Source organism: Pedobacter sp. (genome assembly GCF_040513095.1).
GTDB lineage: Bacteria > Bacteroidota > Bacteroidia > Sphingobacteriales > Sphingobacteriaceae > Pedobacter.
Genome location: NZ_JBEVDX010000144.1, coordinates 57,672 through 108,437, shown reverse-complemented (window position 1 = coordinate 108,437; position 50,766 = coordinate 57,672). Strand labels below are relative to the sequence as shown.

Annotated in this window: 51 protein-coding genes and 1 pseudogene (1 of these 52 cut by a window edge); 32 read left to right on the top strand and 20 right to left on the bottom strand. The window is 42.4% G+C overall.

Going from position 1 to position 50,766, the window contains the following annotated elements; translation table 11 throughout:
* The 3 genes and pseudogenes from ABWY16_RS16530 to ABWY16_RS16520 form a co-directional block, all read left to right on the top strand.
* A pseudogene (locus ABWY16_RS16530) lies at positions 1-423 on the top strand (hypothetical protein); the annotation flags it as partial.
* A 56-nt stretch (positions 424-479) separates the two neighbouring features.
* Positions 480-2,450 carry a beta-L-arabinofuranosidase domain-containing protein gene (locus ABWY16_RS16525; protein ID WP_353905757.1) on the top strand — a complete coding sequence of 657 codons (1,971 nt, stop codon included), beginning with the start codon at positions 480-482 and terminating at the stop codon, positions 2,448-2,450.
* A gap of 8 nt (positions 2,451-2,458) precedes the next feature.
* On the top strand, positions 2,459-4,444 hold the full coding sequence (locus ABWY16_RS16520; RefSeq protein WP_353905756.1) for a beta-L-arabinofuranosidase domain-containing protein: 1,986 nt from the start codon (positions 2,459-2,461) through the stop codon (positions 4,442-4,444).
* Between the two features lie 74 nt (positions 4,445-4,518).
* Here the strand turns inward: ABWY16_RS16520 and ABWY16_RS16515 are convergent, their stop codons facing one another.
* The 8 genes from ABWY16_RS16515 to ABWY16_RS16480 form a co-directional block, all read right to left on the bottom strand.
* Complete coding sequence (locus ABWY16_RS16515) at positions 4,519-4,842, bottom strand: DUF3175 domain-containing protein (protein WP_353905755.1); 324 nt, start codon at positions 4,840-4,842, stop codon at positions 4,519-4,521.
* A gap of 262 nt (positions 4,843-5,104) precedes the next feature.
* On the bottom strand, positions 5,105-5,593 hold the full coding sequence (locus tag ABWY16_RS16510; protein WP_353905754.1) for a DUF4142 domain-containing protein: 489 nt from the start codon (positions 5,591-5,593) through the stop codon (positions 5,105-5,107).
* A 9-nt stretch (positions 5,594-5,602) separates the two neighbouring features.
* The gene (locus ABWY16_RS16505) at positions 5,603-6,610 is read right to left on the bottom strand and encodes an SDR family oxidoreductase (protein ID WP_353905753.1); all 1,008 of its coding nucleotides are present in this window, start codon (positions 6,608-6,610) and stop codon (positions 5,603-5,605) included.
* A gap of 28 nt (positions 6,611-6,638) precedes the next feature.
* Entirely contained in the window at positions 6,639-7,481 is an 843-nt protein-coding gene (locus tag ABWY16_RS16500; RefSeq protein WP_353905752.1) for an SDR family oxidoreductase, read from the bottom strand.
* A gap of 348 nt (positions 7,482-7,829) precedes the next feature.
* Positions 7,830-9,002 carry an MFS transporter gene (locus ABWY16_RS16495; protein WP_353905751.1) on the bottom strand — a complete coding sequence of 391 codons (1,173 nt, stop codon included), beginning with the start codon at positions 9,000-9,002 and terminating at the stop codon, positions 7,830-7,832.
* A gap of 416 nt (positions 9,003-9,418) precedes the next feature.
* The gene (locus tag ABWY16_RS16490; protein WP_353905750.1) at positions 9,419-9,784 is read right to left on the bottom strand and encodes a VOC family protein; all 366 of its coding nucleotides are present in this window, start codon (positions 9,782-9,784) and stop codon (positions 9,419-9,421) included.
* A gap of 208 nt (positions 9,785-9,992) precedes the next feature.
* Positions 9,993-11,369, bottom strand: coding sequence for a glycoside hydrolase family 28 protein (locus ABWY16_RS16485; protein WP_353905749.1), 1,377 nt, complete (start codon positions 11,367-11,369; stop codon positions 9,993-9,995).
* Between the two features lie 99 nt (positions 11,370-11,468).
* Positions 11,469-11,645, bottom strand: a complete 177-nt coding sequence (locus ABWY16_RS16480) for a hypothetical protein (protein WP_353905748.1) — start codon at positions 11,643-11,645, stop codon at positions 11,469-11,471.
* Between the two features lie 275 nt (positions 11,646-11,920).
* On the opposite strand from ABWY16_RS16480, the gene ABWY16_RS16475 reads away from it, so the two are divergent.
* From ABWY16_RS16475 to ABWY16_RS16465, 3 genes are all read left to right on the top strand, one after another.
* Positions 11,921-12,898, top strand: coding sequence for an aldo/keto reductase (locus tag ABWY16_RS16475; protein WP_353905747.1), 978 nt, complete (start codon positions 11,921-11,923; stop codon positions 12,896-12,898).
* A gap of 35 nt (positions 12,899-12,933) precedes the next feature.
* Positions 12,934-13,941, top strand: coding sequence for a helix-turn-helix domain-containing protein (locus ABWY16_RS16470; RefSeq protein ID WP_353905746.1), 1,008 nt, complete (start codon positions 12,934-12,936; stop codon positions 13,939-13,941).
* 205 nt (positions 13,942-14,146) lie between these two features.
* Complete coding sequence (locus ABWY16_RS16465; protein ID WP_353905745.1) at positions 14,147-14,725, top strand: Crp/Fnr family transcriptional regulator; 579 nt, start codon at positions 14,147-14,149, stop codon at positions 14,723-14,725.
* A 116-nt stretch (positions 14,726-14,841) separates the two neighbouring features.
* On the opposite strand, the gene ABWY16_RS16460 is transcribed toward ABWY16_RS16465, so the two are convergent.
* The 3 genes from ABWY16_RS16460 to ABWY16_RS16450 form a co-directional block, all read right to left on the bottom strand.
* Positions 14,842-15,615 (bottom strand): SDR family NAD(P)-dependent oxidoreductase, encoded by a 774-nt coding sequence (locus ABWY16_RS16460; RefSeq protein WP_353905744.1) that lies wholly within the window; start codon positions 15,613-15,615, stop codon positions 14,842-14,844.
* 66 nt (positions 15,616-15,681) lie between these two features.
* Positions 15,682-16,260 carry a Crp/Fnr family transcriptional regulator gene (locus tag ABWY16_RS16455; RefSeq protein WP_353905743.1) on the bottom strand — a complete coding sequence of 193 codons (579 nt, stop codon included), beginning with the start codon at positions 16,258-16,260 and terminating at the stop codon, positions 15,682-15,684.
* A gap of 1 nt (position 16,261) precedes the next feature.
* The gene (locus ABWY16_RS16450) at positions 16,262-16,684 is read right to left on the bottom strand and encodes a hypothetical protein (protein ID WP_353905742.1); all 423 of its coding nucleotides are present in this window, start codon (positions 16,682-16,684) and stop codon (positions 16,262-16,264) included.
* A gap of 197 nt (positions 16,685-16,881) precedes the next feature.
* Here ABWY16_RS16450 and ABWY16_RS16445 point away from each other — a divergent pair, with 197 nt between their 5' ends.
* The 9 genes from ABWY16_RS16445 to ABWY16_RS16405 all read left to right on the top strand — a co-directional run bounded on the left by ABWY16_RS16445 (position 16,882) and on the right by ABWY16_RS16405 (position 24,101).
* Positions 16,882-17,367, top strand: a complete 486-nt coding sequence (locus ABWY16_RS16445) for a nuclear transport factor 2 family protein (RefSeq protein WP_353905741.1) — start codon at positions 16,882-16,884, stop codon at positions 17,365-17,367.
* 95 nt (positions 17,368-17,462) lie between these two features.
* Positions 17,463-17,870: a cupin domain-containing protein gene (locus ABWY16_RS16440; protein ID WP_353905740.1), complete on the top strand. Its 408-nt coding sequence runs from the start codon at positions 17,463-17,465 to the stop codon at positions 17,868-17,870.
* 114 nt (positions 17,871-17,984) lie between these two features.
* Entirely contained in the window at positions 17,985-18,794 is an 810-nt protein-coding gene (locus ABWY16_RS16435; RefSeq protein WP_353905739.1) for an SDR family oxidoreductase, read from the top strand.
* A 51-nt stretch (positions 18,795-18,845) separates the two neighbouring features.
* On the top strand, positions 18,846-19,760 hold the full coding sequence (locus tag ABWY16_RS16430; protein ID WP_353905738.1) for a helix-turn-helix domain-containing protein: 915 nt from the start codon (positions 18,846-18,848) through the stop codon (positions 19,758-19,760).
* A 529-nt stretch (positions 19,761-20,289) separates the two neighbouring features.
* On the top strand, positions 20,290-20,859 hold the full coding sequence (locus ABWY16_RS16425; protein ID WP_353905737.1) for a TlpA family protein disulfide reductase: 570 nt from the start codon (positions 20,290-20,292) through the stop codon (positions 20,857-20,859).
* Positions 20,860-20,952: 93 nt separating this feature from the next.
* Positions 20,953-21,453, top strand: coding sequence for a GNAT family N-acetyltransferase (locus ABWY16_RS16420; protein WP_353905736.1), 501 nt, complete (start codon positions 20,953-20,955; stop codon positions 21,451-21,453).
* A gap of 12 nt (positions 21,454-21,465) precedes the next feature.
* Positions 21,466-21,948 carry a MarR family winged helix-turn-helix transcriptional regulator gene (locus tag ABWY16_RS16415; RefSeq protein ID WP_353905735.1) on the top strand — a complete coding sequence of 161 codons (483 nt, stop codon included), beginning with the start codon at positions 21,466-21,468 and terminating at the stop codon, positions 21,946-21,948.
* 150 nt (positions 21,949-22,098) lie between these two features.
* Positions 22,099-22,554 (top strand): PA2169 family four-helix-bundle protein, encoded by a 456-nt coding sequence (locus tag ABWY16_RS16410; RefSeq protein ID WP_353905734.1) that lies wholly within the window; start codon positions 22,099-22,101, stop codon positions 22,552-22,554.
* A 68-nt stretch (positions 22,555-22,622) separates the two neighbouring features.
* Positions 22,623-24,101, top strand: a complete 1,479-nt coding sequence (locus ABWY16_RS16405) for an alpha/beta hydrolase-fold protein (protein ID WP_353905733.1) — start codon at positions 22,623-22,625, stop codon at positions 24,099-24,101.
* Here ABWY16_RS16405 and ABWY16_RS16400 read toward each other — a convergent pair.
* The 4 genes from ABWY16_RS16400 to ABWY16_RS16385 all read right to left on the bottom strand — a co-directional run bounded on the left by ABWY16_RS16400 (position 24,098) and on the right by ABWY16_RS16385 (position 27,910).
* Complete coding sequence (locus tag ABWY16_RS16400) at positions 24,098-25,393, bottom strand: MgtC/SapB family protein (RefSeq protein WP_353905732.1); 1,296 nt, start codon at positions 25,391-25,393, stop codon at positions 24,098-24,100. The two genes, ABWY16_RS16405 and ABWY16_RS16400, sit on opposite strands and share 4 nt — an antisense overlap.
* 45 nt (positions 25,394-25,438) lie before the next feature.
* Positions 25,439-25,873, bottom strand: a complete 435-nt coding sequence (locus tag ABWY16_RS16395; RefSeq protein ID WP_353905731.1) for a PepSY-like domain-containing protein — start codon at positions 25,871-25,873, stop codon at positions 25,439-25,441.
* Between the two features lie 94 nt (positions 25,874-25,967).
* The gene (locus ABWY16_RS16390; RefSeq protein ID WP_353905730.1) at positions 25,968-27,236 is read right to left on the bottom strand and encodes a sensor histidine kinase; all 1,269 of its coding nucleotides are present in this window, start codon (positions 27,234-27,236) and stop codon (positions 25,968-25,970) included.
* Entirely contained in the window at positions 27,233-27,910 is a 678-nt protein-coding gene (locus ABWY16_RS16385; protein ID WP_353905729.1) for a response regulator transcription factor, read from the bottom strand. Before ABWY16_RS16385 ends, ABWY16_RS16390 begins: the two co-directional genes overlap by 4 nt.
* A 126-nt stretch (positions 27,911-28,036) precedes the next feature.
* Between ABWY16_RS16385 and ABWY16_RS16380 the strand changes: the two genes are divergently transcribed.
* The 3 genes from ABWY16_RS16380 to ABWY16_RS16370 all read left to right on the top strand — a co-directional run bounded on the left by ABWY16_RS16380 (position 28,037) and on the right by ABWY16_RS16370 (position 30,138).
* Positions 28,037-28,837 (top strand): HAEPLYID family protein, encoded by an 801-nt coding sequence (locus tag ABWY16_RS16380; protein WP_353905728.1) that lies wholly within the window; start codon positions 28,037-28,039, stop codon positions 28,835-28,837.
* A gap of 72 nt (positions 28,838-28,909) precedes the next feature.
* Positions 28,910-29,260, top strand: coding sequence for a hypothetical protein (locus ABWY16_RS16375; RefSeq protein WP_353905727.1), 351 nt, complete (start codon positions 28,910-28,912; stop codon positions 29,258-29,260).
* A gap of 86 nt (positions 29,261-29,346) precedes the next feature.
* A complete protein-coding gene (locus ABWY16_RS16370; RefSeq protein WP_353905726.1) occupies positions 29,347-30,138 on the top strand; it encodes a DUF72 domain-containing protein in 792 nt (263 codons plus the stop codon).
* 110 nt (positions 30,139-30,248) lie between these two features.
* On the opposite strand, the gene ABWY16_RS16365 is transcribed toward ABWY16_RS16370, so the two are convergent.
* From ABWY16_RS16365 to ABWY16_RS16350, 4 genes are all read right to left on the bottom strand, one after another.
* Complete coding sequence (locus tag ABWY16_RS16365) at positions 30,249-30,866, bottom strand: O-methyltransferase (RefSeq protein WP_353905725.1); 618 nt, start codon at positions 30,864-30,866, stop codon at positions 30,249-30,251.
* Between the two features lie 21 nt (positions 30,867-30,887).
* The gene (locus ABWY16_RS16360; RefSeq protein WP_353905724.1) at positions 30,888-31,181 is read right to left on the bottom strand and encodes a DUF3861 domain-containing protein; all 294 of its coding nucleotides are present in this window, start codon (positions 31,179-31,181) and stop codon (positions 30,888-30,890) included.
* A gap of 132 nt (positions 31,182-31,313) precedes the next feature.
* Positions 31,314-31,736: a hypothetical protein gene (locus tag ABWY16_RS16355; RefSeq protein WP_353905723.1), complete on the bottom strand. Its 423-nt coding sequence runs from the start codon at positions 31,734-31,736 to the stop codon at positions 31,314-31,316.
* On the bottom strand, positions 31,729-32,181 hold the full coding sequence (locus ABWY16_RS16350) for a MarR family winged helix-turn-helix transcriptional regulator (RefSeq protein ID WP_353905722.1): 453 nt from the start codon (positions 32,179-32,181) through the stop codon (positions 31,729-31,731). Before ABWY16_RS16350 ends, ABWY16_RS16355 begins: the two co-directional genes overlap by 8 nt.
* 148 nt (positions 32,182-32,329) lie before the next feature.
* On the opposite strand from ABWY16_RS16350, the gene ABWY16_RS16345 reads away from it, so the two are divergent.
* Genes ABWY16_RS16345 through ABWY16_RS16330 form a run of 4 tightly spaced genes read left to right on the top strand, consistent with a single transcriptional unit; the run spans position 32,330 to position 36,707 of the window.
* The gene (locus ABWY16_RS16345; RefSeq protein WP_353905721.1) at positions 32,330-33,379 is read left to right on the top strand and encodes an HlyD family secretion protein; all 1,050 of its coding nucleotides are present in this window, start codon (positions 32,330-32,332) and stop codon (positions 33,377-33,379) included.
* A 30-nt stretch (positions 33,380-33,409) separates the two neighbouring features.
* The gene (locus ABWY16_RS16340; protein WP_353905720.1) at positions 33,410-34,990 is read left to right on the top strand and encodes a DHA2 family efflux MFS transporter permease subunit; all 1,581 of its coding nucleotides are present in this window, start codon (positions 33,410-33,412) and stop codon (positions 34,988-34,990) included.
* 32 nt (positions 34,991-35,022) lie between these two features.
* Entirely contained in the window at positions 35,023-36,318 is a 1,296-nt protein-coding gene (locus ABWY16_RS16335; protein ID WP_353905719.1) for a TolC family protein, read from the top strand.
* Complete coding sequence (locus ABWY16_RS16330) at positions 36,318-36,707, top strand: single-stranded DNA-binding protein (RefSeq protein WP_353905718.1); 390 nt, start codon at positions 36,318-36,320, stop codon at positions 36,705-36,707. Before ABWY16_RS16335 ends, ABWY16_RS16330 begins: the two co-directional genes overlap by 1 nt.
* Positions 36,708-36,819: 112 nt before the next feature.
* Here the strand turns inward: ABWY16_RS16330 and ABWY16_RS16325 are convergent, their stop codons facing one another.
* Entirely contained in the window at positions 36,820-37,455 is a 636-nt protein-coding gene (locus ABWY16_RS16325) for a GIN domain-containing protein (RefSeq protein ID WP_353905717.1), read from the bottom strand.
* 754 nt (positions 37,456-38,209) lie between these two features.
* On the opposite strand from ABWY16_RS16325, the gene ABWY16_RS16320 reads away from it, so the two are divergent.
* From ABWY16_RS16320 to ABWY16_RS16275, 10 genes are all read left to right on the top strand, one after another.
* The gene (locus ABWY16_RS16320) at positions 38,210-41,626 is read left to right on the top strand and encodes a SusC/RagA family TonB-linked outer membrane protein (protein ID WP_353905716.1); all 3,417 of its coding nucleotides are present in this window, start codon (positions 38,210-38,212) and stop codon (positions 41,624-41,626) included.
* Between the two features lie 32 nt (positions 41,627-41,658).
* Positions 41,659-43,257 (top strand): SusD/RagB family nutrient-binding outer membrane lipoprotein, encoded by a 1,599-nt coding sequence (locus tag ABWY16_RS16315; RefSeq protein WP_353905715.1) that lies wholly within the window; start codon positions 41,659-41,661, stop codon positions 43,255-43,257.
* Between the two features lie 232 nt (positions 43,258-43,489).
* Positions 43,490-45,307: a PQQ-dependent sugar dehydrogenase gene (locus ABWY16_RS16310; protein ID WP_353905714.1), complete on the top strand. Its 1,818-nt coding sequence runs from the start codon at positions 43,490-43,492 to the stop codon at positions 45,305-45,307.
* Between the two features lie 19 nt (positions 45,308-45,326).
* Positions 45,327-46,253 carry an SMP-30/gluconolactonase/LRE family protein gene (locus ABWY16_RS16305; protein WP_353905713.1) on the top strand — a complete coding sequence of 309 codons (927 nt, stop codon included), beginning with the start codon at positions 45,327-45,329 and terminating at the stop codon, positions 46,251-46,253.
* A 29-nt stretch (positions 46,254-46,282) separates the two neighbouring features.
* A complete protein-coding gene (locus ABWY16_RS16300; protein WP_353905712.1) occupies positions 46,283-46,750 on the top strand; it encodes a RidA family protein in 468 nt (155 codons plus the stop codon).
* Between the two features lie 33 nt (positions 46,751-46,783).
* On the top strand, positions 46,784-47,179 hold the full coding sequence (locus ABWY16_RS16295; RefSeq protein WP_353905711.1) for a c-type cytochrome: 396 nt from the start codon (positions 46,784-46,786) through the stop codon (positions 47,177-47,179).
* Between the two features lie 193 nt (positions 47,180-47,372).
* Entirely contained in the window at positions 47,373-47,786 is a 414-nt protein-coding gene (locus tag ABWY16_RS16290) for a hypothetical protein (protein WP_353905710.1), read from the top strand.
* Positions 47,787-48,100: 314 nt separating this feature from the next.
* Complete coding sequence (locus tag ABWY16_RS16285) at positions 48,101-48,391, top strand: hypothetical protein (protein WP_353905709.1); 291 nt, start codon at positions 48,101-48,103, stop codon at positions 48,389-48,391.
* A gap of 72 nt (positions 48,392-48,463) precedes the next feature.
* Positions 48,464-49,636: a DUF5009 domain-containing protein gene (locus tag ABWY16_RS16280; protein WP_353905708.1), complete on the top strand. Its 1,173-nt coding sequence runs from the start codon at positions 48,464-48,466 to the stop codon at positions 49,634-49,636.
* Between the two features lie 46 nt (positions 49,637-49,682).
* On the top strand, positions 49,683-50,766 hold the 5' portion of the coding sequence (locus tag ABWY16_RS16275; RefSeq protein WP_353905707.1) for a glycoside hydrolase family 18 protein. 74 nt of this gene lie beyond the right edge of the window; only the first 1,084 of its 1,158 coding nucleotides appear in the window; its start codon is at positions 49,683-49,685; the stop codon falls past the right edge of the window.

Here is a 50,766-nt window from a genome sequence, read left to right as displayed (position 1 = left end):
TATCACATGTGGTCTGTCTATAATTTTGAGCATCCAGCCCTGATTGGTGCCTACGGCATGCTTCCAGGTGATGGAGTAGACAAGCCAACCATGGACAGGACACTGACTGCGGTAGAAAAAAACTGGAAGTTTGAACATACCTGGGGATGGGATTTCCCGATGCTGGCCATGAGTGCAGCACGTTTAGGCCACGCTGACAGAGCAGTGGACTTTTTACTGAATTATCCAAGTTTTACCTGGGATGAACATGGGCTGTCTGGCGGCGGAGTTTCGCCATTTCCATATTTCCCAAGTAATGGAGGACTGCTGTATGCGGTGGCGATGATGGCTGCCGGCTGGGATGGAAGCAACGGACCTGCACCCGGTTTTCCTAAAGATGGATCCTGGACGGTAAAGTATGAAGGTCTTAAACCTGCTTTATAAGAATTAATTGGATAAAGAAGGTCATATAACTTGATAACACAAGATAATAGAATTGAATGAAGAAGCTCAATATTAATCATATTTTATTGCTGGGCACATTGTGCTGCAGCTCTTTGCAGAGCATTGCCCAGCAAAATTATGCGGTGTTTAAGGAAACTCCCGTTACCAGTATGGCACCCCGTGGTTGGTTGCAAACTATGCTGCAAACCCAAAGGGATGGATTAACCAGCCACATGGCCGTGGCGGGAGACCCCTTTGATAAAGAAGGCTGGGGAGAAGCGGCAACGAAGAAGATGGACGATTGGGCCCAATACGAGCAAACAGGCTATTGGGCCGACGGGGCACTGCGCTGTGGCTACCTGATTGGAGATAAAGCCTTACAGCAAAAAGTGAAGGACTGGATCAGCTTTCAGATCAGCCATCCCGACAGTACCGGTTTTATCGGGCCAAAGGATATCAGCTTTTTATGGCCGGAGGTGGTGTTTTTCCGCGCAGTAATGGCCGAGTACGAAGCCACCCGTGATCCCAAGATTATCAACGCTTTAAAACGCAATTATCATTCACCAAAATATGCCAGTTTAAGCGGCGTCCCTGGTCAGGACGACTTTTTTAAAGACCGCCTGATCCTGCATGTAGAAATGCTTTGCTGGATCTACCAGGAGACGGGAGATAAATTTTTTATTGATAAAGCAGAAACTGCTTACACCACCTTCTGTGCGCCCGGGGGACAGTACTCCATCCAGGCCCTGGCTAATGACGCGGTACCACGTTCTCATGCGGTGAGCTACAGTGAAAATCTTAAAATTCCGATCATCCTGTATATCAGTACTGGCAAAAAGGAATACCTCGACGCGGCAATTAATGGTGTCCGCAAACTGTATAAATATCATGGCCTAGTAGATGGTTTGCCATCCGGGAACGAACTTCATGATGGTAACTTTAGCAATGAGGTACATGAAACCTGTACGGCCAGTGATATGCAATGGGCATTGAGCTATCTGTTGCAGGCCACAGGTGATGCCCAGTGGGGTGATCTGATAGAAAAAATCTGTTTCAATGCAGGAATGGGTTCTGTGGCGAAAGACTTCAAGTCGTACCAGTATTATTCGGGCCCCAATCAGGTAATTGCTGACGGGCTGTCCAGTCACTGGAACGACCACGAACCCTGGTACATGAACAGCAGGGACCGGGCGGCCTTCAAGATCAATCACCGTCCTTCATGCTGCGGCGGTAACATTAACCGGATGCTGCCGGTATTTTGCTCTGGCGCCTGGATGAAAAAAGGAGATAATGCTATTGTAGCCGCATTGTACTCCGCCTCAGTTTTCCATACCAAACTTAAACAGGTAAAAGGCGAAGTAAGCATAACCGAAGAAACAAATTATCCATTTGATCAGAATGTACGTTTTCGCGTTGGTCTGGCTAAAAAAGCAGATTTTGCCCTGATTTTAAGAATACCGGCCTGGTGTGACAGTGCAAAGTTGATGATCAATGGCAAGCCGTCCGGCCTGGCATGTAATGCTGGTACATTTGTAGAACTGGGCCGTACCTACAGTAATGGTGATCTTGTTGAGCTGGTTTTACCCATGTCGGTGAAACCTGTATATTTGCCTGAAAACGGAATTGCCTTTGAAAGAGGACCGCTGGTTTATGCCCTTCCAGTAAGAGCAAAAACCACCATTAAGGATACTAAGGTTGATGCTGGGGTTACTTTTAGCTCGACTTTTAAAACTCCAGTATCTGAATGGAATGTTGCTCCTGTTGAAAATGCAGTTGTAACTGTAGAACAAACTAAAGATTTTTCAGCTCCATGGAACCCTGAAACTACACCGGTAAAGCTATCTCTGGATGCGGTGACCATCAGGAACTGGTCGCTGTACCGTGAAACTTATACCCCTCAGCTGCCCTCGGTACTTGATAAGGGCAAAGTGCAAAAGATAACGCTGGTGCCACTGGGCACCACCGAATTAAGACTGACGATATTTCCGGATCTGCTTAGAACATACAATCAGGCCGCTACAAAATAGATGATAAAATGAAAGTTCGCTATATACTTCCGCTACTTTTTGCCGCCACTGGCGCATTTGCACAATATACCCCGCCTAAAGCCGGTTTAATAGCCGCACCTTATCAGGAATTACCGCTGGGTGCCATCAGGGCCAAGGGCTGGCTGCAGGAAATGCTGATCCGACAGAAAAATGGTGCAACAGGCAACCTTGATAATCTTTATCCCCTGATGAACCAGAGGAACGGCTGGCTGGGCGGTGACGGCGATCAATGGGAGCGTGGCCCCTACTGGATTGACGGCCTGTTGCCACTCGCTTATATCTTGAACGACAAGGAGCTCATCGCCAAGGTTAAGCCCTGGGTGGAATGGTCGCTCAAAAGCCAGACTGCCGATGGATACTTTGGACCGTCAAAAGATTACCCGGAGGAAGAAGGCTTGCAGCGCGATAATAGTCGCGATTGGTGGCCAAAGATGGTGATGCTCAAAGTTTTAAAGCAGTATTATTCTGCCACCGGTGATAAAAGGGTGATCACCCTCATGACCAATTACTTCAAATACCAGCTGAAGGAACTCCCCTCAAAACCGCTGGATAACTGGACCTACTGGGCAAAATACCGGGGCGGAGATAACCTGATGGTAGTCTACTGGCTCTATAATATCACGGGTGATAAATTCCTGCTGGAGCTTGGAGACCTGATCCACAAACAGTCCTTTGATTTTACCAATGCCTTTGCAAACACTAACATGTTGCAGCAGATGGGTAGCATTCATACCGTTAATCTGGCTGAAGGAATGAAAGAGCCCCTGATTTATTACCAGGCCCATCCGGAGAAGCGATACCTGGATGCTATGAAAAAAGGCCTTAACGATATACGTACCTATGATGGCTTTGCCAACGGAATGTATGGCGGGGATGAAGCCTTACATGGCAATAACCCTACCCAGGGTTCTGAACTGTGTTCTGCTGTGGAAATGATGTTTACGATGGAAAGTTCAGTGCAGGTTACCGGCGATGTTGATTATGCTGACCAACTGGAAAGAATTGCATTCAATGCATTGCCTACGCAAATCTCTGATGACTTTGCTACCCATCAGTATTTCCAGCAGGCCAACCAGGTGATGCTGACCCGGCAGATGCATAATTTTGGCGACAACCATGGTGGCACAGATATCTGCTATGGCTTGTTGACAGGTTATCCTTGCTGCACATCCAATATGCACCAGGGCTGGCCAAAGTTTACGCAAAACCTCTGGTATCTGACACCCGACAAGGGTATTGCGGCCCTCATTTATTCACCAAGCGAGGTTACTGCAAAGGTAGGAGATGTGCCTGTTACCATTACCGAGGAAACCAACTATCCCTTTGATGAAAGTATCAGGTTTACCCTTAGCATTAGTAAACAGCTGAAGTTTCCCTTGCATCTCCGTATCCCTAACTGGTGTACAAAAGCGATCATCAAAGTGAATGGTCAGGCTTTTTCGGAACCAGCCGGGAATCAGGTAGTACAGGTAGAAAGGTTGTGGAAATCCGGCGATGTCGTAGAATTGGTGCTGCCTATGCATATTGCAAAAAGCAAATGGTACGAAAACTCCATGGCTATTGAACGCGGGCCAATTACCTACGCTTTGAAAATTGGCGAGGATTCCCGGAAGGTTGAAAATACCAAAGATGCAGCAACCTATGGAACATCTTACACAGAAGTCCTTCCCGCTACACCATGGAATTACGGGCTGTATGATGTGAGCAGCGAAAAACTGAATGAGTATTTCAAAGTGGTGAATACCGGCAAGAAGAGCCTATATCCCTGGAATCAGGAGAATGCGCCGATAATGATCAAAACCAAGGGTAAACGTATACCTTCCTGGAAGATTTATAATGATATGGCAGGGCCGCTTCCTTACAGCCATATTTATGGACTGGAAAGTAGTCAGCAGGAAGAAGATATCATGCTAGTTCCCTATGGCTGTACCACTTTACGGGTTACGCAGTTTCCTCTGGTTGGAAGGAAATAAATTGTGAACTGGCTCATTTTTTACCAGATCAAAATTACAGAGTGCCGGGTAAGTTAATATTCTCCAGTAATGGGTTATTTTTTCTTGTCCGGCTCCCTGCCAAAAGCTTTACGGAGTTCATCCTTCGCATTTTCCAGCACTTCTTTCTGGGCGGCCGGTAAGTTTTTCCCAGCTCTGTTAATATAAAAGGTAAGCATAGACATTGCGGAACGGTAGGGGCCTGATTTTCTTCTTTCACTGTTTTCTGCTGATTCTTTCAGAGATTTTGCGATTTTGACAGCGCTCTTGGACTCGAATATATTTTCTTTCAGATCCATCGCGTCACTATTTTCCGTTACGTCAGCAGACCACTTCTTGTCGCCCTTTTTATTTGCTGATTTCTTTTCTTTAGTCTTCATAAGCTTGTTCTATAGAAGATTATAATCTGGAAATTCCTGGTTTGTTTTTAGAAAAATTTTAAAAAGTATAAACCTCGCCACTTTACCGTATAAGTCGCCATTCTTTTGATTTTTACCTGAGATATACCGCCGCACATAGCAACAGGTAACTCAATTCTTCTCACCATGTTCCTATGTAGCGGATATAGAGGTAGTAGTTAGGCCTGTCAAAAATAAACCCTCACCAGTTTTTGATGATGAGGGTATATTGTTGATGAATACACTATTTTTCTAATGCTTTGATATGTTCCAAATGCATTTTGAGGTTTGGCAACATTTGCTGCGCCCAGGCTTTAACCGCTGGATCCTTTCCCGTAGTTGCATAGTTCTGGAAGACCTGTACCGTATTTTGGTGCCCTGCAGACATGGCGTGTACATATGCCGAATCAAAATCGGGCGCATTTCCAAGCAAAGGATCTGCCTTAATGCCGCCAATTGCAGCAGCAGGTAATGCTATGTTACGTTTTTCGGCAAGTTGCAGCAATTGCTTTTCGGCCGCACCATGATCTTTAACCATCATTTGTCCAAAAGCTTTAATTTCTGCACGTTTTGCCTTTTTGAACGCCTGCTCACCGGCGCTGATTTCCTGTAAGTTCTTGATACTAGCTACGACCAGGAAATGTCTGGTGGTAGTATCAGGATCGGGCTGTGGGATTTGCGCTTTTGCAGCAAAGCCGCTGCAAACTGCTGCAATAAGAAGTAGTTTTTTCATATGAACTGATTAAGGTTGTCCTACACCGCCTGATGCACCATAAATTTGGCCGGTTGCAAAGCTGGCATCCGCTGCTGCTAGTTGTACATAAATAGAAGCCAGTTCTGCAGGCTGCCCTGGTCGTCCAAGCATTGTCCAGCTACCGAACATCTGCTGTTTTTCTGGCTGAGCACCTCCGCTGATTTGTAATGCTGTCCAGATAGGACCTGGAGCAACTCCGTTTACGCGGATGCCTTTAGGACCAAGTTGTTTAGCCAGTGATTTCACATAATTCATGGTAGCCGCTTTCGTTTGTGCATAGGCATAGAGATCAGGAGAAGGATCGTATGCTTGTTCGGAAGTGGTGCCAATGATTGCGGAGCCGGCTGGTAAATGAGGCAAGGCTTCGCGAATGATCCAGAAAGGCGCATAAATGTTTGTCTTCATGGTTGCATCGAACTCTTCGGTACTGAGATCGGTAAGGGAATTAACAGATTGCTGACGTCCTGCATTATTAACAATAATGTCTAACCCACCTAATCCGCTGATTGCTTTTTGAACCAATTGTTTACAAAATTCTTCGCTGCGTAAGTCGCCGGGAATGGCAATGGCTTTGCGGCCTTCCTTTCTGATCAGCGCAATCACCTCCTTGGCGTCCTGCTCCTCAGTAGGATAGTAATTAATTGCCACGTCTGCACCTTCCCGGGCATAGGCAATTGCTGCCGCGCGACCCATCCCAGAGTCGCCCCCGGTTATCAAAGCCTTCCGGCCCATTAATCTCCCAGAACCCTTATAGCTGGTTTCACCACAATCAGGTACCGGGTCCATTTTACTTTGTAGGCCAGGCCATGGCTGTGGCTGGCTTTTAAATGGAGCTTTAGGGTACAGTGTTGTGGGGTCACTGATTTTTGCCGCACCATCATAAGCATTGGTGCCAATGTTTGTACTCCCTAATACCGGAGATACTGCTACTGCGGCCAGCGTGGTTCCTAAACCCGTAATCACCTGCCGTCTGGTAATTTTGTCTTGTTCGTTCATATTGGTTTTCTTGAGGTAGTTTCGTTTTTTATCCATTTACAACTTCGCCGCCATTTACATGAATAACCTGCCCGGTTATAAATGAGGCATCGTCTGATGCCAGAAACACGTAGGCAGGTCCAAGTTCTGAGGGTTGACCGGCCCGCTTCATCGCGGTTTCGCTGCCAAAATCTCTTATTTTTTCTTCATCGAAGGTGGCTACAATTAATGGTGTCCAAACCGGTCCTGGTGCCACCGCATTGACCCTGATATTTTTATCCGTCAGGTTTGTAGCCAGCGATCGGGTAAAACTGGTAATCGCCCCTTTGGTTGAGGAATAATCGATCAGGTTGGGCGAGGAGCGGTAAGCTGTCACAGAAGTGGTGTTGATAATACAGTCACCTTCATTCATGTATTCCAAAGCCTCATTAGCGAAATGGAAGTAGGCAAAAATGTTGGTACGAAAGGTATCATCCAACTGCTTTTCGTCAATCGCTTTCGGGTCTTTTTGTGGTGATTGCATGCCGGCATTATTGACCAGAATATTTAGTTTTCCGAGTTTTGAGACCGTATCTTTTACTGCTTTTTTACAAAACCTGGCCTTCTTAACATCTCCTTTGATCACAAGGCACTTTTTTCCTTCAGCTTCAACCAATCGTTTGGTTTCTTCGGCATCTATATCCTCGTCGAGATAAACAATGGCAATATCGGCACCTTCACGGGCAAAGTGTACACTGACAGCACGTCCTATGCCACTGTCTCCTCCTGTAATTAAGGCAACTTTATCTACCAGTTTGTTAGAGCCGGTGTAATTCTTTCTTATATATTCTGGTGCCGGATTCATTTCTGCCTCGATGCCGGGCTGCCGGTTTTGTTTTTTTGGTGTTCCCATAGTTATAATTTTCCATTGTCTGCGATACGGGGCTTTGTAAACCCGTTTATGTTTACGCAAGGCTCATAAAGGCTGGCCATCTTTCTAATTCTATAGCGTTTCATGAGGCCTCGTATGGAATGGTAAACTGACGGGAAATTTATTTGTTTAAATTTTCGTGAATTAATATCTGTGGTATGTGAAATGTAAGCGATTGGGTTTGGAACCCTCACACAGGACTGAATGCAGCGCAATAAATTGATAGTTATTTAATTCATTTCAACCGATATACTTGCAAAGATTGGCAGAACAGTAAAAAACCGGTAAGCATGAAATGAAGAATTGGGTGTTTTAACAGCCAACAAAGGACTAAGCGATCTTTCGTTTGCAGCCGTAAAGAATAGCAACCAAAAATAACAAACTGGCAATAAAGCAGAAGGCTGAATCCAGAGAAAACGTGTGTGCAATAAATCCAAGAATTGCTGGTCCCGCTAACTGACCGGCATATCCGATAGTTGTTATCGCAGGAATAGCCAGTGCTGCAGGAACATCTTTAATTGTCCCCGCCTCGCTGATGAATATGGGAACAATATTGGCGGCGCCCAATCCTAGCAGGATAAAGCCCAGCAACGATGCGGAAAGCCAGGGTGCAAAAACTGCCAGCAGCAATCCTGATGCCGCAATGATACACCCGGTTACAACAACTGATTTTCCATCAAACCTGGCTACTAGTTTATCTCCAACCAATCTCATCGTTGCCATTGCAACAGAGAAAGCTGCATAACCTATCCCGGTAAGTGACTCTTCGATATTCCTGTTTTCACGTAAGAAAATTGCGCTCCAGTCGAGCATTGCACCCTCAGATAAAAACACAGCAAAACACATTAGTCCAAGGAAAATCACGTATTTATTGAGCCATATATAAGATTTTTCGATCGTCTTACTTGGATTATCCTGTGCCGCTGAATGTTCCATTTCAATTGTAAGCAGGTCTTTATATTTCCATGCAACTATAACAATCAGCAAAACAGCAATTGCTACAGCCGCAGTTACAGGGCTCAGGCCTAATTTCATTAAAAATCCCAGACCCAATGACCCAAGTAAACCTCCGACACTGAATAAGCCGTGTAATGATGACATGATAGGATTTGGCGACATTTTTTCTACTTGGACGCCTTGCGAATTCATTGCTACATCAAGGGTGCCGACAGCAGAACCGAAAATCAAAACGACTATGCCCATGACTATCACAGAGTTTATTAAAAGGAGTAGAGGCAGCATAACTGCCATTACAATTGCAGCTACTAAAATGACTTTTCTGCTGCCGTATCGATGGGCAAGTATTCCGCTCAGTGGCATCGTTGCGATAGCGCCAAGACCAAGCATCAGAAGGAGTATGCCCAAATTGCTGTCATTTAGATGAAGGCGCTCTTTAGCATATGGAACCATTGGAGCCCAGCTGGAGATACCCAGTCCACAGACTAAAAATATTATTTTTGTAGCATATTTGGCTTTTAGCGTTGTTGATGTGGTAATCTGCATCGATAGATCAATATAGAGTGGTGATCATTATACTACAACCAAGTTATTCCAGAAAGTTGGCAGTCCTGATCTGTATAGTTCAATGACCACCACCTGGTCTGTAGAGGTTTCATTTTTCTGCTGCTTTATTCATATGCAAAATAAGTGTTCAGGGTGCAGTAAACTTTCTGGATATGGGTATAACTTCCTGGATTTTGGTTTTGGTGATGGTAATTCTTTGAGTTAAATTGTGACCAGTTCACTTAGCCAATCACTGTCTTCTATTTCTTCTCCTATCAAAAAACCTGGTTTTGCTCCTTCGTATGGTGGTGCTTCAACAACATTACCTATAAATTCTCTTCCCGAAATGGTTGGTTTAATAAATAATTTATCTGTGCCACAACAAAGTCCACAAAATTTTGTTCAGAAGCCATTGCCTAGTCTTTTAGTTGAAAGTGCGGATTGTAAATTAAGCCAATAACATTTCCAAATGGATCTTTGACTGTTGCGGTCATTATATCTTCGCCAACATTGTATGGCTTTTCATTCTCGGTTGCTCCTAATTCAACAAGTCGCTCAAAAGTTTCCTGGATATTTTCTACACCCCAATATGAAACTACACTCTCAGTTTTATCCAAAGTCGGATTTTCTTCTGGTTGAAGTCCTAATTCATATCCTTGAATATTGAAGCCGACATAATAAGGTTCGTTGTAATAAGGGCTTGTTTCAAATGCTTTTGAGTACCATTCTGTTGCTTTTTGAATGTCTCCAACTTTATAAATTGTTGTTCTGAGTCCTAACATATATTTGGTGTCTTGTTTTTCCTGTCGGTTTGTTTTGCGTATTGCGTTGAATACCGTTGGTAGGTCTGCCCTAATATACATATCCGATTTGGCTGTGGTATATGTCTGATAAGCTGGTCGTTCCTATAGATCAAAACTAAAATAATAATGTAAATCGAGTAGAAAAACTTTTCAACAAGCGAAGAAATTATATGCTCATAGATTGATTTTAGTTGGATTTTATCATTCCGCTGCTCTCAGCATTTACCTCTTCTGTGTGATCGGCACTGTAAATATTCGTTTTGGAAAACGTAGGAGTACTTATGTTTTTAAGTTGTATAGCGGTTTTCGGTTTAACACCACTGGCATAGAACTTAACATTTTCTAACCGCAGCTCCTCAACATTGGATGCTCCTAAAGCCCATGGTGCAGCTGTGTTGGAATGAGTGATATAATGAATCGATACATTTTTAAAGAGAACGCTCTTGTAATTGTATCCGCTGTCGCTGTGTATAGCGATAGGGTTTTTGATGGAGTCTGCATTTATATTCTCAACAACAATGTCTTGTGCATTATTTCCTTTATGCAATTCAAAGATAAACGGATTATTCATGTTATGCATTTTCAGGTTCGAAATACGGACACCTTCAATATCGCCCTTCACCAAACCCCAGCCTCCTGGCTGAATATAGATGCCTGCCAGCATATTGGTACGATGCTCTGCGCCGGAAGTACGGTGTGCGTATCTTCCAGGACCAGTAAAACGGGAATTGTTTACGAAAAATCCATTTACAGGCATAATCACTCGGATCCCATTGCAGGCTGAATTGATACTGCAGTTCTGCACCTGGAAATTTTCCCAAAACCCGCCAGCGATGGCATCATCACCGGTTTGCAGGTCACATTGTTTCAAAAGTATATTTTTGCCGCCGCGGATATGGATTCCGTCCCAGCCCTGTTGAATTTTTACGTTTTGGAAAACTGAATTTTGCAGGTCGTAGGCGAGCACAGCATAATTAGCAGCTTTTTCAATAGTAATGTTTTCAAATCTCAGGTCTTTGCAGTTTGCTATCACGATGGTATGCGGACCGCGCATGCCTTCCTCGCCCTTACTGTTAAAAACATGGTCGCCGTCAATATGTCCTTCTCCGGAAATTGTTGCCTTACTTATGCCTTGCGCGATTATCAATGCCTTCATCCACACGGTATCGTAGGCACTATTTGAATTGTTCCCGGTTGTGCTTATTGTACTATATTTTGAGAGGTCTGTTTCAGGAACAAAGGAATGATAAAGCGCTATATCAGATACGCCTTTCAAAACCGCTCCCTTGTTCAAATGGAGATTTACATTGTTTTTCAAATAGAGCGTAGCAGTAAGAAAGACACCCTGAGGTACAATCACCGTACCACCACCTTCTTCGGCACATTTGGCGATCGTCTGATTGATAATATTGGTATTTACAGTCTTGTTGTCTCCTCTGGCACCAAGCTTCTCAATATTGTAGCTGGTATGCTGTGCGAGAGATGCAAAAGGCGAAATGATAAACAGTGATCTGAGGATAAGGTTTGAAAAGCGGGATCTGATTTTACGGCTAATAATGTTCATGAATTGTGTATTGTGATTAAATCTACAAGACGTCAAAAATATAAATTTTGATGGTAAAGCTGCAATCAAATCATGTTATGACATCATTATGATGCCGGCCTAACAGTTATGCACTTTAAGCTGAGCTGCAGAAAATTCAACTTCGTTTCCATCCTCATCGCCAAGTCTTACCGTACCGATAACATCATTTGTTGCAGGATTTAATAATTTCAGAGTCTCGTTACCATGTGTTGTAACGAATTCGCCATTGATATAAATTTGATCGATTGTTTTCATTGTAATCATGTTCATTTTAAACTGATTCAAATGTCGGGCTTGTGGAAGAGTATATTTTTGTTGGAAAGGTCAATTTGCATTGTTGAAAAGGTCATATATACCGCTAAATTCAATGCCCTCAATGGAAATCGCTGTCGCGGATTCCTTTAAAATGTATAATAACGAATGAAAATTGGACTACAACAAATACCAATTGAACTACTTTTTCCAGTACGGCAATCAAGAAGTTTGTACTTGAAATCTATTCAGTTTCAGAAACAATTCAAATTACAATTATGCAAAAGAGGAAATTAGGGAATAGTGGATTAGAAGTATCCGCACTGGGTTTTGGCTGTATGGGCTTAAACTTTTTGGACGGCAAAGGACTTGAAAGGAAAGAGGCCATTGCACTTTTACGTAACGCAGTTGAAAGAGGTATTACATTTTTTGATACCGCAGAAGCTTACGGACCTTATACCAATGAAGAACTTGTTGGCGAAGGATTACAGCCTTTTAGAAAAGATGTTGTAATAGCAACGAAATTTGGATGTAAAGATGCCAGACCAACAACAGGTTTGGACAGCAGACCCGAAACCATAAGATCGGTAGTCGAAGCATCTTTAAAAAGGTTAAGAACAGATTATATTGACTTACTTTATCAACATAGGGTGGACCCGAATGTTCCGATAGAAGATGTTGCAGGAACAGTGAAAGACCTGATTCAAGAGGGTAAAGTAAAATATTTTGGTTTATCGGAAGCTAGTGCGAAGACTATTCGCAAGGCACATTCAATTCAAGCTGTTTCAGCATTGCAAAGTGAATATTCTTTGTTTTGGCGCGAACCAGAAAACGAGATCATACCAACTTTAGAAGAGTTAGAAATTGGTTTTGTTCCGTTCAGCCCATTGGGCAAAGGCTTTCTCACAGGTTCTATAAAGTCCAAATTAGCGGATGTAGACCGGAGAAATATCATTCCCCGTTTCAGCGAAGAAAACATACAAGCCAATCTGGTTTTAGTGGATGCGCTTTCCGGGATCGCTAAGCAAAAAAATGTTACAACCGGACAGTTAGCACTGGCTTGGCTCTTAGCTCAAAAGCCCTGGATAGCGCCAATACCAGGAACTACAAAACTAAATCGTTTGGATGAAAATATTGGCAGTGCAACTATTGTATTAACAGCCGATGAACTTACGAAAATTGAAACAACAGTAAATGGAATTACACTTGTAGGCGACCGCTATCCCGAAGTTTTAGAAAAACAAATAGACAGATAGTAAGTAGAAGCAGCGTATGAGCAATAATAAGTTTTGTGGGCAAGCTACTAATAGGCTTGCTTACAAAACTTACACAAACATTGTTATTCCCCGCCCATAACAAAGTGATTACATTTGTAACCAGGAAAATGCAACGACAGGCTAACATAAATCATATAAAAAGTATATCGCAACTTGTGCGGATATTGGGACTTCCTGCGCCATTGCATCCATTGATTGCATTGGTTGATTACAATAATGTTTCAATTGACGTGTTTCCAAGAGGACAAAAAACAAGCTTCGATTTTTATAAAGTTTCCTTCAAACCGACATTCATCGGACAAATAAAATATGGACAAGCACATTACGATTTTGAAGAAGGCGGACTGGCATTTCTGAAGCCTAAACAAATCGTTTATCCACCAGAAGACATTGAAAGCTATGAGGGAACCGCTTTGTATTTTCACCCGGACTTTATAAGGAATTATCCTTTAGGAGCCACAATAAATCAATATGGCTTTTTCTCTTACGATGTATCAGAAGCCTTGTTTTTATCAGCCAAAGAAAAAGAGATTATAGCCAGTTTATTTGCTATTATAGCCAATGAACTACACAACAATATTGACAATTTCAGCCAGGACGTTTTGGTGTCGCAATTAGAGTTGTTATTAAATTACAGCAATCGTTTTTACAACAGGCAATTCATTACAAGAAAAGCAATTAATCACGACATCGTAACTTCTCTGGACAATCTTCTGCATATTTATTTTGAAGGTGAAAAAAGTTTGAAAAACGGTTTGCCATCCGTGAAATACATCAGTACAGAGTTGCAGCTATCGCAACGCTATTTGAGTGATATGTTGAGTTCATTGACAGGACTAAATACGCAACAATACATTCAGAATGCAATCATAGAAAGAGCCAAAGAAAAATTATCGATGACAAATCTATCCGTTTCGGAAATTGCTTATGAACTGGGCTTCGAACATTCACAATCTTTCAGCAAACTTTTCAAGACTAAGACAAAGCTCTCGCCTTTGGAGTTCAGGCAGTCTTTCAATTAAAATTGGCAGCTATATTATTACGGACAAAATTATTGATTAACGATCTCATTTCCTAAAGTCACTTACGGCATGGGCCAGTCTTCAAACTATTTTTCAGTACCAGGATCAGCTGGATGAAGTCCAGATTTGGTCACATCTATACCATGTTTATAGGGGGGAATTGCCATCCGAACGATTTTGAATACTTTTGTTAAAAGGGAACAGTATGTTTGAAGAGTTCGAAAAATATCTAAAGGAGAAAGCGAATCTTACTGCTGACGAGATAAATGCGGTTCGGGCGGTTTCCATTGAAAAAACGATCAGAAAAAGACAATATCTTCTTCAGGAAGGGGATGTATGCCACAACAACTGTTTTGTTGTAAAAGGTTGCCTCCGCATGTACAAGGTTGGAGACGATGGATCTGAGCATATTATAAGATTTGCAGTAGAAAACTGGTGGATCAGCGACCGCGAAAGTTATAACAATGACAAAGCGTCTGAATATAATATAGATGCTATGGAAAATTGTGAGGTCATCTTAATTGATAAGCCTGATTTTGATCGTCTGCTGACTACAATACCCAACTTAAAAAAATTCATAGACGGCCTTCTAGCAAGGAGCTATGATGCCTTTCAAAAGAGGATCATCAATGCCATCAGTTTAAACACAGAAGAAAAGTATCAGAATTTTATGAAACAGTTTCCGGACATGTTTTATCGTATTCCTTTGCATATGATCGCTTCCTACCTGGGTGTTTCCAGAGAAACATTAAGTCGCGTAAGAAGCCAGTCGGTTCAGAAATAACTTCCAGTGTCGGAGAACATTAAATTCCCTTAATAAGATATTACCGTTAAATCTTATAGAATGAGCCCGGCCAACTACCGGGCTCATTGGATAGGAAGGTTCCAAAAATCGGGATATTAAATATTGCTTATCCCCCCATCTACAACCAAATCAGATCCTGTCATGAAAGAGCTTTCATCTGAGGCAAGAAATACCGCGGCTGAGGCGGCCTCTTCAACTCGTCCAAGCCTGAGCATTGGAACGTAATCCGCGTAATGCGAATGGAGCAGGGCAAGATCTTCCGGGCTGGCTGCCTGCGCCTCCATGATTGCTGTTGGAAATGGCCCCGGACTTAAAAGATTGGCACGAATGCCATTGTCTTTAAACTCTGCGGCCCAGGTGCGGACAAATGACCGTAACGCAGCTTTAGCACCAGCGTAGGTGGAGTGATTTGCAAGTCCCATATAATGCATTGCTGATGCAACGAGTATGATCGAACCTCCGCTCTGCATTAGCGGGAGCATCTTTTGAGTAAGGAAAAGCGGTCCCTTTGCCATTAAATCGAATGTGCGGTCATAGTGATCCTCTGTAATTTGACTAAGTGGTACTTGCTCAGTAAAACCTGCGTTAGATACTAATATGTCTACTTTACCTTTTGCTTTTTTGACCACATCAGTGACATGATCAAGGTCTGTAAGTTTTGAGGCATCCGCCTGTATTGCTGTAACACTGCCGCCAATAATTCTGACGGCCTCATCCAAGGCATCTTTTCTTCTTCCGAAAACGAAGATTTCTGCGCCTTCTTCGACAAAACTTTTGGCAATGGCAAGACCTATGCCACTAGTGCCGCCGCTAATAACGGCTATTTTATTTTTTAATCTCATGGTATCTAAATATTTACGGACAAACATCTGGCAAGTTATTTAGAACTGACAAGGACATTTAAAGCAAAATACTTGTGATAAATGTCACAGTAGCTACCCATTCCTCCTGCGGATCATGCTCAAAAAAACAGGAGTAATACCCAAATACGAGGCAATGTGTTTTTGGGCTATACGCTGTTCAAGTTTAGGGTAAAGCTGCTGGAACTGCAAATAGCGTTCTTCGGCAGATCTGGAGATGATTGCATTAACGCGGCGCTGATATAAACTGAAACCATTTTGGGCGAGTATTCTGAAAAAGCGCTCCATTTTGGGCACATCAATATACAATTGCTCCAAAGCCTGGTAACTGATATAAAATAGTTCTGTAGTTTCCAGAGCTGCGATATTATAGTAGGCTGGCACCTGACCCGAAAAACTTGTCATGTCTGCCGCCCACCAGTTTTCAGGGCAAAACAGAACATTATGCTCCAAACCTTCCTTATCCCGATTAAAGACACGCAGGCAACCTTTGTCTACGAAATAAAGATTACGGCAGGTCTCACCGGTCTCTAACAGCAATTTGTTCTTGTCTAATATCTTACGCTGAAGAACAGACTGTATGTACCTCTGTTCTTCGGCATTGAGACTAACATGTAGGGCAAAGTTTGCAAATATGTGTTCAACAGACGGCATCCTACAAGGTAGGAACAAATCCTATAATCTTCGTCAGCTTGTGTTCATCATTATACTCGGCATAGTCCCTGCCTTCAAATTCACCAAGACCGGGGATATTGATGCCCCAGGAGTAATAACAATGATGTTGGAAATACTCCGGCTCAGTCAATAGGGAAAAGGTACGGCCGGGAATTTTCTCATGAGAGGACATTACAAGATCAACAAATGCATCAATTCCTGTTACCAATGGAGTATTCTTGTCCTGATAAGTGATGGTATCCGCTAAGACCTGTGCAAAAGCGGCTTTCACTTCTGCTGCTGTCTTTTTGTTCCATGCGTCTGTGTAGCGTTCTACTGTTTCTTTTATATTTTCCATATCCCAAAATTCGGCATTAGTCTTCAACAGAAAATTAAAGTAGTTTAATAAAAGATTCTCTGTCATAATACTTTTTATGAAAGCTAAGCCGACTCTTCTTCAATAGTGCCGGGAAGAATAGTCGCAGATTTCATGATCCTTTGCGCAACGGTAATAATGGTATAATTATCAGGAAGATGTATACACTTTCTGACCATTTAGCTGATAGATTTGTATTGTGAGTTAACAGTAGCTTTAAAAATATCATTATCAAAATCTAATCAATGAAAAAACTAATAATCGGACTGATGCTCTGTATTGCAACCATACAGGTATCACACGCTCAGGCAAAATTGCCTGCAACATCCTTAACCAGCAGTGTAAAAGAAGAACAGGAGTTACTCGATCTGTCCGGTACCAAGTGGAAATGGATGGCAGATAAAAACGTTGAGTCACTGAAAGGGCTTTTCGCTGAAAACTGCGTATTTGTTCATATGGGGGGAAGCTGGGGAAAAACACAGGAACTCAATACCATCAAAGATGGCTTCATCTGGTACAAAAAGGCAGAGGTTTATGGTGCCTCAGTTAATATTTTTGGAAACACAGCAATCCTTTTGAACGATATTGATCTTCTAGCTGTGGTGGGAGGAAAGGAAGTAGTCCATGCTTTTATGGTGACAGAGGTATACCTGAAGGAAAATGGCAAATGGAAGATGGGATCACTTACTTTCTCAACATTGGTTAGGCCTGTTAAAATGAAGAATCAGTAATAATGGTAAGGAATCCTGTAATCTGTATAATGGCAAGCGCCGGAATTAGCATGACATTTGTACGATTATTAGTATAGATCAAGAACGAAGCTACCATGGCAAAAAATGAAGAAGTTAAAAAAGGTGTGATATTTCCCGCCGGCGAAAAAAATGACGCTTATGCACAATATTTTGTAGGACAAAGTTATTTAAAAACTTTAATAGCAGACCCTGATATAAACGTTAGTGTTGGAAATGTAACTTTTGAACCTGGTTGCAGAAATAACTGGCATATCCACCGTGGTGGCTACCAGTTATTATTGGTGACCGGAGGTGAAGGATGGTACCAGGAAGAAGGTCAGCCTGCACAGTTCCTGAAACCTGGAGATGTGGTAGTGACGCATGATGGTGTGAAACACTGGCATGGTGCTGCAAAAGACAGTTGGTTTGAACATCTTGCCATCACTGCAGGCAAACCTGAATGGCTTGAGCCTGTAGACGAGGAAACATATTCAGCGTTGTAAACTTTAAATCCGGATTTATCCATACTTATCATTTTGGCTACAAGATGCTCCGGTTTAGCCACAAAGCTTTTAAGCTGCAGGATTAGATTTGCATTCAATTAATCACAAGAAAGAATGACAAAGACAATATTTATTACAGGAGCATCGGCAGGTATAGGTAAGGCTACTGCAAAATATTTTGCACAGAAAGGCTGGAATGTAATCGCTACAATGCGCAGGCCGGAAAATGAAAAAGAACTGAACCTTATTGACAACATAACTTTGCTTCCCCTGGATGTAACCAATGTGGAACAGGTAAAAGCAGCGGCGCAAAAAGCATTGGCATTAGGCCCTGTTGATGTAGTTTTCAACAACGCAGGTTATGCTTTGCTGGGTGTTCTGGAAGCGATTACAGAAGAGCAGATAGTCAGCCAGATGGAAACCAATTTCTTTGGCGTTGTGAGGGTAACTCAGGCATTTATTCCATATTTCCGCGAAAAGGGTTCCGGTCTGTTTATTACGACAGGATCTTCTGCTGGTTTAATGGGATTTCCAGTAAGCTCAATGTATGATGCAAGCAAATGGGCACTCGAGGGTTGGAGCGAAAGCTTGTCGTACGAACTGGCTGAAATTGGCGTAGGCATTAAAACCATTGAACCTGGTTTGGTAGCAACGGAAATCGGAGACCGCTCGGTAATGGTTTCACACCCGGCTTACGAAAGCTTGATGGGCAAATTTGCGGCCCTTATAGCACATGGAGAAAACGTTACAACTGCAGAACAGATCGCAGAAGTCGTTTATGGTGCAGCTACCGACGGTAAGGATACTTTACGTTATGTCTGCGGCGAAGATGCTATAAACCTGTATGCACAGCGGCTTAAAAACGGCGATGAAGCTTTCAGATCTGGAATCAGAGAGATGCTTAACGCTAATCAGGGAATTTAAATTTAAATTGCCGGTAGCTATCTTTGGTGATATTTACCGGCAGGATTTTTTATGGAGAAGAAGAATAAATTACGGGTCTTTCAAACGATAGCGGAAATGCAGCGCGCTTTTGGTTTGCCACAACCGTTGCATCCGCTGATCAGCATGCTTGACTACAGCAAGGTAGAAATCACAAAGGAGATGCTTTCACAACCCTTTGTAATGAATTTATACAACATAACCTATAATGAATCGGCCGGCTGCAGGATGAAATACGGACAAACAACCTATGATTTTCAGGAAGGAGGGATGTTTTTCACTTCACCAGGTCAACCCTTAGCTGGCATAGAGACGGCTGAAGCGAGTTCCGGTTTTACGCTGCTGATCCACCCAGATTTTTTAAGGAATTATCCACTGGATACAAAAATTAAAACTTACGGGTTTTTCGAATACTCGGTAAATGAGTCGTTACACCTCTCTGGTAAAGAAAAAGCGACTATTAGTGCTATCGGTAAAAGTATTGGCGAAGAACTGGAAATTGCAATAGATGAGGTCAGTCAGGACGTGTTGATCTCACAGGTGGAGTTGCTATTGAATTATTGTCAGCGGTTTTATAAGCGGCAGGCGATCACCAGGAAGCCAATTCACAACGCCTTGCTTGAAAATCTGGATAAGATACTGGATACATATTTCAATGACCAAACGGCATTGATGCGTGGCTTGCCAACAGTTCAGTTTCTTGCAGAGAAGTTGAATATTTCACCAAAATATTTAGGTGATGTATTACGGGCACTAACGGGCCACAATACCCAGCAGCACATCCACATCAGGCTGATCGAAAAAGCGAAAGAAGTTTTGACTATCAGCGATCTTACCGTTGGTGAAATTGCCTTTCAGCTGGGATTTGAGCATCCTCAATCATTTAGCAAGCTGTTTAAGGCAAAGACCAATCTGTCCCCACTGGAGTTTAGGGCAAGCTTTAATTAAAGCTTGTTTATTTAGTGTACCTTGCAGCAGTTGGTCAGCACATAAAAGACCGGCTTTATAATAATCTAAATCAAAAATGGGAAAAGAAACGAATGCAGCAGCTGCTACGGCAAAAGCTAGAACACCTAGAAAAATCAAAAAAGCACAGGTTAAAGTTGCGTCAGCAACACCTAAAGGATAATTCACAGGGAACATCACCTTGTTAAAATCAGTAAAACAGAAACGCTTCTATACTTTGGTTTAGAGGCGTTTCTGTTAAGCACAGAAGATAAATCTGTTCTGGATAATTGATCCCGGAACCTCCAGCACAATATTACCCTTCATATGGCTATTTTCGGCTCATTCTTGCAATTTATTGCTTTTCAGAAAATCCCGCCCAATAAATATAGAAGTCTAAGTTCTAAATCTGATCCCTTAGCAAATAGAACATTAATTATTTATCAGCCTGATGATAACACTTATGATTCAGTTGATTTTTAACTCAGGTTAATCAGGGCGAGATTTGATGGATATAATAAAACAGTTAGTTATGCCGTCAAAAATTATTGCAGTGATCACTATCGTCCTGATCTCATTTGGGCTTGCAGATGCAAGTCCGATGCCCAAAGATAGTATTCCCGTACTCAGCCGGCCGGCGCCGGAGTTTCATCTGAAAGATCTCGAAGGGAAAGTGGTTTCTTTGACAGATTTTAGAGGTAAAGTAATTGTACTTGACTTTTGGGCCACCTGGTGTGTCCCATGCCAGCAAAGCTTTCCGGGTATCGAAAAGGCGATGAATCACTTCACTGGCGATCAGGACGTGGTCTTCCTTTTTATTGATACAAGGGAAACATCTCCAGATTATCCCCAGGTCGTAAAGGCGCAGCTGAAAAAAAACCACTACAACTTCCATGTCGTTTTTGACGAGACGGGTCCTTCCGGTCTGCAAAATAAATTATACCTTATGTACGACATGCCTGGTATACCAACGAAATTTATTATTGACGCAAAAGGAATTATCCGGTATCAGTTTGCAGGTTTCAATTCAAAACAGACTGCAGGGGAAAGTGCTCTGGAATTGATAAGATTTGTAGAACGCACAAAAGCAATGGCTAACTAATAAGAGGAGCGATTTCTGGAAAAAAGTATCAGGGTAATCTTGTACTTATGTATTCAACTACGTATATTTGAACATAAATAAAACGGAGAATATATGTATACTGTCAATTTAACTATCGCCCCTGTATTCAATGACGACTGCACAGAAATAATCGACCTGATCCTCCCTATCCAGCAAATTGAATTTAATGTACCCATCACTATAGAAGCGCAGCCTGACCTGCTGGATATTGAAGCCAACTACCATCATCGTGGTGGAAATTTTTGGGGAGCAAAGATCGACGGCGAACTGGTAGGCACCATTGCCCTTATAAATACCGGGCACAATGCATGTGCCCTTCGCAAAATGTTTGTGAAAAAGGACTTCAGAGGCAAGGGATATGGCGTCGCACAAAAATTACTGGAAACTCTTCTGGCGTACTGCAAAGAACACAACATAACCGATGTTTATCTTGGCACTGTGGATATGTTGAAAGCTGCACACCGCTTTTACGAGAAAAACAATTTTAATAACATACCTGTAACAGACCTTCCATCTTATTTTCCGAGGATGATGGCCGACAACAAATTTTATCACTTACATTTAGGCATTTAAACAAAAAAAACAATGAATGTAATTGATGAATCGGGTATACTGGCAATTTCAACCCGTCTGCAACGCCTCAGCGAACAGATCAGGAAAGATGGCTTCCTGGTTTACAAAGAGCATGGGATCAACTTTGAACCCAAATGGTTCCCAGTGATCTATACATTACATCTTAAACCCATATTGAGCGTTGTTGAGCTGGCAACTGAAATCGGGTATTCCCATCCTTCCACGATTACGCTGTTGAAGGAACTGGAAAAAGAAAAGCTGATCCGCTCCAGGAAGGACAAGCATGACGAACGGAAACGCTTGCTGCAACTATCCGATAAAGGAAAAAGATTAGTGGAACAGATGCAGCCTGTTTGGGGAGTAATAATTGCAGCAGTTACTGAACTGACAGATACACAAAATAACCTGTTGAAGGCCATTGTTGAGGTGGAGCAGCAGTTGCAGCAAAAAAGCTTCTTTGAAAGGGCAAAAGAGATTGTGCTGACGAAAGGATAATTTGCAGTAATGTGCCAACGTTTCAGGGCCTCTTTTAATTAATGATGTTTGCGATCAACAACTCATTAAGGCAATCCATTTTGCATTGCTGAAAACAATCCGGTTAACATGATGTTGTATACTCAATAACCTACCAAAAGAAAAAACATTATGGCAACTACAGGAAATGCAACAGGAGTAATAAACGACCTGATTGAAATTAATAATGACAGAGTAGCTGGTTTCGAAAAAGCAACTGCTGACATTAAAGACGAAAATATCGACCTTAAAGAATTGTTTCTTGGATACGCAGAACAGAGCCGTAAAAACGGACAGGAACTTGCAGCAATTGTTGGTTCAGCAGATGAAATTGAAACTGGTAATAGTGTAAGCGGAACATTACACCGCGCATGGATTGACGTAAAAGCCTTATTTGGCGGAAGCGATCGTGCAAGTATCCTTTCAGAAGCAGAACGCGGTGAAGATGCGATTAAGAAAGCTTACAAAGATGCCTTAGCTAGCGGAGAACTTTCAGCTAATGCGCTAGAGGTAGTTAGCAGCCAGGCAACTGGAATTAATGCAGCGCATGATCAAATCAAAGCTCTGCGTGATACTGCAAAATTATAGTCTAAAATAAAAATTTTTGAAGGCCGCCATTTTTGGTGGCCTTTTTTTTTATTTTTGGATTCCGTCCTATGATGAAAAATATAACCCTTTCTATCGCTATGCTGTTTCTTGTGACAGGTACTGTCATGGCACAAAAACTTAGCGTGATGTATCCTGATACTTTGCTGAAACAGCCTTTTACAGGCAACATCCTGGTTTATCTGTCTAAAACCAATTCAAACCCAAAAAGTGGAATTGCCGGACTGGATATTTTCCCTTGCCTGAGGGTATATGTTAAAAATGTAAAAGCAGGGGTGCCGGTGATCATTGATGATAAGGCAATAGCTTTTCCTGTAGCGCTATCTGATATGGAGAGGGGCGAATATTATGTACAGGTTGTGTGGGACAGAAATTTTGGAGGCAGGTCTATAGCTGAAAGTCCGGGTAATTTATCTGCTGCTACGCAAAAAATCAACTTTACCAAAGACGTTTCTAAAATATTCACCATTCAGGCGGGCAACATACTGCCTGAAACTGTATTTAAGGATACTCAGTATGCCAAAGAATTTAAAGTGCCTTCGGTTTTATTAAGTAAATTTCATCATGGATCAAAAACTATTAGTGCAGCAGTGCTACTGCCTGAGAAATACTATACTGAACCAAGGAGGAAATTTCCGGTAAGGTATGAGGTATCAGGTTATGGGGGCAATTACCATAGGTATTCAGGATATTCAAAGCCGGCACCTTTAATGGATACGACAGCCTGCATTGTGGTTTATCTGGATGGTGAATGTGCTTTGGGACATAGTGTTTATGCCAATAGTGACAATAATGGCCCCTGGGGCGATGCCCTGACTAAAGAGTTAATACCTGCAGTAGAGAAGACTTACCGGTGTGACGGAGCCAGATTTCTCTATGGACATAGCAGTGGCGGATGGTCAGTATTATGGCTGCAGTCACATTATCCTAAAGTATTCGATGGCTGCTGGTCCAGTTCACCGGATCCGGTAGATTTCCGGAGTTTTGAAAGGGTTAACCTTTATGATCATCAGAACATGTTTTATGGAAAAGACGGTTCCCTGAATCAGACAGGTACAGTGGATGGCGTTTTTCCATGGTTTAGCATGCGTAATACTTATCAGATGGAGAAGGTTATCTACCGTGGTGAGCAAATGCATTCTTTTGATGCTGTTTTCAGCAAAAAGGGTGCGGATGGCCAGCCACTGCGGATATGTAATGATCTCACCGGGGAAATTGATACCACTGTTTTCAACCATTGGAAGAACTATGATATTTCACTATACCTGCGTACGAACTGGAACCAGCTGAAAGGCGACCTTGACGGTAAAGTGATGGTTAGTGTGGGTACTTATGATAATTTTTACCTCAACCATTCGGTTAAACTACTGGACAGTGAAATGCAAAAGTTAAATTCAACTTTCGTTTTTGCCTATTATAACGCCGACCACTTTCTTGTTGAGTTGCCGGAAAACATGAAGGCAGGTAAGGAATTTTTAGAAAAAAGGCACCAGCTGTGGTTAGAGAAACAGGACGTCATTAAAAATTAAAACCGCATAAATCTTTCTGTCAGTTCGAAAGCCCTGTCCAGCCAAACAACTGCAGTACCGGCAATGACAATTGCAACAAGCTCTATTGTGAATTTCTTAACGGGACCTCTGTCTTTTACAGTTTTCCAGATAATCGGCAAACTGATCACAGCGCTGGCTAATGAAGAGAGAATAGCCACACTACCTGCTACAGAAGCGCTGATTTGTCCATGGCCAGCCATGGTTGAAGCAGCAGCAGTAGTACTTGCACTGCTGATTAAACCACCAAATACGCCTGTTGCGAGCATCCCATAACTTCCAAAAATTCTCGTTAACAAAGTACCGCCAACCTGTATAAATACAAACAGGACACCAAATGTAAGTACTTTTTGTAGCGAAATAGGTGTGTCAAGATGCGGGGCAGCAGTAGCAATAACTTTTTTCTCAACAACACCTTCCTGCCGGAGATCCAGCCAGATACAAAATCCCGACACCAGTGACATTGCTATTAGTGGGAGCAGGCTTGCCGGCAATGCTGCAGGGCAAAAAATGCCCACCAGCAGTAAGTTCCGGGCAAACATAGCGATATTGGTAAGGAGACACAGGATTGTAATTCTTGATGTTAGCCCGCTGCTTTCAGCTCTGCCGCTAATTTCAGCAACTGTAGCTGTGCTGTTCACAAGTCCGCCAAAGATGGCGCCCCAGTAGAGGCCGTTTGTACTGAAGATCCGTAGAAAAACGTAATTGACAAATCCAATGCCCGAGATCGCTATCACACTCAGCCATGCGTCCTTGGGATTCAGTAAATTCCAGGGATCAATATAATTGTCGGGCATAAGGGGATAGATTACAAAACCAATCAAACCCAGAAGAATTGCGCTTCTGATTTCGAAGGGTTTTAGCCCACCGGCAAAGCGGTTCAGTTCAATTTTCCATGCCAGTAACATGGTCATCACAATCGCTCCGGCAACAGGAGTGAAGATATGTCCTAAACCTACCAGCACACCCAAAAGATAATCTACAATAAGCGCAGCTGAAGTAGTTATCTCCAAAGTATTATCTACTTTCAGGCTGCGCGTATTAAGGCCTATCACCAATAAGAATACCCCAACCATGGAAACGATCACCATGTCCTGGCCGATCACCGCTGATAATACACCCAATAATGCAATTATAGAAAATGTTCGGATTCCGGCTTCTTTATGTGACCATTTTCTTTCCATGCCCACCAGCATACCTATGCCAACACCCACTGCTATTTTTAAAGCAACAGGACCCGGGTTGATATTTAAAAATTCTTTACTTATTTCCATAGGTTGTTGTTAGGTTGGTATATTCCATTTGTTATGGTGATTTATCTATAAAACTATTGATGAAAGTTTTCCCTGCTGATCAAAGATCATTTTACGCTCTTCGTCATGTTTCTTCAATTCAACTTTGTAATAAAATTTTTTATTTACTTCATACTGATCTACATCATCGATGCGGTAAGTATTGTAATTCTTTTTAAGCTGAGTGGTTACTGCCGCGGGTAACTCAGACTGTTTCAATTCCTGTTTATGTTTAAGAATAGCTCCGTTTTTACTGATCCAAACTTCGTGATCTCTCCAGTTGATGTCAAATTCCGCATTGTAGTTCTCACCTTTTTGTTCCCATTCTACTCCGGTACTTTTAGGAAAGGATTTGTGAAAAGAATTTAATACTACTGAGGGAACTTCCGAAGAAGATAGATCCTGGGCAAAAGCAAAGTTTGTAAGCAGCAAAGCCGCTGCGGTAATCATTAGATTTTTCATGATATAAAATTTAAATTGTTTGATATCACAAAGTAAAGGCACAAAACTGGAAAGAAACTGGAAGGTTTTTTTTTGCCATTAGCTGCAGCTTTGATTAAGGTTTCATGATCACTTCAAACTGATGTTGTCCGGGATAGGAATATAATAATTTAAATCCATATAGGCTGGTAATGGATTTTACAATCGCTAACCCTAAGCCCGTACTGTTTTTTGAATTACTGTCTTTACTGAAACGTTCAAAAATCTGTTCGTGATCTAAAGGAACAGTTTTACCACTGTTTGCGAAGATGATACTGCTACTATTCACTGTAATACTGACAGCTCCATCCGGAATATTGTGATTGACCGCATTCTTCAGCAAATTTGAAATGAGAATAGCAGCAAGGTCTTTATTCATCACGGCTGATAAGGTGCCCTCGTTTTTATATTTGAGGGTAACATGCTTTGCATCCGCAAAATACCGGTATTCAGCTATCATAGTTTTGACCAGCCCGTTAATCGCAAGTGTTTCTTCCGACCCGTATTGTTTATTTTCAATTTTGGAAATGATCAGCAATGTTCTGTTCAACCTGGCTAGTCTTTGCAGTGTGGTAATCACTTTGCCTACTGATTCCATATTTGTTTCTGAGAGAGTATTGTCTTCTGCCAGCAGTTCAAGCCTGTTTAAGCTGATTGCAATGGGAGTTTGAAGTTCATGTGCGGCATTTTCAATGAATTGTTTCTGGCTGCCGTATGCTGTTACGGACTGCTGAACAAGAGCCTTTACCGTTAGATTGAGTTCTGCAAATTCTTTAATATCTGTTGTCATCGTCTCAATCCGGATATCTTTATCCAGCCTGAAGTCCTTTAAACGGGATAACAGCTGATAAAAAGGAATCCATATTTTACGTAACAATGCATTATTGATTACAAGGATACTGATCAGTATTGCAGCATATAATCCAACTAAGCTGTACAACAATGACCTCACCAGATCGTCCTGCTCAAGGGTTGAAGCCACAACTTTTAATTCATAATATGAATTATCACTCCTGAAGGCAGTCGTCAGTAGCCTGAAAGGCTCCAGGTCTTTCTCGTTCAGGGTATACATCATAGTATCCTTGTAATTATCCTTTATTTCCTGAGCTGGTTGTATATTCAATGGCCTGATAGAATAGTTGTGCTCACTAAAACCCGCCCTTGTAATGGTTGCTTTATCATGTGCTACTTTTTGAATGACCAGCATCTTATCATTTTCTAAACCATCATCCAGGCTATCCTCAATTTCATCAATCATCCTGAAATAGAAGATTACTGCCCAGAGACTGATTACAATGAGCAGTGTGATGTAAAGGTATTTTAGCGTATAATTGAGCAGATTCATACAGCCACAAGTTTATATCCGATTCCGTAAACAGCCTGCAGTTCTACTCCGGATACACTATCACGCAATTTCTTACGCAGGTTTTTTATTTGCGAATAAATAAATTCATAATCGTCCGCTTCGTCCATATGGTCACCCCAAACCTGCTCTGCCAAAGCTGTTTTGTTTACCAGCCTGTTTTTATTGACCATCAGGTAACTTAATATGTCAAACTCTTTGCGGTTTAACAAAAGTTCTTTGTTATCAATGGTAACTATGCGTTCCTGCAAATCAATAGTAAGACAGGCAAGTTCGATTTTGTTACTTCCATTCAAGGCTTTTCTGCGGAGTACTGATTTGACCCTTGCATTCAATTCTGCCAGGTGAAAAGGCTTGACCAGGTAATCATCGGCACCGCCATCCAAACCTGCAATTTTATCTTCCAGTGAGTCCTTTGCAGAAATAATAATCACATTATTCGATTTATCTGTTTTTTTCAGTTCTTCAAGAAGAAGCAATCCGCTACCATCCGGGAGCATGATATCCAGCAGGATACAATCGTATTCAAAAGATGTGATTTTTTCAAGAGCAAGGGTAAATGTACCTGCAGTTTCAATGATATAATTCTGTTTTTCAAGGGATTGCTGGATGATTTCCAGCAGCTCACTTTCATCTTCTACAATTAATAGTTTCATTGCGCACAAAATTATGGAATAATATAATGGTGTCAGTGTTCAAACATAGAAACGATTGAATTTGTCGTTTGTTCCCATTTCTTTCCAGTTTCAGGAATTTCTTTTGTAGCGGACAAACAAAAAACAATGAAATTGACAACTTTCACTTTAATCATATTAACATTTTCATGCGCCAGGGCAATGGCGCAAAATACTGACAGCCTGCCACTCAAAATCAAACATGCAGAGCCGGTTTTTAATGACATAGTACGTGATCTTGGAGCAAGAAAGGGAGAGCGCGAACTCAATATTGGTTACGAAACTGAAAAAAACGCTGAATACGGTACCCAGGGAGGTTTTATTGAATACGAATTTGCCCCAGTGAACAGACTGGGAGTAGAACTGGAAATCCCGTTTCAATTTCAAAGCAGCAATCATAAAGAAGGATATAATACCGCACCCAGGAATAAGATTGAAGGAATTAAACCTGCAATCCAATATACCTTTCTTGTGAATAAAAAAGCCAGACTATCCATGGCAGCGGGGGGGATTTATGAATTAAGGCTGCATTCTTTTGCATCCATACAGGATAATCTGGGTTTAATTAAAGGTAACAGCTATAATCCATTTCTGATTGTAGCAAAGCGATGGGGAAGAAATCTTCATTCCATGGTGTACATGGGGCCGGAGTTTTATAAAGATTTTGAGAGCCATCACAATGAATCGGCTTATTTGCTTAATCTGAGTATGCACTACATGGTAGACAATAATTTTATCGGTATAGAAATGAACCAGGAATTTGAAAATCATGAAATCATTACAGTTTTACGGCCGCAAGCAAAAGTTCAGTTGACTAAAAACGTAGGCCTTGGTATTGCCACCGGTATTCCGATTGCTCATGAAACAAATGGTTACAGCTTTGTTGCAAGGATGATTTATGAGCTATGATGTGAGAGGTTTTGATATCACCTGATTAGGGGATTGTTCAGCATCTTTTCTATTCGTTATTTTGCTGCTTCTATGAAAATAGCATATATTTTTCTTTCCCTGAACGCGGGATTGCATCACCTGATACAATCGATTTTACCAGAGCTGGAAAGTGGTACCCATAGTTTTAATGTGGTTGCCATGTGTTTTTTTGGCGAGAATGCAATTGCCCTCAGTCTGGACAATGAAATAGGCCAGCGTCTTGCCAGGTTGGCGAAACACAGGAATATTATTCTGATGAGCGGTGAAAAATCACAACAACCTGCCCGTAAGCCTACAGAATGTGTCGTAACTACCATTACTGATGGACAGGAAGTAGCCTGCTTCCCTGATTTTTATGCAGCCGTCGGGGATCACAGGCCAGACAGGTTTATTTCGCTGTAAATAACCGTACTTCGCATCGGTTAAGTCAATCCGCAATTCCCTATTCCAGTTTAGTATTGTTATTATTTTCTTCTCCTCATCAAACAATGTTATTGGAGATAAGTTATACGGCTATGGAAGAAACATCTATCCCTGGTTACTATTCTGGTACAAGCGGTTTATTGCTGCCCGTAAGAAACAAGCTGTTTTACCCGACGGAATTTCAGGATAAAAGCAGGTTATGTTTTTATAGTTCGCTGATGAACAGCATCGAGATCAACAGTTCATTTTATAAGATCCCGATGGCTTCTACCGTGCAGAAATGGGCAAATGACACGCCTGATGACTTTAAATTCAGCTTTAAGCTTTTCAAGGAAGTTACGCACAACAAAGGTCTGGCGTTTGATCCGGAACTGGTACTGCGTTTCATGCAGGTCATCGCTGCAGCAGGGAATAAAAAAGGGTGTTTGCTGGTACAACTGCCTCCCAGTGTACGGATCGGGAACTTAAAACAGCTGGTGTTGCTTACAGAAATCCTGCGGGAAAATGATCCTGAAGAAGAATGGAAAATCGCCCTTGAAGTGAGGCATGTTTCACTTTATCACGAAGATGTGTACGGTATGCTGGAAAATCTGCGCATCGCAATGGTCATACAGGATAAACCACCGGCAGCCACGCCAATGTTGGAATCTGAACTTCCATTTGTTTACCTGAGGTTCCATGGCCCTGATGGTAGTTACAGGGGGAGTTATGAAAGAGATTTGCTGGAAGAGTATGCTGGCTACATTGCAGGCTGGCTGGAAGAAGGTAAAACAGTGTACACCTATTTCAACAATACGATGGGAGAGGCGATCGGAAACCTGAAATCTTTAAGTGACCTTGTTAAAGGTAATTTGTAGAAACACACCGCTAGTCTCACAGGATTTGTTCTATTCAGATATGTTAGCAGGGAACATTTGCCAGGCTATAAAAAGGAGCTGCAAAATGAAATAGCATAGTTTACAGTAACTTATTTCAGATAAGCAATAAAAGCACGTTTCTCAAAGATATGAGCAATAGTAAACTCATCTTTGAAAGCCGTAATGTATTCCACAAAGGGCTGCGTATCCGGCCTGTCGGCATTATCCGCAAAAATGATTGCACCCTTGCTCAGTTTTGGGCGCAGCAGGTCAAATACGGGAAGATAAAGCTCCTTTGCACCGTCAAGGAAGAGGAAATCTATTGGACCTTGTACGGATGCAAGGGTTTGCATAGCATCGCCCTGCAGTATAGTGACGAAGTCAGCAAGACCTGCCTCTTCAAGATTCTTTCCTGCGCCCGATACTTTGTTAGGCTCAATATCCGTAGTGATAACACGCCCTCCATTATCCCTCGCCGCAGCAGCAAGATAAATCGTGGAAATGCCAAAAGAACATCCGAATTCAACAATGTTCCTGGATCCGGCAACTGTGGCCAGAAAGTTTAAAAAATAACCTTCCTCGGGATTCACCGCCATATATGCGGTATCCCAGGAGCGTTCAAAAGTTACACTCTCCCGTGCTTTTCTGCGCTCAATACTGTCTTCAGCGGCTTTCTGATGAAGAATAGCTAGTGTATCAGAAACCTGTTTATCCTTTAGTGCGTTCATAGGTGTGATGCGTTTAAATAACTAAAGACTTTTAAGTTTCTTCATAAAATCCCCGAATACAGTGTTGAGTTCCTCAAAAAGAGGATGTTTGCGGTTTTTTAACTTAACTTCGCCAAACAATTTAAGGCCAAGGGCAAACTGTACAGCCTGTGCAGGATCACCAAAAGGGTTTTTGGCTTCAATCCTTTCTATAATCCCAAATATTTCATCATGATTATCAAACTCAAATTCAAGTTCTTTTGCGGGTAAAGTATCGCCGTTGGCGTATTGCTGCAGTTTTAAGGTGATGTGGTATTTATTCGTTTTCTTCTCCATTTTGTCTGTGCCCTCCAAATTATTTCTAAAGATAAAGAATAGTACATGCCCGCTGTCCCCGAATCGGCGTTAACCCGGAAAGCATCGACCGAATGCTAAATTTGATCTATTACAGGAATGGCTAATGATTGCTTAACGCGCCTTTTCGAAAATAAACTTTGGATGCTGGTAGTCAATAGGGACCCTTTTGCTGAAAAAAGTCATGTTCATATAGATCTCCATTGATCCAACGCCCATAATCAAATGCTGATCTTTTTTCAGCAGGGCGATGGGAATCCTGTACCATTTCTCCACACCGAAACTTTGATAGTGGAAAGTGCCTTTCAGCGTGTCTCCTTTTAATACTCCGTTCACATCCCCTGAATCTTTATACAAACCGCGGTGATTGATCTCGAGCTGTCCTTCAAACGCCTTATCTGAGAAAATGAGTCTGAGGCTGGCTGTATCGGTCTTGTCAACAGCATGGTAGGTGATCTTTTTACCGGCCTGCTGGACATCGGGATTAGCGCATGACGACAGTGTTAAAACCAGGAACAGGTAAAATAGTTTATTCATTGTCCTGTTTTTCATGCCATTCAGAAATCTTTATACAAGTATCAATAAACTGCTCATACTTTTTGGCGCCAATTAAACTGATGTACTCATCGGTGAGCTTGTCAGCCATTTTATTGATTGAATCGTATAAACTCTTCCCTTCATCTGTGAGGTGGATCATAATTGACCGGGCATCGGTTGTACTTTTATCTGTATAAACCAGTCCTAACCTCTCCAGTTCTTTTACCGTTTTGCTTACCCCTTGTTTTGTAACCATAATCTTGTGTACAAGATCATGATTGGAAATACCTTCATAGCCAATATTCATAAAATAGGGTAGAAAAGTGATGTTAAAATCTCCTGCTATCAAATCACCCAGATTTGCAGAAGCAGACTTATCAGTATACCTCCGTAAAATATAGAGAACTTTAAAAATAAGTCTCGCAGGATCGTGCGGATTTTCCATATGCAAATTTATGTTAAATAAAATTGAATCAGTACTATTCTGGAATGTCATATTAATCTAACATTGACATTATTATTAACAAATACTGTAAACTAAGTTGACGAATATAGTCAACTTAGTTTACATTTGTCCTATCAAAAATTTAAATATGGAACCCGAAGAAAAAACTCCGCCGGCAGCTGCTAAAGTTGTAAAACCTGTAATCATTGGTCTGGTGGCCATTGTAATCTGTTATTTTGCATTCAGGAAAATTACTCATGCACTCAGCTATGAAAGCACTGATAATGCACAGATAGAATCCAATGCAGTCCCGGTACTCAGCAGGGTCTCCGGTTACATAGATCATTTCAAATTACTGGATTACCAGAAGGTTAAACAGGGAGATACACTTGTGATAATTGACGACCGCGAATATGTGCTTGCTGTGTCACAGGCGGAAGCCGATCTGCTTGCTGCAAAAGCCGACCTCACAAGCGCAGAATCGCAGATCCCAACTATTGGTTCTGACCAGGACGTGGCATCAGCAGGAATCAGCGTAGAAGAAGTAACGGTAAAACAAGCTAAACGCGATGTAGCCCGTGATGAAGCCTTGTTTAAAGAAGGATCAATCACCCAGAGACAATATGAAAGAAGCCAGTCAGCTTATCAGACAGCAGTACAAATGCTGATTTCAAGTAAAAGCAAACTGAAACAGGCAGGTACCCAGACAGGAAATGCGAAGGCACAGATCCAGCGTGCAAAGGCAAATATAGCTGCAAAAGAAACTGCGCTTGAAAAGGCAAAACTGGACCTGAGTTATACAAAAATTGTTGCACCATCAGATGGAAAACTGGGAAAGACCAATCTAAAAACCGGGCAATACGTGCAGGGCGGGCAGCAGCTATTCACAATGGTGAGCAATGACAGTTACTGGATAGTGGCCAATTTCAAAGAAACACAAATTGAGCACATGAAGGTGGGACAGAAAGTAGATATTATCATTGACGGATATCCGGATCAGGAAATTACAGGTACGATCTCTGATTTTAGTGATGCCACAGGAGCAAAGTTTTCTTTACTGCCGCCAGATAATTCTACAGGAAACTTTGTAAAAGTTACCCAGCGTGTTCCGGTTACTATTCAGATCGATAAAGCAGAATCTTTAAAAAACATACTCAAAGCTGGTCTGAGTGTAGATGTAGACGTAAAGGTGAAATAGCCTTGCAGCTCAAGCTTAATCAAACTTAACATGGAAGGCGAAAGAAATAAATTTATAAAAGTAATCATCGTAATTACCTGTATTACGGCGGCAATCATGGAGCTTATAGATACCTCGATTGTCAATGTAGCGCTGAATAATATCAGCGGAACACTGGGGGCAACGCTTGAAGATGCCTCCTGGGTGGTTACAGCTTATGCTATTGCCAATGTCATCATTATCCCGCTCACAGGATTTCTGAGCCGGTATTTTGGCAGGAAAAACTATTACCTCACATCCATCATTGTGTTTACGCTGGCGTCATACATGTGTGGCAGTTCCTCATCTTTATGGATGCTGGTATTCTGGAGGTTCATACAGGGAATAGGCGGGGGAGCACTGCTTTCTGTTTCTCAGGGGATTTTATTTGACCAGTTCAAACCGGAAGAAAAGGGAATTGCGGGTGGGATATTTGGAATGGGAATCGTAATCGGACCAACCATCGGGCCTATCCTTGGCGGTTACATCGTTGATAACTACCATTGGGCACTGATTTTTGATATCAATATTCCTATCGGGATAGCGGCGGCATTGCTCACCTGGAAGTTCGTTGATAAAAAAGAAGACGAATACAATATTGATAAAAAGGCGATACCCATCGATTATATAGGAATTTTGTCCTTAACAGTTGGGGTAGGTGCACTGCAGTATGTGCTTGAAAAAGGGCAATCAGACGACTGGTTTGAAGATGAGGCCATCCGGTACCTCACCGTTGCTGCAATAGTAGGGCTGAGCATGTTTATCTGGTGGGAACTCAGTACAAAAAATCCGGCAATCAATCTGAAAGTGATGAAAAGCAGAAACCTGATCGGAAGCAATGTCCTCACATTTGTCTGCGGTTTCGGGCTGTTCGGTTCTGTCTATCTGTTTCCGGTAATGGTACAGCGGGTAATGGGATATACGCCAACAGAATCCGGTATGTCGATGGTGCCGGGCGCGCTGGTAACCATATTTGCAATGCCCTTTATTGGTGCCGGACTGGGCAAGGGGGTAAAGCCTATATATTTTGTTTCGCTTGGTTTTGCCCTGTTCATTGCACACGGGTACATTACTTCACAGGCTGCACCGGATGCCGGTAAGTGGTGGTTTATTGTATCGCAGATCTGCCGCGGTGTAGGGACGGGATGTTTAACAGTTCCTTTGCTAAGCCAGGCTGTTGTGGGCTTAAAGCCTCAGGATATGCCTTATGGGATTTCATTAAACAATATGTTCCGTCAGCTTGGCGGTGCATTCGGTATAGCAATCATGAACACCTATGCGACAAATCGTTTTGCCACACACCGCACCGATCTGATTTCTAACCTGCAGGGCAACAATCCGCTGTTGACAGAGCGGATCAACGGACTAACGCATGGTATGATCGCAAAAGGCATGAACCCCGCATTAGCCAGACAGGCTGCATATGGCGCCCTGGATCATAGTTTATCGAATCAGGCGCAAATGCAGGCATACCTGGATGGCTTCCTGCTGATCGCTATCTTTTTTACCTGTACCATTCCATTTATGCTCCTGCTTAAAAATGAAACCATGGATGCAGAAACCAGGGCTAAAGTAGCTGCGGCCGCACATTAACCGAACCTGGTAAATTATTATAAAAATATTATATGAAAAAGTTATTTATCACCATACTCTTCTCTGTACCTTTCTTACTACATGCCCAGGAGAATACATTAGACCTCAAAACCCTAATTAATCAGTCCTTCACCTACTTCCCCCAGTTTAAGGAATTAGGACAGGCACTGGATGTAGAGCAGCAGCGAATCGCAGTAGCGAAATCTGCGGGGCTGCCATCCGTACAGGCAACCGGTAGTTACAGGTACACCAATCCTGTTTCTGAGATCAGCATCCCCAATGGCAACAATGTCCTTGCCTTCCAGATTATGCCAAATCACAACTATAACACATCAGTGGATGCAAGTTATACGTTATGGGATTTTGGTGTGGTGAAAGCCGGCGTAGACCGCGCTAAAGCAGGGCTGGAATATGCAAAAGACAATCTTGAATTCAATCAGAGCATGATGGCTTTCCAGGTGGGCAGCATTTACTACCAGATCGCTTACCTGAAAAATGCTATAGCAATCCAGGACAGTGTGATCAACTTCCTGGAAGTGAATAAGAAGGATACCGAGGTTAAGTTTAGAAACGGAGATGCCTTAAAGTACGATGTGCTTTCCATTCAATCCAGTATAGACCAGGAAGGTAACCGTAAAATTGATCTTCAGAACAGCCTCAATAAACAATATGCTTTGATGGAATATACCACCGGAACCAAAGCTGGTGTAGCTGCATCGGACTTTGTTTTCCCGCAGGAAAACCGGAATGATCTGAACGAGGCGCTGGCAGAAGCACAAAATAACAATCCGGAATTCAGACTGATAAACGACAGGATCAAACAGGCCGAAGCAGAAGTAAAGGTTAGCCAGACCAGCGGAAAGCCTTCCTTGGTAATGAGTGGAGGAACAGGATACAAAAATGGTTTTACACCGGATATCGATAAATTCAGGTTCAACTATTCTGCCGGGGTAACCCTGAATATCCCGATCTACCAGGGGGGCAGGGCTAAAAAGCAGCTGAGGTTATCCCAAAGCCAGCTTGCACAGTCGAGGTTCTCTGAGGAAAGCCTCAGCAATACATACCGCAAGGATATCCAGCAGGCGCTGATAGATATTTCGAGTAATACATCGAGCCTGGTAAATGCTGCAAGACAGATCACTGAGGCGAGGGAAGCGCAGAAACTGGCACATAGCCGATACAAAAACGGAATCGGCACCAATCTTGAACTGACCAATGCCAGTACCAATGTACAACGGGCAGAGTTAACCAACTTACAGTACAAATACCAGTTATGTATCGCGCAGCTGACTATGGCTAAACTTACAGGTTTAAGGTACTGGAGATAATGAACAGCAAAAACGCTTCAGTATACAAAAGGGTGTATAAATGGATGAAAGCGAATTTCAGGCCAGCAGCTAACAGGATTCAGCTCAGCGGCTATGCAGTTACACATCCGGTAATCAGGGTGATCAATGACAGCAGCAAAGTAGGAAGGATCACTCTAAGTGTGCGTGATTATTATAAAAACGAAAGGGGTGAGAACGTGCTTGAGGAGCAGTATTTCCTGTTGGCCTTCTGGAACAGCAAGATACAGCTGTACGAAAACCTGATTACCAAAGGGAGCTTTTTCTCGGTTAGAGGTAAACTTTCAGCTAAACTTCCTTCTCCTGCATCTGGTCAGGCTGAGTTCAGGTATGAAATCATTGTAGACGAAATCAGCATCATTAAGATCTGAATTATATTACCATGATGGTGAAAAATCATTAAAAAAAAAGATGCCGGCATCCACACTGGCATCTTTTTCGTTTAGGGCTGTAATTTTCAGCGGGCTGCTGAACGCGTATTGCTTAGTTGCTTCTTCCTTTGATGTTCAGTGCTACAGCTTCTGTTAGAGCTTTGTTGTTTTGCGTTTCTGTAGCAGCGAATTTTTCGATGTTCATTTTTGCAATGCCGGCCATTTCATAGATATGTTTGCCTGAAGTACCCAGCAGTTGCAGGTTTGCACGGTCATCAATTACTGTATATAAACCTTGTGTAGTTGCTTTTACTCTTGCAGTAGCGTCATCTTTAAGCAGTACTTGCAGATAAGTAAGGTTGAAATTTCCTACAGTTCTCACATCGGCTTTGCCTGATCCGTCAATACGGTAAGGGTTTTTAACATAAACAGTAACTACTACAGGAGTGTTTTCGCCCGAGCTGATGGTTAAAGCATTTCCAATTTGAGTAACTGATACTTTTTCAAGGTCTTCAGCATCCATAGTTACATATTCCTTAGTGCTTTGAACCAGCAGTACTTTTGTGTTGCCTGTAACAATTACTCTTCTGATGTCAGGAGTAGGATGGCCCATATTTACAGTTACTGTTTTAGTTGCTGGGTTGAAAGTATCACCTGTTGCAGCAGATGCGTTAAGGGTAAATACTGAAGCTAATAAAATGATAGCCAATGATCCTGATTTTAATACGGTGTTGAATAGAGTTTTCATATCTTTTGAGTTTGAGGGTTTGTAAATAACTATTTCTTAATTGTTTGTATATAAGACGTCGTCAAGCCACAAACGTTTCAGCGCATTTGTTCCTATTATACCATGTCACTGTAATACCCGACCAACTCCGGTAATCTTTCGACCAACGCCTGGTAATTTTTTTAACAAACACGCGTCAGCCTTTATCAGCGTACAAAGAGGTAATACCACAGCACAGCTGAAAGTAAAAGAAGCTGCTGCATTTTAATATAAGGTGCTGAATTTTATGATTTTTATCGTTTTCGGCGGCTAAAAACCACGAGCTGTGGCAATATCGTGTATTTTGTTACATAATATGGATGGAAAACCCACTTAAATAACTGAAATACTGGTTTTTCAATAAAATATATGCTGTTTTGCTTAGTCCAAAACACACTATTGTGTGTCTTATTGTTGAACCTCTCAAAAAAATGAATGGCATGCTAACAAATAGTCATGCTTATTCTCTTTTTTAATGTAAAATCAAACAGTTTGTTTCTTTTTTTTAGGGACAATGATTTAAAAGGTTGAATCGGGGAGAGCATCTTGTTCAGAAGATGGAAAAATTATTTAATAATTCACCTAATCCAAACGCCTATGCAATGAGAAAGAGACATAAAAAAAGTTGAATGTGGTTCCAGCACATCCAACTATAAATTCTGAGCTGTGCTCAGCTAAATCCTGCAAACCTTCCTTGTAGGGAAGGCTATCTATTAACAAAATTTATCTCAAATATATGACAAATAAAATATTGTCAAGCCGGTTTTCGCTGAAAAACCTGGCGGGAATGCTATTGACTATACTCCTGTTTCAATATTCATTAAATGCCAGGGCCGAAACTGCTGATAAACTTGATCTTGACACCAAAATCACGCTGAAAGTAACCAATATGCCAGTAGCGGAGGTGTTAAAAAAGATCAACCAAATGGTAAAGATCGATTTTGCTTATGGATCCGATGCGCTTACCGATAGCAAAAAAGTGAGCTTAAATGTCAAAGAAGAAAAACTATCTGATGTACTCAGCAAAATTTTGAGTCCATTTCATTTGCAATACTATTATTCAAAAGATCTTATCCTGATACAAATGATACAGGAAGATTCAAAACATCCTGTAAAAGATATCACTGCCAACAGACAGAGCCAGGTTTCGGGGACAGTATTGGATGCCAAAGGAATTCCATTGCCGGGAGTAAGCGTAAAATTAAAAAATGGTAAAGCAGTGGCGAGCACCAATTCAGGGGGGAAGTACTCGATATCGCTGCCGGATGGGAATGGCGAGCTGATCTTCAGTTCTATAGGATTTATTACACAGGAAGTTCCAGTGAGTGGAAGAAGTATCATCAATGTAACACTGAAAGAAGAATCCCAGGCACTAAGTGAGGTAGTCGTAACCGCACTCGGAATAGCGAGAGAGAAAAAAGCACTTGCTTATGCTGTGACCGAAGTGAAAGGAGATGAGTTTACCAAAGCCCGTGAAAACAATCTGGGTAATGCACTTGCAGGACGGGTAGCAGGGGTAAACGCAACCAGTACGGCTACGGGCGCCGGGGGGTCCAGTCGTGTAATCATCAGGGGTAATGGTTCACTGAGTGGCGAAAATCAACCTTTATATGTAGTAAACGGTGTTCCAATGACCAATAGTACGCCCAGTACGCCGGGAACTTATGGCGGTGTTGACCGAGGTGACGGATTGAACAGCATAAATCCGGACGATATCGAGTCGATCTCAGTATTAAAGGGAGGTACCGCGGCAGCGTTATATGGTTCAAGAGCAGCCAACGGGGTGATCCTCATCACCACCAAAACCGGTAAGGGGCAACGCGGACTGGGAGTAGAATACAATACTACTTATACGATGGAAACACCATTGTCTACACCAGACTGGCAGTACGAATATGGATCGGGAGACCGCGGGCTTAAACCAACCTCTAAATCAGAAGCTATTGCCAATGGCAGGATTTCCTGGGGAGCCAAACTGGATGGATCATCGGTAGTCAATACTGATGGTGTGTCCAGACCATATGTTGCACAGAAAAACAATATCCAGAATTTCTATGACACAGGAAACACCTTTTCCAATACAATAGCCCTCACAGGAGGGAATGAAACCTCCAGCTTTCGCTTCTCTGCCTCCAACATGGACAACAAGGGAATTGTCCCAAATTCATCGCTGAACCGCAAAACATTTAACCTCAGCGCCAGCGGCAATCTATCTAAAAAAGTGCTTTTTGAAGGAAATGTCCAGTTTAATATTGAAAAAAACAAGAACCGCAGTTACATAGCCGATTTTACCAAAAACCCGAACGCTTCTGTAGGACTGATCGCTACAAGTCTGGATGTACGCACACTCGCACCAGGTTACGATGCACAGGGTTTTGAAGTACCCTGGAACGATTATGTTTTTGTTGTGAATCCATACTTTGCTGTCAATAAGGTAAAGAATGAAGATGAAAGAAAAAGGTTTATCGGATCTTTCAGTACCCGTTATAATATTACAGACTACCTGTATGCACGTGGCCGCCTGGGTATAGACTATTTCAACACCAACGGGTTTGATATCAATCCCAGTGGCATCCTGACGGATACAAGGGGAAGTATGACAACAGACCGTAACAGCACATATGAAACCAATGCCGAAGCCTTGCTGGGTTTTGATAAAACGTTTGGCAGGTTCTCGGTGAATGCACTGCTGGGAGGCAACCAGATGCACTCGCAGGTGAGGGCAGGCAGCCTGTCGAGCGGCCTTTTCAATGTACCGTTCACCTATTTTATCGGTAACGGAAGCAGCCAGACCTTCCTCGATACCTTCAGCGAATCTGCAATCAACTCCTTGTTTTCATCTGCAGATATCGGCTTTAATAACTACCTCTATTTAAACTTAACAGGTCGTAAGGACTGGTTCTCAACCCTGTCAATGAAAAACAACAGCTTGTTTTATCCCTCTGCAGGTCTGAGTTTCATCCTTTCCAATGCCTGGGCGGCAAAACCTTCATGGCTGTCCTATGCCAAGATCCGCAGTTCATGGGCTCAGGTTGGAGGGGGCGCCCCAAATCCATATTCGCTGGCATTAACCTATACAGCGCAATCAGTAACCCATCTTGGACAACCGCTGCAGGCCATTACCGGCAGTAATATCCCAAGTGAACTGAAGCCTTACACATCAACTACTACTGAAGCCGGTATCGAAACCAGAATGTTCAATAACCGTTTTGGCGTCGATCTGACAGTTTATGACCGTACCACAACTAATGATATCGTCAATGCTGCGGTTGCCGTTTCGTCCAGTTTCAGCAGCGTATCCCTTAATGTTGGGAAAATGCGGAACAGGGGTATTGAGCTTTTGCTGACTGGTACTCCGCTGCGTTCTGCAAATGGCATCAACTGGGATGTAAGTTTCAATATGGCATACAATGACAATAAAGTAATCAACATTGCCGAAGGCCTGGATAAACTCGCTTTACCTGGAGCAACTCCGCGTACCGAAAATGCCTACGTATACCACTACGAAGGACAGTCTTTTGGAATGATAGCGGGTAATAAAGCCCGGACAGATGCAAACGGAAATATCATTTACAATAGTGCCAACGGCATACCGCTGCAAAGCGAGATCGTTCCGCTTGGCAAAGGTGTACCACCATGGACAATGGGGATCTCAAATACATTCAGCTACAGAAATTTGTCACTGGGATTCCTGATCGACGGCAAGTTTGGTGCAAAAATGTACACCTCTACAAATGCGTACGGAACCTATTACGGACTGGACAAGAGAACTGCCGATAATGGCGTCCGCGAATCGGGTATTACTGTAAGTGGCGTAGATGAAACCGGTGCTCCTTTCAGTAAAGTAGTTTCTGCACAGGATTATTACCAGGGTATAGCCTATACGCTGACCGATCAGTTTGTATATGATGCGAGTTTCATCAAGCTCCGCCAGATCACACTGGGTTATGCTGTGCCCAAAAAGCTGCTTGGAAAAACACCGCTGCAGTCGGCCACTTTATCACTGGTTGCACGTAACCTGCTGCTGATTTACAGCAGTGTGCCAAATGTTGATCCGGAGTCTACCTATAACAACTCCAATGCACAGGGACTGGAGAATTTTGGGGTACCCACAACACGCAGTTACGGCTTAAACCTTTCAGTGAAATTCTAATAAAATAATGTAAACCAATTTTAGCATTAATTATGACAAACACTAAATATATAAAATGGAATTTCCCGGCTAAAGTGCTGAGGATTGCATTGGCAGCAGTTGTTCTTTTATCCTCCTGCGACAAAGGCTTTGAGGAGATGAATACCAACCCAAATGCATTTACGGAACCGGTAATCGGCAGTTTGTTTTCCTACAATATAATTAAAACCGCGGGCGACGGGGATGGCAATACCTTATACCCGAACGATAAACTTGCAGGCGCAATGATGCAGTTATTTGCATCCCTCAATCCCTATCAGTGGACGGGCGATAAGTATCTGGCGAAAGCAGGATACTCTGATGCACTTTTCGGAACGGCATATGGTGTTGAGCTGAAAGAAAACTCGCAGATCATTTCACTCACAAAGGACAAACCTGATATGGTGAACCTCTATAACATAGCCCAGATCTGGCGGGTCTATATTTTACACCGCGTTACAGACATGTATGGTGATGTGCCTTATACGGAAGCCGGCCTTGGTTATGTTGATGGTATCTATAAACCTAAATACGATAAACAATCAGACATTTATCCGGCAATGCTCAAACAGCTGGAAACATCGGCCCTGGCCCTCGATGCTTCAAAAGCTTCATACGGTGCTGCGGATTATGTATATAATGGAACAACATCCAAATGGAAAACCTTTGCCTATTCACTTATGCTTCGCCTGGGCATGCGCCTGACGAAGGTTGATGCAGCACTGGCAGAAACCTGGGTGAAAAAAGCTATAGCAGGTGGTGTGATGCAGAGCAATGCTGATGTAGCTAAACTCAACCATACCGACGGTACCGAGCTAAATTTCTACTGGGACGGGCGTGAACTGCGCGGTGGTGAAGGTGTTCCCCCATCTGCAAAGGGAACCGGTTATGGAAAAATGGCACAGACATTTGTAAGCCATCTGAAAAACACGAATGACCCGAGGCTTCCTTTTTATATTACCTTATGGCCGGGAAATGCCGATCCAACGCAACTACCCACAAGTACAATTGCAGCAAACCAGAAAGGCCTGCCCAACGGATATGATTATACCTCTATTAAAACGGTTATTCCCGGATGGACAGACGAAATGCTGGCAGAATACTCTGAGATCAATCTGAATACGATAGGCAGCAACTCCACTCCAAGTATATTTATCAGCTACAACGAAGTAGAGCTTTACCTTGCTGAAGCTTCGCTCAGAGGCTGGGGAACGGGAGATGCAAAAACACATTATGAAAATGCAGTAAGAGCTTCGATGGAAATAGAAACTATCTATCCCGGCGGCAGCAGTATTTCTTCTGCTGCAATCAATGCTTATCTCAGTGCCAATCCATATGCCGGCGGAACATTTGATGCGCAGATGAAACAGATCCACACGCAGTTCTGGGCATCGCAGTTTATGAATAACATGGAAATTTATGCCAACTGGAGACGCACGGGATATCCGGTGCTGGTTCCAACAAATTATCCCGGCAACCAAACCGGCGGACAAATTCCAAGAAGACTGCCTTACCCGCAATCTGAAGCGAGTTTGAATGCCGACAACTACAAAGCTGCAGTAGCGGCCCAGGGGCCCGATCTGTGGACAACAAGAATATGGTGGGATAAATAAATCCTAATTTAGACTCGTTATTATTTGCATATTCATTAGTCCGATTAGCTCAATGAGGTGTCTTACCCTGTAAACTTGCCGAAAATCAAGTTTACAGGGTTTTTTTTATAACTTTTTAGTTAGATAGCGCCGATGTGTGGTAGAAATGGCATGATAAATAACTAAAAAATGTAAATTCAACCAATTTCCTGCCCAATTATTAGGATATTGCTAAAGCTTAACTGATTTACTAATGAACCACAAACATGCCAAGCTCCAAATGAGCGTTTATTTTAAGTCCATACTCCGTTTCAGGATACCTAAAGTGTACCTCGTATGCTTTTGGTTGTTCTTAATCGTGATGGGTTTTACACAGTATAAACCCGGTACTGGTCTGCCGCCAGGCGATCCTGGTAATGGAGGGCTGGCACTGCCAGGCGGCTTTCGTGCAGTTGTAGTAGTAGACAGTTTAAAAGGTCAGGCAAGACATATCGCCGTAAACGACAATGGGGATATTTATGTGAAAGCCAGAAATCATAACCGTAATGACGGATACGGAAACATCGCCCTGCGCGACACAAATAATGATGGAAAGGCAGATATCATACAGCCTTTCGGAAAATATGAAGGCCGTACCTATGGTACTGCCATGCGCATCCATAACGGCTACCTTTACTTCAGCTCTGAACTGATCGTGTACCGCAATAAACTGAAACCAGGTCAGCTGGTGCCAGACAGTAAAATGGATACAATTGTGGTTGATAATCCTCCGTACCACGAACACCAGACCAAACCTGTTGCCTTTGATGACAGCGGACATATTTATGTGGGCTGGGGAGCTGGTTCCAATGCCAGTCAGGTTGCAAACAGGCGTCCTGGTTCTCCGGGAACCGGAACCCCTGATTCGGAAACTGATCCAAGTCCTTTTTTAGTAGACCATGGTGGTATCTGGATGTTTGATGAGAACAAATTGAACCAGAAACAGGAAGAAGGCGTAAAATTTGCAACAGGACTGAGAAGTATTGTGGCACTGGAATGGGACCATAACAGTAAATCTTTATATACGATCAACCACGGGCGTGATGACCTGAGAATGTTATGGCCCGCTATTTACACTCCATGGGAAAGCGCTATCCTGCCTGCCGAAGAATTCTTCAAGGTAAAACAGGGCTTAAACGGGGGCTGGCCATATTATTATTATGATCAGCTGAAAGGTAAAAAAATCCTGAACCCGGAGTATGGTGGTGATAAGGTTAAAGAAGGTAATGGTGCTAAACTGACGCAGCCGCTGATCGGTTTCCCGGGGCACTTTGCACCAAACGACCTGATGTTCTACAAGGGGAACCAGTTTCCTGCAAGATATAAAAACGGTGCATTTATGGCATTCCATGGGGCAACAAACCGTGCACCATATCCTCAGGCGGGATATATCATTGCATTTGTTCCCTTTAAAAACGGCGTGCCTTCTGGCCCATGGGAAGTATTTGCAGACGGATTTGCAGGCGTTGACCCGATCGTTAACGTAAGTAACGCAGTTTACCGCCCGATGGGACTTGCAGAAGGGCCTGACGGTTCCCTGTATGTGAGTGACACCGAAAAAGGAAAGATCTGGAGAATTATGTTCAAAGGAAATAAACAGACTTTTGGTGCCGCACAGCTGGCTGCAATGGCGAAACGTAAAGTGACACGTTCCAATATCAAAACCCCAAATGCAATTACAGATGACCTTGACAGGGGAAAACTGCTGGCAGCTGCAAAAGTATATACTACATACTGCAGTCCTTGTCACCAGCGTGATGGTAAAGGCGACGGTAACCGTTATCCGCCAATTGCAGGTTCTGAATGGGTAAACGGTGATAAAACTAAACTGATCAGTGTGATCCTGAACGGACTTCAGGGACCGGTTCAGGTAAAAGGTTTACCTTACAACGAAGTGATGCCTGCACATGGTTCATTCCTTAAAGATGAGGAGATTGCGCAGGTAGTTACCTATATTAAGAGCAATTTTGGAAATACCCCGGGTACAGTAACACCGGAAGAAGTAGCTGCGGCAAGAAAATTAAAACCATAATCCAAATACAATATATATAATGCTTAATAAGAACAGTTTCCCGTACAAATGCTCTCCAACATTGTCAGTTGTCTCTCTTTGTCTGGCCTTTTCACTTAGTGCAAATGCGCAGGGCGGCTTATTTAAAGCCTCGGTTTTTACACCTCCAGGTAGCTTTACCACTGGCGTAGAGGGTCCGGGAGTGGATAAAAAAGGAAACCTGTATGCAGTAAACTATGACCATGATGGTACAATTGGTATCATTACCCCTAAAGGGAAGGCCAGTGTTTTTCTGGAATTGCCAAAGGGCAGTGTGGGCAATGGTATAAGGTTTGACAGTAAAGGCAGTATGCTTATAGCCGACTATACCGGGCATAATATCCTGAAAGTAAATATGGCTACCAAAGAGATCAGCGTGTTTGCACACGAAGGAAAGATGAGTCAGCCCAATGATATCGCAATCGATGACAAAGACCGTTTGTACGCAAGTGATCCAAACTGGAAAGCGGGAACAGGCAGGGTCTGGCGCATTGATACGGATGGCAAATTTACTTTATTATATGATGCTCCGGGTACAGTAAACGGTATTGATGTAAGCCCTGATAATAAAACTTTATATGTAAATGAAATCCTGAAGATCTGGGCATTTGACCTTTCACCGGAAGGTGAGGTCAGCAATAAACGTCTGGTAATCGAATTCCCTGATTTTGGAATGGATGGCATGCGGGTTGACGTTGATGGAAATATTTATCAGGCGCGTTATGGAAAAGGCGTTGTAGCCAAAGTTTCTCCGCAGGGCAAACTATTGCAGGAGATTGTTCTGAAAGGGAAAAAACCTACCAATGTAGCTTTTGGTGGCAAAGACGGCCGCACAATGTATGTGACGATCCAGGACGAGAAAAACCTTGAAACTTTCAGGGTTGATAAACCCGGTCGGGAGTGGCTGAGAACAAAGAATAGTAAATAGAATTATATTACCATTAAACCTTAAATCAAATGAGTACAGAAAGAAGATCTGCCCTGAAAAAATTATTATTATCTGCTGTTGGCGTAACAGGATTTGGATTATTTGCAAGTGCAAGTACCAAGGATGCAGCACCAGAGAAAGAAGCTGGCAACATCACTAAAATGGATGATGTTCCATTGTTTTCTGGTCATACCAAATTAGGAAACATGATTTTTGTTGCCGGTAAAGGTGCACACGTTGCCCCGTTTACTATTGAAGCACATACAGACATCGTATTGAAAGAACTTGAAGCTGAGCTGATCAAAGCGGGTTCATCAATGGAAAAAGTAGTGAAAGTTACGGTATACCTGAATGATATTGCTGATTACAAAGGTCTGAACGAAGTGTACAAAGGCCGTTTCGGAAAAAAACCGCCGGTGCGTACAACTATTGCTGTTGCTAAAGGTGGTGTACCGGGAGATTCTCTGGTAGAGATGGACTGCATCGCATATATCTAGTCATATTTTAAATTCTGTTGATCAAAAATTGTCATGAAGCTAAAGCTTATTTTTTCTGGTTGTCTTTTTATTGCAGTAACCTGCAGTAATTATTCGGCCTTTTGCCAAACCAAAAAAACTGTAAAAACAGTTACTAAAGTGAGTACCATTACTGTCAGCAAAGCAGATATTGCCGCTGGTCAGCTGCTCATCAGCAAGTCGGACTGCGTGGGCTGTCACAGCGCACAAAATAAAATGGTTGGGCCTGCTTATGTAACTATCGCTCAAACTTATCCCATGACAGAAGCTAATCTTACGGCTTTGTCACAGAAAATAATCAGTGGTGGTAGTGGTAAATGGGGACAAGTACCAATGACGCCACATCCTGCACTTACTTCTCCGGATGCAAAGAAGATGGTTAAATACATTCTTTCTTTAAATTCGAAGTAAAAAGGTTGCGGTAACGCCCTGAATTAGGCGGAGGCTGTATGCTGTGATTTCAAAACCACAGCATACAGCCTCTTTTTGTTTGGAAACAATGAAGATGCAGGTAATGGTTGATTTTTGTATCTTTAAGTAATTGTAAATCAGTTTGCCAGATAAATCACCATATCCAGAATTTGGGTCAGGTTATCCTTATAACGTGTACCTGCTAATAATCATTCCTGTATTATTGCTTGGCCTTGGCTTGCTCAATCAGTCGGATCTGATTGTTGTGATGATGAACCTGCCTATCGGCATGCTGATCTATTATATTGCCTTTGCGCGCTTCAGTTGCAAGATCGAAATCAACGAGGCAAATGAAATGGAAGTTATCTATTTCTTTCCATGGGATGACAACATAATCATCAGCCTTGACGATTTCGAAAACCTTTCTGTAGAAAAAGGAAAGTACAGCAGCTTTTTTGTGCTTTGCTTTACTGCAAATGAGCAATTCTCGGAATCTGTTGAAGTAAATGTGAATACCAGGATGAACGGGATGAACTTACTGCTCCGTTTCATGGAAAAGGCCGGCAGGCTCAAAGTACGCAGGCCAATTGATAAAATATCACTTTGATTTTCTAAACTGTCTGTATCAGATGTATTTATGTCAAATAAATAGTGATTCCCTGTGATCTTTGCTGTTTCTATTATCGTATTCTAAACTAAGGCCTGTGATTTTTTGCGATCCCACTAAATATTTTGCGGTATTTCGTGATTATTTCGCTTTCTAGCGAAATACAGTAAAAAATTAGGGTTTATTTGATTGTAAGCAATTGTTGTACAGTTTGTTATGTGATTGGCATTCCTATTGTATGCTTATAAAGGCTAACACACAAAAAAATATTCATAGAGTAATGTAAAAACGTTTTACCCTTTTATCAACAGATCATGATGGAAAGTATAGCAGTAAAGTCACGGAAAATAAATGGTTCCATCACAAGGAAGGTTATTGAATTGCATAATATTGGTTATGTCTTTGATTTTTTGATTTTAGATCAGCAGGAAGTGATTTGCCTGCAGGACAATAAACATTTTCCAAAGGAAAATGTAAATGTTAAAGTAATGGGGCAGGGATATGACCTGTTCAGTCACTCCTTTAAGTATATCCATACAATTGAAACCAGCTGCGGTAAACGTGGTCTCCTGCTGGCCGATGAGGTCTATACCTGGCTGCAATAATTTCTTCTGCAGTACAGCAATGTAGCAGATTTTTTATTTGGTAAAAGCCGGTCCAAAGGTTAGTTTTGTTTTATGCAACAACTACCTAAACGCCTGTTATCTATTGATGTACTCCGGGCAGTTACCATGTTCCTGATGATCTTTGTAAACGAATCAGCCGGAGTCAAAAACGTTCCGGTATGGTTGGATCATGCAAAGGCAAGTGATGATGCCATGGGATTTGCAGATACCATTTTCCCCGCATTCCTGTTTATCGTCGGGTTGTCACTTCCTTTTGCGATTAACAACAAGATCAAAAAGGCTGAGTCCTTCCTGAAAATCCTTATCTATATTCTCACGCGCAGCGCAGCACTGCTGATCATGGGCTTTTTTCATGTGAACCTGGAAGATTACAGCGCTGCTGCTGTTTTGCCCAAGGCAGTGTGGGCTCTGGTCATCACTGCAGGTTTTTTTCTGATCTGGCTGGATTACCCGGAAACAATGCATAAGACAAAAAAATATGTGCTGGTAGCTGTTGGAATAATACTCCTGCTTTCTATGGCCGCTTTGTTTAAAGGCGGAACGCCAGAAGCACCAACCTGGATGAAGCCATCATGGTGGGGTATCCTGGGCATCATAGGATGGTCATACCTCGTTTGCGCCGTACTCTATCTGTTCAGTAAAGGAAGACTGAGTCTGCTGATCATATTCTGGGTATTATTTGCTGCTGTAAATATCACTGTACACATGGGGATGCTACCAGGAAGAATCTGGCTTATTGGCGACGGATCCTCTGTAACTTTAACTATGGGCGGTATCGTGATTTCCGGTTTGTATGCCAGGCTGGTGGGCATCGGTAAAACTCAGCGTTTGTGGTTAATTATGGCCGTATTGGGATTTGGTTTGATTGCTGCCGGATTATTCATCCGCCCTTTTGCAGAAGGTATTTCCAAAATTCATTCAACACCCGCCTGGGTAATGATCTGCAGCGGCATTACAATACTGTTTTTTGAACTTGCTGTTTACCTTATTGATGTGCTTGGCAAGAAGGATTGGTTCAAATGGATTGCACCGGCCGGAACCAGTACGCTGACCTGTTACCTGATGCCATACTTCCAGGTGTACCTTATGCGTTTATTCCATATAAAATATAGTGTGTTTCTCAATACAGGTAGTGTTGGCCTGATCCGGTCTTTTGCTATATCGTTTATCCTGATAACACTGGTGGGATTGATGGAAAAAAGAAGAATAAGACTGAAACTTTAATAACTGATGTTTATCCCGGCTGCATAAGCTTTATGAAAAATTCAAGATGAAGACTAAAAACTATAACACTCCTGATGGCCTGCTTTCATGCCTTGCATTGCTTTGCATGCTGATCTTTGCTCCCGGTTTTCAAAGTTTCGCCCAAAACACGAAACACAAGAAGTATGTAGTCATAGGTTACGTAGGTGGGTACCGCGGTCTGGTAGATACCAGCCTGGTGAATGCAAATAAACTGACACATATCAATTACGCTTTTGTAAATGTTCAGAATAACCGTGCCTGGCTAACCAATCTGAAAACTGACTCCACAAATTTTAGAAATCTAAACAAGCTCAAATTGAAGAACCCGGACCTTAAAATCCTGATTTCTATTGGTGGCTGGGCCTGGAGCGGCAACTTCTCTGATGCCGTACTTTCTGATACTTCGCGTAAGGCTTTTGCCACTAGTGCGGTTGATATTATCAGAAAATACAGCCTGGATGGTGTAGATATCGACTGGGAATATCCTGCACAGGTAGGTGCGGGCAATAAATTTCGCCCTGAAGACAAGCAGAATTATACTTTGATGTTCCAGGCGCTGCGTGAAGAACTTGACAGGGCCGGGAAAGAAACAGGTAAGAAACTATTGCTGACCACTGCAGTGGGTGGTTTTAAAAGGTTTTTAGACCTGACAGAAATGGGTAAGGCACAGGCTTACCTGAACTACATCAACCTGATGACCTATGATTATTTCCAGGACAGCCTGGGGATTTCGGTTCACCATACCAATCTGTATGCATCTAAAATGTATAACGGACAGGATAATGCGGATAAAACTGTTGCAGAATATATCGCTGCAGGCGTACCGGCCTCTAAACTTGTTATGGGTCTGGCGTTCTACGGACGGTCATCTATAGTTGCAGAAAATACGCAGAATGGCCTTGGGGTTAAAACAACAGGAAAGGCGCAGGGTGGAGGTTATACATTGATAAAAGATAGCCTTACGAATAAAAACGGCTTTAAGTACTACCGTGATAAGGATGCAAAAGCCCCATATTTATATAACCCCATCAGCAGGCAGTTTATTTCTTTTGATGATGAATGGTCAGTGAAAAGCAAAGCTGATTATGTAAAAGATAAAAAGATGGGCG

Coding starts and splice junctions, on each gene's coding strand:
- ABWY16_RS16320 (WP_353905716.1), top strand. CDS start 38,210: ATGACAAATAAAATATTGTCAAGCCGGTTTTCGCTGAAAAACCTGGCG.
- ABWY16_RS16370 (WP_353905726.1), top strand. CDS start 29,347: ATGTTATTGGAGATAAGTTATACGGCTATGGAAGAAACATCTATCCCT.
- ABWY16_RS16455 (WP_353905743.1), bottom strand. CDS start 16,260: ATGCCGTCTGTTGAACACATATTTGCAAACTTTGCCCTACATGTTAGT.
- ABWY16_RS16440 (WP_353905740.1), top strand. CDS start 17,463: ATGGCAAAAAATGAAGAAGTTAAAAAAGGTGTGATATTTCCCGCCGGC.
- ABWY16_RS16360 (WP_353905724.1), bottom strand. CDS start 31,181: ATGGAGAAGAAAACGAATAAATACCACATCACCTTAAAACTGCAGCAA.
- ABWY16_RS16495 (WP_353905751.1), bottom strand. CDS start 9,002: ATGCAGATTACCACATCAACAACGCTAAAAGCCAAATATGCTACAAAA.
- ABWY16_RS16395 (WP_353905731.1), bottom strand. CDS start 25,873: ATGAAAAATCTAATGATTACCGCAGCGGCTTTGCTGCTTACAAACTTT.
- ABWY16_RS16485 (WP_353905749.1), bottom strand. CDS start 11,369: ATGAACATTATTAGCCGTAAAATCAGATCCCGCTTTTCAAACCTTATC.
- ABWY16_RS16425 (WP_353905737.1), top strand. CDS start 20,290: ATGCCGTCAAAAATTATTGCAGTGATCACTATCGTCCTGATCTCATTT.
- ABWY16_RS16490 (WP_353905750.1), bottom strand. CDS start 9,784: ATGTTAGGACTCAGAACAACAATTTATAAAGTTGGAGACATTCAAAAA.
- ABWY16_RS16305 (WP_353905713.1), top strand. CDS start 45,327: ATGCTTAATAAGAACAGTTTCCCGTACAAATGCTCTCCAACATTGTCA.
- ABWY16_RS16465 (WP_353905745.1), top strand. CDS start 14,147: ATGTTTGAAGAGTTCGAAAAATATCTAAAGGAGAAAGCGAATCTTACT.
- ABWY16_RS16435 (WP_353905739.1), top strand. CDS start 17,985: ATGACAAAGACAATATTTATTACAGGAGCATCGGCAGGTATAGGTAAG.
- ABWY16_RS16350 (WP_353905722.1), bottom strand. CDS start 32,181: ATGGAAAATCCGCACGATCCTGCGAGACTTATTTTTAAAGTTCTCTAT.
- ABWY16_RS16295 (WP_353905711.1), top strand. CDS start 46,784: ATGAAGCTAAAGCTTATTTTTTCTGGTTGTCTTTTTATTGCAGTAACC.
- ABWY16_RS16385 (WP_353905729.1), bottom strand. CDS start 27,910: ATGAAACTATTAATTGTAGAAGATGAAAGTGAGCTGCTGGAAATCATC.
- ABWY16_RS16520 (WP_353905756.1), top strand. CDS start 2,459: ATGAAAGTTCGCTATATACTTCCGCTACTTTTTGCCGCCACTGGCGCA.
- ABWY16_RS16325 (WP_353905717.1), bottom strand. CDS start 37,455: ATGAAAACTCTATTCAACACCGTATTAAAATCAGGATCATTGGCTATC.
- ABWY16_RS16390 (WP_353905730.1), bottom strand. CDS start 27,236: ATGAATCTGCTCAATTATACGCTAAAATACCTTTACATCACACTGCTC.
- ABWY16_RS16525 (WP_353905757.1), top strand. CDS start 480: ATGAAGAAGCTCAATATTAATCATATTTTATTGCTGGGCACATTGTGC.
- ABWY16_RS16280 (WP_353905708.1), top strand. CDS start 48,464: ATGCAACAACTACCTAAACGCCTGTTATCTATTGATGTACTCCGGGCA.
- ABWY16_RS16450 (WP_353905742.1), bottom strand. CDS start 16,684: ATGACAGAGAATCTTTTATTAAACTACTTTAATTTTCTGTTGAAGACT.
- ABWY16_RS16405 (WP_353905733.1), top strand. CDS start 22,623: ATGATGAAAAATATAACCCTTTCTATCGCTATGCTGTTTCTTGTGACA.
- ABWY16_RS16460 (WP_353905744.1), bottom strand. CDS start 15,615: ATGTTTGTCCGTAAATATTTAGATACCATGAGATTAAAAAATAAAATA.
- ABWY16_RS16515 (WP_353905755.1), bottom strand. CDS start 4,842: ATGAAGACTAAAGAAAAGAAATCAGCAAATAAAAAGGGCGACAAGAAG.
- ABWY16_RS16335 (WP_353905719.1), top strand. CDS start 35,023: ATGAAAAAGTTATTTATCACCATACTCTTCTCTGTACCTTTCTTACTA.
- ABWY16_RS16430 (WP_353905738.1), top strand. CDS start 18,846: ATGGAGAAGAAGAATAAATTACGGGTCTTTCAAACGATAGCGGAAATG.
- ABWY16_RS16285 (WP_353905709.1), top strand. CDS start 48,101: ATGATGGAAAGTATAGCAGTAAAGTCACGGAAAATAAATGGTTCCATC.
- ABWY16_RS16415 (WP_353905735.1), top strand. CDS start 21,466: ATGAATGTAATTGATGAATCGGGTATACTGGCAATTTCAACCCGTCTG.
- ABWY16_RS16480 (WP_353905748.1), bottom strand. CDS start 11,645: ATGAAAACAATCGATCAAATTTATATCAATGGCGAATTCGTTACAACA.
- ABWY16_RS16300 (WP_353905712.1), top strand. CDS start 46,283: ATGAGTACAGAAAGAAGATCTGCCCTGAAAAAATTATTATTATCTGCT.
- ABWY16_RS16500 (WP_353905752.1), bottom strand. CDS start 7,481: ATGGGAACACCAAAAAAACAAAACCGGCAGCCCGGCATCGAGGCAGAA.
- ABWY16_RS16355 (WP_353905723.1), bottom strand. CDS start 31,736: ATGAATAAACTATTTTACCTGTTCCTGGTTTTAACACTGTCGTCATGC.
- ABWY16_RS16310 (WP_353905714.1), top strand. CDS start 43,490: ATGAACCACAAACATGCCAAGCTCCAAATGAGCGTTTATTTTAAGTCC.
- ABWY16_RS16410 (WP_353905734.1), top strand. CDS start 22,099: ATGGCAACTACAGGAAATGCAACAGGAGTAATAAACGACCTGATTGAA.
- ABWY16_RS16365 (WP_353905725.1), bottom strand. CDS start 30,866: ATGAACGCACTAAAGGATAAACAGGTTTCTGATACACTAGCTATTCTT.
- ABWY16_RS16380 (WP_353905728.1), top strand. CDS start 28,037: ATGAAATTGACAACTTTCACTTTAATCATATTAACATTTTCATGCGCC.
- ABWY16_RS16445 (WP_353905741.1), top strand. CDS start 16,882: ATGAAAAAACTAATAATCGGACTGATGCTCTGTATTGCAACCATACAG.
- ABWY16_RS16330 (WP_353905718.1), top strand. CDS start 36,318: ATGAACAGCAAAAACGCTTCAGTATACAAAAGGGTGTATAAATGGATG.
- ABWY16_RS16315 (WP_353905715.1), top strand. CDS start 41,659: ATGACAAACACTAAATATATAAAATGGAATTTCCCGGCTAAAGTGCTG.
- ABWY16_RS16505 (WP_353905753.1), bottom strand. CDS start 6,610: ATGAACGAACAAGACAAAATTACCAGACGGCAGGTGATTACGGGTTTA.
- ABWY16_RS16345 (WP_353905721.1), top strand. CDS start 32,330: ATGGAACCCGAAGAAAAAACTCCGCCGGCAGCTGCTAAAGTTGTAAAA.
- ABWY16_RS16375 (WP_353905727.1), top strand. CDS start 28,910: ATGAAAATAGCATATATTTTTCTTTCCCTGAACGCGGGATTGCATCAC.
- ABWY16_RS16510 (WP_353905754.1), bottom strand. CDS start 5,593: ATGAAAAAACTACTTCTTATTGCAGCAGTTTGCAGCGGCTTTGCTGCA.
- ABWY16_RS16400 (WP_353905732.1), bottom strand. CDS start 25,393: ATGGAAATAAGTAAAGAATTTTTAAATATCAACCCGGGTCCTGTTGCT.
- ABWY16_RS16340 (WP_353905720.1), top strand. CDS start 33,410: ATGGAAGGCGAAAGAAATAAATTTATAAAAGTAATCATCGTAATTACC.
- ABWY16_RS16475 (WP_353905747.1), top strand. CDS start 11,921: ATGCAAAAGAGGAAATTAGGGAATAGTGGATTAGAAGTATCCGCACTG.
- ABWY16_RS16420 (WP_353905736.1), top strand. CDS start 20,953: ATGTATACTGTCAATTTAACTATCGCCCCTGTATTCAATGACGACTGC.